This is a genomic window from Streptomyces sp. Da 82-17, from assembly GCF_046098215.1.
Lineage (GTDB): Bacteria > Actinomycetota > Actinomycetes > Streptomycetales > Streptomycetaceae > Streptomyces.
In genome coordinates this window covers 1-56,937 of sequence record NZ_JBJURH010000019.1, presented here as the reverse complement: position 1 = coordinate 56,937, position 56,937 = coordinate 1, and the positions used below count along the sequence as shown (strand labels likewise).

The window sequence follows — 56,937 nt, the reverse complement described above, 5'->3', positions numbered from 1 at the left end:
GTCGGTCCTCGGTCACGGCTCGGCGAGCGCCACCGCGGTCCTCGCGGACGACCACAACGGCGAGGGGTGCGACCGGGGTTCGGCCCGGGCCTGCCACCAGAGGCCCTAGCTCCGCTGTTCCCTCAGCTGTGCCTTGATGCGGCCGATCGCGCTCGCCAACGATTCGCGCGTCGCCGCGGCCGCCGCCTCGGCGTCGCCCGCCTCGACTGCCTGCACCAGGCGTTCCTGGTGACGCCACAGCGCGTCGTCGGCGGGCTTGGCGAGTGCGGAACGGGCGCCGACCGTCTTGTAGGCGCGGCACTGCCCCCACAGGGCGCGCACCGTCTCGACCAGGACCGGATTGCCGGAGGCTTTGTAGAGGACGTCGAGGAGGGCCTCGTCTCGGTCGAGGTATTCCATCACTCCGCCGTCCGCTATGGCCTCGCGCATTCTCGCCAGGCCCTCCTGCATCTCGGCGATGCCCGCCTTGTCGATGCGCAGGGCGCCGAGCCGCGTGGCCTCGACCTCGAGGAGGAGACGTACGTCGTAGGCGTGCACCAGCTCGGTGAGGTCAAGGCCCTTCACCACGGAACCCCGATGCTGGACGCGCTCGGCGAAGCCTGCCTCCTCCAGGCGGCGGATCGCTTCGCGTACGGGCATCTCGCTCGTGCCGACCAGGGCCGCGAGATCGCGGATGCGCAGGCGATAGCCGACGGGGAACTCCCCGCTCATGATCGACTCGTGCAGCACCGCGTACACACGGTCGGCCATGGAGGGAGCTGGTTCCAGGCGTTTTGACGTATCCACCAACGCATCCTATTCAGCGGCCGGTAGGTTCTCGGACCCATTGTGTGATGTCTGATCACATCCTAGTCTGGCCGGGCCGCTCCTCGACCGGAGGAGGGCAGCTCTACGTGTGCGTCAACATCCCGAACGGCACCCTCGGCGGCAGCGTCACCTGCCGCAGCTTGGCCCGCCACGCGCACAGGGTGGGCCTGTCAGGGGCTCGGCCACGACCCTCACGTCCCATCGCTGTGATCCGTGAAAGTCCCACCCGGAACCTATTGTGTGATCTGTGATCACATTCTAGTGTGACCCGCAGATCGCCGCGCGGCTCATCTGCCGGCGCGCGTCCCCACCAGCACTCCCAACGCACCAGGCGGGCCCGACCCGTCGCAGATCAGGGGGCACCTCCCATGAAAGACGTCGTCATCGTCGGCGGTGGCATCGCCGGACTCTCCGCCGCCTGGCGGCTGCGCCACCTCGACGCTCTGGTCCTGGAATCGGACCACCGGGTCGGCGGCCGCGTCCGTTCCGAGAAGCGTGGCCGCTACTTCCTGAACTGGGGTGGCCACGTCTACGCGGGCGGCGACTCCGCCACCTCGTGGCTGCTCGGCAACACAGGCGTCGACGCCGTTCCCGTCCCCGGATCGCTCTCCGGTCTGCACATGAACGGCAAGCTGCTGCTCAAGGGGCGGGTGGAGACGTACCCGTTCCGCATCCCGATGCCGATGTCTGCCCGTATCGGCATGCTCACCACCGGCGCCAAGGTCTTCACGAAGGTCGGCAAGTACGCCCGGATCGTCGGCCGACGCAAGGGTGAGAGCGAGGCCCAACGGCAGCAGCGGGTCTACGACTTCATGAACGACATCAGCTTCAAGGAGTTCATCGGCGACATCCCCGCCGACGCCCAGGCCCTCTTCGAGCCGACCGTCACCCGCTCCGCCGGAGACATCGACCAGATCTCGGCCGGCGCCGGGGTCGGCTACTTCAGCCTCGTGTGGAACATCGGCGCAGGACTGTCGAACTCCATCGTCGGCGGCCCTTCCACTCTCACCGAGACCATCGCGGGCGCGCTCGGCGACCGTGTGCAGCTTGGCGCCGCCGTGCACGAAGTGGTGCAGAAGAAGGACTCGGTTGTCGTCCGCTACCAGCAGGACGGCCACGAGTTGGAGGTCGAGGCGCGTACCGCCGTGCTCGCCACCCCGGCCCCCGTCACCCACCGGATCGCCCCCGACCTGGACGTGGATGTACGGGACGCACTCTCGAAGATCCAGTACGGGCCGTACGTCAGCGCCGCGTTCCTGACGAACGAGACCGAGCGGCGTCCCTGGGACAACGCGTACGGCATCGCGACCCCGAAGCGGTCCTTCAACGTCGTGCTCAACATGTCCAACATTCAGCACGGTTACAGCCGCGAGCGGCACCCCGGCTCCAGCCTGATGACGTTCTCGCCGGGCACGCTCGCCCGCAACCTGATGGAGATGGACGACGAGGGCATCAGGAGTACTTACCTTCAGGACCTCGACCAGGTGCTGCCGGGCGTCGCATCCGACGTCGTCGAGTCGCACATCTGGCGGCTGCCGCTCGGTGCCCCGTACTGCTTCCCCGGTCGCGGAAAGCTGCAGCCCACTCTTACCCGCCGCACCGGCCGCGTCCTGCTCGCCGGCGACTACCTGGGATCGCTCTACACCGAGACCGCCATCCAGTCCGGTCTCAACGCCGCCACCGACGTGCGCGCCCTGGTCGGCACGGACCGGCAGACCGCCCGCGCGGGACTGGCCGCCTCTTCCTGAACCCCACCACCGCTCGCCCCAGCAAGGAGAACCACGTCATGACCCTGCAGAACGGCATCCTGACCGCCCTCGCCACCCCGTACAACCAGGCCGGTGACATCGACGAGAAGATGCTTCGCGTGCTCGTCGACCGTTCGATCGACGGGGGCGTCTCCGGCGTCGTCGCCGGCGGTTCGACCGGCGAGTTCGCCGCCATGACCGGTGACGAGCGCCGCCTGCTCGTGGAGACCGTCGTCGACCAGGCCGCCGGCCGCGTCCCGGTCATCGCGCAGACCGGCGCCGTCGCCACCCGCGAGGCCGTCGCCCTCACCCAGCACGCCGAGAGGGCCGGCGCGGACGTCGTCATGGTCGTCGCCCCGTACTACGAGGCCCTGACCATGGACGAGACGCTGCGCTACCTGCGCACCGTCGCCGACTCCGTGTCCATCCCGGTCATGCTGTACAACATCCCTGACTGCACCGGCGTGAACCTCGACGCGGACACCGTCGGCGCGCTCGCCCGCGAGGTCGAGAACATCAAGTACATCAAGGACACCAGCGCCGACATGGCGCAGGCCGGCCAGCTGATCCATCGCCACGGCGACGTCATCGACACCTTCCTCGGCTGGGACAGCCTGCTGCTCGCCTCGGTCGCCGAGGGCGCCGCCGGTGTCATGGCCGGCACCGCCAACGTCATGCCTGCCGACCTCGTCGCCGTCCACCAGGCCCTCACCGCGGGCGACCTGGAGCTGGCCCGTGCGCGCTGGAAGCGCATCTTCCCGCTCATGGACGCCCTGATGACCGGCGGCCCCTTCATCCAGGGCGTCCGGGCCGCCCTTCAGGAGATCGGCCTGTCCGTCGGCGAGCCCCGCGAGCCGCTGCTGCCCGTCGAGGCCGCGCACCGCGAGCGCATCCGAGCCGCGCTCGCCGACCTTCCGCACCTGACCGTCTGAGACTGCGACCAGAGGGAGCCACAACATGACGTTCACCGTCCGCCGTCCCGACGCCGGCACCGCACCGCTGATCAACGCGGATGAGCTGCCCCCGCTCGGCCACTTCATCGACGGCAAGTTCACCGAGCCCGGCGTCGCACTGACCGACGTGCTCGACCCGGCCACCGAGGAACTCCTCGCCCGCGTGCCGCTCGGCACCGTCGAGGACACCGACCGCGCCGTGGCCGCAGCCCGCGCAGCCCACCCGGCCTGGGCTCGCATCACACCCAAGGAGCGCGCGGACCTCCTCATGGCCGTCGCCGACCGGGTCGACGCCCATGCCGATCTCCTCGTACGCCTTGAATCCGCCGACACCGGCAAGCCGTTCGCGGTCTCCCGCGACGACATCGGCATGACCGCCGACGGCTTCCGCTTCATGGCCGGTGCCCTGCGTGCCACCGGCAGCAGCCTGGCTTCCGGTGAATACGTTGCCGACCACACCTCGCTGATGCTGCGCGAGCCGCTCGGCGTCATCGGCGCGGTCACCCCGTGGAACTACCCGCTCCTGATGGGCGCCTGGAAGATCGCGCCGATCCTGGCCGCCGGGAACTGCCTGGTCCTCAAGCCGTCCGAGCAGACCCCGCTGTCCACCCTGAAGTTCGCCGAGCTGATCGCGGACCTGCTGCCGCCGGGTGTCTTCAACGTCGTCACGGGCCGTGGCTCGGTCGTCGGTGACCGGCTCGCGCGCCACCCCGACATCGCCATGATCGCGCTCACCGGTTCGACCGGCAGTGGCCAGGCCGTCGCCCGCGCCGCCGCCGACACCGTGAAGCGCGCCCACCTGGAGCTGGGCGGCAAGGCCCCGTTCCTCGTCTTCGAGGACGCCGACCTCAAGGCAGCCGCGGAAGGACTGCGTACGGCCGGGTACTGGAACTCCGGCCAGGAGTGCGGCGCCGCCTGCCGCGTCCTCGTACACGCCTCCGTGGCCGAGGAGTTCACCGCTCACGTCGTCCGCGAGATCGAGCAGATCACCGTCGGCGACCCGCGCGCGGACGAGTCCATCGAGATCGGCCCGCTGGTGTCCAAGCAGCACTACGACCGGGTACGCGGACACCTTGACCGCGCCGTCGCCGAGGGCGCACGTGCGGTGGTCGGCGGCACGGCCCTCGAAGAGGACAAGCCCGGCTACTTCATCGCCCCGACTGTCCTTGTCGATGTAGCCGAGGGCGCCGAGATCACCCGCGAGGAGGTCTTCGGCCCCGTCGTCAGCATCGAGACGTTCACCGACGAGGACGAGGCGATCCGCCGCGCCAACGACGTCGACGCCGGTCTCGCCGCCTCCGTATGGACGGAGAACGCGCGCCGCAGCCACGCCGTCGCCGCACGCCTTGATGCGGGCACGGTCTGGGTCAACTCGCATCTGGTGCTCGCCAACGAGCTCCCCTGGGGCGGCTTCAAGGGCTCGGGCTACGGCCGCGACCTCTCCGTCTACGCCCTGGAGGACTACTCGCGCACCAAGCACGTCATGCACCACCACGGGCGCTGAGCCGCGAAGAGAAGGAACGATCTGTGATGAGCAGCAGCATCCGGATGACCGAGCATGAGATCTCCGGGCTCTGCGTCCGGGCGCTGCGCTCGGCCGGCGCCGCACCGCCGGCCGCCCGGATCCTCACCCGCAGCGTCCTCGACGCCGAGCATGTGGGGAACCGCGCCGTGGGTCTGGCGCACCTCTTCGACTACCTCGACGCCTACCGCGATGGTCGGATCGTGGCAGGCGTCCTCCCGGAGGTGACCCGTCCCGCGCCGTCCTGCGTGATCGCAGACGCGCGGGACGGGCTCGCCCAAGAGGCCTTCGAGACCGCCGCGGAGACGCTGTTCACTGCCGTACGCGAGAACGGCATGGCGGCGCTGTGGATCCGAGGTTCGTACACCTGCGGCGAACTCGGCTACTACCCGCGTCGTGCGGCCGAGCTCGGGTTCACGGCCGTGGCTTGCGCCAACAGTCCCGCCCTCATGTCCTTGGGCGGCTCCGGCGGGCCGGTGCTCGGCACCAATCCGCTTGCCTATGCCGTACCGCGGGCGGACGGCCCGCCCGTCGTCATCGACCAGGCGTCCTCGCAGACCGCCTACGTCAATGTGCGCAAGAAGGCCGAGGCAGGCGAACCGATCCCCGAAGGATGGGCGGTCGGCCCCGATGGAGCTCCGACGACCGACGCCTCGGCGGCCCTAGCGGGAGCGCTGCTGCCGTTCGGTGGACACCGGGGAGGCAACGTCGCCCTGCTCGTGGAGCTCCTGGCGACCTTGGGCGGCGGCTCCTTCTCACTGGACGCGGCCCCGTTCGACCACGGCAACGAGCCGCCTGGGATCGGCGTGTTCCTGCTGTGCGTGGACTCAGGGGTGCTCACGGGAGAACAGGGCAGGGTGGCCGCGCACCTGGACAGGGTGCGTGCGGATCACGGCGTACGACTCCCTGCGCTCGAAGTGGGCGCCGCCGAAGCCGAGTTGGAGGTGGACGCGGAACTGATCCGCCGTCTGCGCGCCGTGGTGCAGTAAGAGACGGTGGCGAGTTCGGTCCTCCTCGGCTCGGACTCGCCACCGCGGCCGGTTCTCGACAACCCGGTGCGCCTCGACGCAGCCACGGTGCGGCGCAGCTGTTGCCGGGGTGCGGCCGCCCGCGCACTCGTTGCCGCGGAGCGGCCGGCGCAATACTTGCCCCCCTTCGCCGAACCTCTGATCTGGCCGCCCGTCTCCTCGGCGCCACTACGCCACCGCAGAGTGCAGGAACACCGCCCCGGGTGGTTTTGCTCTCCACGTGCCAAAATCTTGAGGAGCCTTACATGACCAGCGAGTTTGTCCTCACCCTCAGTTGCCCCGGAAGGCCAGGGCTGCTCCACGCCGTGACAGCATTTCTTCTCGAGCATGGCTGCGACATCACCGAGCACCAGCAGTTCGACGACGAGGAGCACGGCAGTGTGTTCCTGCGTACGAGCTTCACGCGGCCTGCCGGAGTCACTTTGGAAACTTTGGACGGGCTGCAGGAGTCGTTCGTGCGCGTGGCCGCCGCATACGGGATGGAGTGGCAGCTCAGGGACGCCTCGGTCAAGCCGCGGGTCCTCGTGATGGTGTCGAAGTTCGGCCACTGTCTGGCGGATCTGCTCTACCGATGGCGCAGCAACGCCTTGGACGCCGAGATCGTCCTGGTGGCCTCCAACCACCCCGACCTCGAACCCATGGCTGCCGCCGAGGGCGTGCCGTTCACGCACATCCCGATTACGGCCGACACCAAGCCGGAGGCAGAAGCCGAGCTGTTGGCCCTGGTGGAAGAACACCAGGTCGATCTCGTCGTCCTCGCCCGCTACATGCAGGTGCTCTCCGACGAGCTGTGCAAGGAGCTGGAAGGGCGGGCCATCAACATCCACCACTCCTTCCTACCGAGCTTCGCCGGAGCCAAGCCGTACCACCAGGCCCACCGACGAGGCGTGAAACTCGTGGGCGCGACCGCCCACTACGTCACCGCAGATCTGGACGAGGGCCCGATCATCGAGCAGGAGATCATCCGCGTTGATCACCGGTCGAGCCCCGACCAGCTGGTGACGGTCGGCCGCGATGCGGAGCGTCTGGCGCTGGCTCGCGCCGTCAACTGGCACTGCCAGGGCCGCATTCTGCTCCACGGCAATCGGACGGTGGTTTTCAGCTGACGGCGATGCCCCGTGGGCTTACGTCGTGGCACACGCGACGACCTGCTCTGCGGGATTTCCTGCCAACCCCCCTGGTCCGGGGTAACCAGACCCTGGCCACCCATCTGTCCGCGGTGCCCGAGGGACAGTCGCAGCGGGACACACTCACCGCCGGTCCAGCCGAGCCTTCCTCTTGGTTGGGCCGGCATATCCCTTATGAGGAAAGGAAGTTGTGCCATGGAGAGCACAGCCGTGGCACCCGACCGGCCCTCTGGCCCGCGAGCAACACGCAGCGCCCCACCGCCGTGCGCCGAACCGGCCCCCACCCGCTCGTACGACGAGTCGTGGAACGGACCGCCGACGTGGGCCGTGCGCCGGGGCACCTCCGCGGTGTCGGCCCTCGGCCGGGGTGCCGCAGCCGATGTACGTGCTGACGCGATCGAGTTGGCCCGTCGTACCGGCCTGAGTAAGACCTTGACCCGCCGGTGTCTGCAGTGGCTGCGGGAGCGGCCCGCGCGCTGACTGCCCCGTTGATCGACGGGCGGGGACGAGGCGACGGAACGGGGCAGCCCCCGGGGGCATGGCGCAGCTCGTGGCGCAGCGTGCAGGATCGGGGTCATGAAGATTCTTGTGCTGGGTGGTACGTGGTTCCTGGGGCGGGCGGTTGCTCAGGTGGCTCTTGACCGTGGGTGGGAGGTGAGCGCCTTCAACCGGGGGCGCTCGGGCGTCGCGCCCGAAGGCGTCACCGAGATACACGGGGATCGAACCGTCCGGAGCGACGTCGCCGAGCTGGCTTCGCACGGCCCATGGGATGCGGTGATCGACACCTCCGCGTCCGAGCTCGCGCCGCGTGACGTACTGGCCGGCGCGCAGGCCCTGGCGCCGGTTGCCGGGCGGTACGTCTACATCTCCACGGTGAACGCCTACCGCGGCTGGCCGAACGAGCCGCTGTCCGAGGTATCCGAGGTGCTGGACGGTCCGGCCGACGCGGACATCAACTACGGTCGGCTGCCTGTGGATTGGGACGGACCGGACTGGTACTACGGTCGGCAGAAGGCGGGTTCCGAGCGTGCGGCCTTGGAGTCGTTCGGCGAGGAGAGGGTGTCCATCCTGCGGCCTGGCGTCATCCTTGGGCCGGGGGAGTACGTGGGTCGGCTGCCGTGGTGGTTGAGCCGGGCGAAGCGTGGTGGGTCGATTCTCGCGCCCGGTGATCCGGCTCAGGGGATTCAGCCCATCGACGTGCGCGACGTCGCGGAGTTCGCGCTCGACCAGGCGCAGGCCTCGGGCGGGGACGCGTACAACGTCACCGCTCCGATCGGGCACGAGACGATGCGCGGATTCCTCAGCGCGTGCCTGGAGGTGACCGGTGGTTCCGGTGACCTGGTGTGGGCGCCCGATGACCTGTTGATCGACCACGGGGTGCAGCAGTGGACCGAGCTGCCGCTGTGGCGTACGCACGCCGGTGCGTGGCGGATCGACTCCACCCGAGCCCAGCAAGCAGGACTGCGATGCCGACCGCTCGCCGAGACGGTCGCCGATACGTGGGAGTGGCTGAGCAGCGGCGGTACGCCGGTGGAACACCCGCGGTGGGCCGAGCACGGGATTTCGGTGGAGAAGGAAGCGGAAGTCCTGGCCAAGCTGGGGAGTTGAGAGTCAGGCCTCGATCGCCAGCGGTGCAGCGGAGCCGAGCGTCTGTGCCGTGGCCGCAGCCGAGAACTCCTCGATGCGTTCGCCCAGGCTGCTGGCCTCTGCCGCCCCGCTGAAGTCGGGGCGGCAGAGCTCGGCTCGTACGGCCGCCATCCGCTCCAGGACACCGGCGCTCCGCCACGCCGTGGGTACGGAGAAGACCGGTTCGAGGGCTTCATGGGCGCCGGCGAGTTCACCGCGAAGCAGCCGGGCGCGCGCCAGGTCCACGGAGGCCTGCGAGGAGATGAGGATCGGCCGCTCGTCCTCGGGGCGGGACGAGAGCAGATTCAGGGTGGTGCTCGCCGCTTCCTCGGCGCCCTGGGCGTCGCGGAGCAGCAGGTAGGTGGTGGCGTTGCTCATCGCGACGCGTTCGGTGGAGAAGCCGAACTCGCCGCCGATGTCGTCGTGGAGGTCGTCGCGGTCCCCGGTGCTCTGGTCCAGGGAGGCGCGGATGGCGCGCTCGGCGGCGGCCATGTTGCCCAAGTGGCCATATGCGCGGCCCTCGATGACGGAGAGGCGGGTCCGAGCCGTGTCGCCGAGTCCGCCGAACCGCTGCGCCTGCTGGATGAGCCGGACCGATTCCGTCGGCCGCCCTCCCCAGAACGCAAGGAACGCCAGCGCGCCATGGGCGTACGCCTGGAGCGGGCCGTGCTCGATCACCTGCCCATACAGTGCCGCCGTACGCGACAGGGACACGGCAGCAGGCAAGGACCCCAGGTCGAAGCAGACCGCGGACAGAAGGGAAGCCGACTGGCCGGCGGCGAGGTACGCCCGCTCCTTCTGCCGGGGAATCTCCGTCCGCTCCAGCAGAGCCTGCGCGATCCCCAGAAGCTCCTTGGCCCGCTGGTACACCTCGACCGGCGACGTGCGGTTGTAGTCCCGGGCCAGAGCGACGACGTCGTCGTCGAGCTGGTCGAGGGTCATGTCGGGCACGTTGAGGGAGGCGGCATCGCTGGCGTGTGCAGCTGCGTCCCGAGCCGTCATAGCGAGTTCACTTTCATTGAGTGCGATGACCTGGCCGTGCGGTGGTGCCGACGGCGTCTCCGTCGGCGGGCTGAGCAGGCTTCGAACGGGATGGCCGAGCAGGTGCTCGAGGACCTGAGGAGCCGGTTGATTCGGAACTCCCCGTACGCGTCCGGAAGTCCATCGCCGGAAGGTCTGCTCTTCCACCGTGGCGGTCGACGGGGGCTTGCCGGATGCCGCTGAGACCTCGCGGGCAGCCTTCTCGTACTCGTCCCTGAACTGGTTGTACGTCCAGCCTCGTTCCCATACGAGAAGTTGGAGCAGTGTCCTGGCCTGCAACTTCATCGTCGTGGTTCCCTTCTGGCCCCCGTGAGCACGGCTGGGGCAGCGTGGCTGGCCCCACACCCACTATTGCCCAACTACGCGGCCTGAAAGTGATGTTGGGCGATGTGGTCGCCAAATGACATGTCGGTGATACCTGCGTCACCCGACCACTCATGAAGTGATAACCGCCGTGACATGGTGCGCCCGGTTCGACAGCGCAAATCTTGATCCCCCCACACCGGCCGACGTGGGTCCCGGACCTGATCCGGCAGTACCCGTCGGTCGCCGAGGGCTCAAGAGCAAGACGCTGAAGGAGCCACGATGATCCGAACCAAAGCTGTCGCCCCGGATGCCGCAGGCGCCGGGAACGCGGCCGTACTCGGCTTCGAGACGCACTTCCCGTCGGCCGCGTCGCAGGTGCGGAAGATGCGTCGGAAGACATCGGAGTGCGTACGCAGTTGGGGCTTGGGATCGCTGGAAGACAGCGTCACGCTCGCGGTCTCCGAACTCGTGACCAATGCCGTACTGCACGGCGGCGGAGGCACAGTTGGGCTCCGGGTTACGTGCTCGGGCGGCGAGCTCCGGATCGAGGTCACCGACGGAAACCCGGTTCCTGCCCGTGTGCGTTCAGCCTCGCCGAGCGAGGAGAGCGGCCGAGGGCTGTTCCTCGTGGCGGCGGTCGCCGACAAGTGTGGCGTCAGTCCTGACGGGCTGAGGACGTGGTGTGCCTTCCGGATTTCCGGGGGTGGCGCGTGACGACGGCTGTCGTACCTCGGGGCGCTCGCCCGGTAGTCACCGTCTTCACCGGAGATACGGCGACGGCGGAGCGGGTGCTGTCCGGCCTGCGGCGCTCGCTCGCGGCCGATGTCGTGAGCGACGAGCTGTACGAGGACCTGGAAACGGTCTTAGGCGAGCACGCCGTACGTCCTTCGCCAGACGACCGCGTGGCCATCACCGCGCGGCTTCGTACGGCCACCGGGCGGCTTGTGGACGTCGTGCCACGGCTCGTCTCGCCGAACTCCGACGAGGAGAACGCGGTGGTCGATCAGATGGCGTCCGCAGTGGTGCTGAGCGCGGAGCAGCCGGTGCGGGAGGCTGAGCACGGGTACCTGGTGCGCCTCGCGTGCGCGGTCCTCACGCTGCTCGACCACTTGGGAGAGGCGGCTGAGGTATGAGGCGCTCCTCCTTCACGAACGCCGGGGTGCGTCACTCGTCGCCCCGATGCGCTGTCGCCTGGTGCTGGCAGGACACGGCCCCGTATGCCGATCAGCGGGAGCCGAAGCGCACCAGCACCGGACGGTTCCAGCGCGCTCGTGTACTTCTGCACGCCGCGATCGCTGCGTTGAAGAAGCCATGGTTCGGTCGGCGGCCTCCCGCCGCCATGCACCGCCGGACCGACCTCGACGAGCTCGAGTTCGCGGCGCTCTGCGCCCAACTCACTTACAAGCGGACGGGGGTTGAACCACGGAAGTGAGCAGGCGGCTTCATGGACCTGTCCTTCCACCCCTACTGCCAGAGGTGCAGCCGCGAAGCCGCGATCACCCTGGGCGATCTCAAGCTGAGCACCGCCCGCCGGTTCACCGCCGCCCTGGAGTTCGGCACCTGACGGAGTTCTCCTCGGGCAAGCCGCCCGGCCCCGATGGCGGCTGCGGGCGCGGCCACTCACCACCCATCCAACTCACGCACTCGAGCAATGAGAGGCGCAACGCCATGCACACGTCGATCCACTTCACCTCCCCGCCGCGGCGCCGCCTCGGCTGCCTGGCCCTGATCCGGAACGCTGGCGGTGGCGTTCTATTGGTCGAGAAGAAGTACAAGAAGGACCAGGGCGACCCGTACCCGTGGGGCCTGCCGGGCGGCTGTGCCGAGGAGAACGAGGACCCGTTGGCCGCCGCCCGACGCGAGGTCGAGGAGGAGCTCGGGCTCGCCATTGAGCTCGGCGAGGTCCTGGCGGTCCACCACATGCCCCGCGAAGGAGACAGCGCCGAGGGCATCAACCTGGTCTTCCACGGCGGCACTGCCCCCGCAGGCGCGATCATCCGCCTCCCCGAGGAACTGAGTGGCTACGAGTTCGTGGCGCCGTCCGAACTCGCCCGGTACGCGGCCCCATACACCGTCTCCCGGATCAAAGCCGCCCTCGCCGCCATTCCCTTCAGCGGCGCGCAGTACCGCTCGGGTCACCCGACCGACGCGCACTGACCACCCGACCTGGGGCCTCCTTCCTGGCCGCGAGGACCGAGGCGCCACGTGCCTGTGCACGTGGGGCCCGTGCACTCCCTCCAGGAGGAGGTGGCGCCGTACGTCGGCGCCCCGGCCGCGCTCTGTGGGGGAGTAAGCGGCCGGCCCATTCCCCACCCTCCGTACCAAGGACACCTGCATGTACCTCATCGAGGGCCTGTTGGCCGTCGCGATCTACTACTGCATCGGCCACGGCTGGATGTCGTTCATCGGCAACACCCCGCGCCGAGCCCTGCGGCTCCTGCGCGAACAACTCCAGAAGCATCGCGGTCCCAATGCCCGGCCCACGGTGTTGGGGCAGATCTCCACGGTCCTGGTCTGGGCTGTGCTCGCCCCGCTGTTCTGGCCCCTCGACGTCATCAACTCCGCCCGTCAAGGGCAACTCCCCAAACCTTGAAGCGACTTGAAATCGACGAGGACCACCGTCATGTGCTCCCACAAACCTCGCTGCCCCACTGTCGACTCGTCCGACCGAGACGCCGCGATCCCTGTTGCCCCCTGCACGGGGCAGGGCTGGAGCCTGCTGTGCAACGGCGTCGTTCTCTTCGAGGACACCGGAGAGGTGCTGCCGAGCGGCGAGGTCATCGCCCCGCACCGCCCCGTTGGCGAGACCGGAGCACTGGCGTGAGGACCTTCAGTGTCACCGCGCTCGTCCGGAGCTTGAACAAGCCCGCCAAATCGGTGCACGTCCTGGTCCGCGCGAAGAACGTGGAGATCGCCAAGAACATGGCGCGGAACAAGATCCAGAAGGCGAACCCCTCAGCCAGCGTGGTCATCGGCCGAGTCCGCTGATGGCCGTGCGCCGTGCCGCAGGGCTGGTGAACGACACCAGAGCACGCGGCCGCCTTCCCGACTGCCCTCCCGTCGTCGCCGACAGGAGGGTGCACGACCCGGCAGCCGGGCCTGAAACGACGGCTCGGGTGCCGGACGAATACGCAGGGAGAGGGCCGCAGGTCCCTCTCGGTTCCCTTGGGCCTCTCCCCGCGTGACCTGAACGTCCTGGTCCGGCACTTCGCTGCCGGGCCGGGCGGCAACAACGCATTCGATCTCGACCAGAGGAGCCACATGAACACGAGCACGTCGATCGCGCCGAAGCCAGCTGACGCGGACGCGTTTGACCTGGACGTCAGCGTCATCGAGTCCGCCGCGACGGTCGCCACGGCCAGTGCGTCCGACGACAACTGCGGGTCCACCTGCGGCACGTCCTGCGTCAGCAAGGTCGCCTGACCGAGACCAACCACCGTTCCAACTGGGCCTGTTACGGGTGTGCCGCCACAGCCGCAGAAGCACCGGGGCTGCCCCGCAGGCTCCCGCGAAGAAGCAGAAGGAGAGCACGTGAACAACGACGACTTCGACCTGGACATCAGCGTCCTGGAGTCCAGCGACGGCGCCGCCACGCTGATCCAGCTCACCGACGACGGCTGCGGAAGCACCTGCTCCAGCCCGTGCGCCACCAACGTGGCCTGACCGACGCCCCAGCAGACGAACAGGAGGAGTAGCCGTGAACGTCACCCCGTTCGAGCGGTCGCCGCAGACCGCGGCCGCCGCTGTGCCTGCCGATCCGTTCGACCTGGACATCAGCGTCCTGGAGTCCGCAGACGGCTCCGCCGCGGTGATCAACCTGACGGACGACGGGTGCAGGCCCACCTGTAAGGGCTCCTGCGCCACCAACGTCGCCTGAACGCACAGCTCAACGGCGGCCCGCACAGCGACCACGCCTGTGCGGGCCGCCCACCCGGACAACCACGAGAAGCGGAGGGCGCATGACTTCCAGCAGCGAGACGCTGTACCGAGCCGCGGACACGGCCCTCGTCCGGGCCTCCCGCCACACGAACCTGCTCCTGCCGGCATGGCCGGGCGCCCTCACCAGCAGCTCGCCGGAACAGCTCACCGAGGGGCGGGCGTGGCTGCGCGAGGTCTGGTCGCAAGAGGAAGTCGCCGAGGCGATCGAGCACGCGAGCCCTTTGCTGGCACGACAGGTAGAGGCGTTGTGCTCGACCACCGCCCCGGATGCGCGACAGCTGCGTCGAGCACTGCTGTCGGTGACCCGATACGTCCTGCGGATGACCGGCCGCGCCACGCCCCACGGCCTGTTCGCCGGCGTTGCCGCTGCATCTTTCGAGCCCCAGCACGCTCAGGTCACGACCTGGGGCGAGCTGGACCACGCGGTCGTGCGGGCCGACGGCGCCTGGCTCGCCGACGTAATCAGCCGCCTCGAATCCTGCCCGGAACTGCTCTGGCGCCTGCCGGTTCTGGCCTCCACCACCGTGTTCGTACGCGGCGACCGCCTGGTCATCCCGTACCCGCCACGATCACGGCGTACGGACCCGAACCCGCCCACGGAGGTGTCGATCCGCTGCACCGGCCCCGTGCGGACCGCCCTCGACGCAGCCCGGGCCACACCCATCCGCGTCGCCAAACTCGCCGACCGCGTGGCAGCAGAATTCCCCAAGGCCGCCGAGGACCAAGTCCGCGGACTGCTCGCCACCTTGGTGGACAACGGCGCGCTCATCAGCAGCCTGTACGCGCCGTCCGGGGTCTTCGACGCCCTGGACCATCTCGTACGGCAGGTAGAGGAAGCCGGCGGCCACGAAGTACCGCAGGTGGCCGATCTCGTCGAGGACCTGCGAGCGGTCCGCGACGGCATGGAGCAGCACAACCAGGCCTTGACGGCGGCGGACGGCCGACGGCTGCGTAGGGCGCTGCGGGAGAAGATGACGACGCTCAGCGACGCCGTCGAGCAGCCGATCGCGGTCGACCTGCGAGTGGGCTGCCGCCTCGTGCTGCCGCAGACCGTGGCGTGGGAGGCGGAGCGGGCAGCGACCGCGCTGGCCCGCCTCAGTGCGATGCCGTTCGGCACGCCGGGGTGGAAGGACTTCCACAACCGCTTCTTCGAGCGGTACGGCATCGGCTCCCTCGTGCCGCTGCGCGACGTCGTCGACGCGGACACCGGGCTCGGCTTCCCCGCCGGGTACCTGGACGCGGAGCCGGAGCCCCGCGAGGCGCTCACCCAGCGCGAGCAGAAGCTCCTCGCTCTCGCCCAGGCCGCCGTGCTCGACGGGCGCGACGAAATCGAGCTCGACGAGGACCTGATCAACGACCTGGCCATTGGCGACCGGGACGCCGTACAGGTGCCGCCTCACCTCGAATTCGGCCTCCAGATCCAAGCCGCCTCCCTGGAAAGCCTCTTCGACGGGAACTTTGCCCTGACAGCCATCAGCCCGTCGCGCGGCATTGGCACCACGACCGGCCGCTTCCTCAACCTCCTTTACCCCAAGGACCGCGAGCGGGCGACCGCCGTTTTCGACGAGCTGCCGACGAACACACCCGGGGCGCTCCCCGCCCAGCTCTCGTTCTCGCCGCTCACCCGCGGCGACAGCCACGTCACCCGCACCCCCGAGCTGATGCCCGCCGTGATCAGCCTGGCCGAACACCGCACCCCAGACGCACACACCATCGCGCTGGACGACCTTGCGGTGGGATGCGACCGGCGCCGCCTGTACCTCGTCTCCCTCTCGCGCGGGCAGGTCGTCGAGCCGCAGTCCCTGCACGCCCTCAACCTGCGGTCCCACACTCCGCCGTTGGCGCGGTTCCTTGCCGAGATCAGCCGGTCCGCGGCGGCCGTGGTGACGCCGTTCCCGTGGGGCGCGGCCCTCAACCTGCCGTTCTTACCGCGTGTTCGGTACGGCCGGACGATCCTCTCCCCGGCCCGCTGGCGCCTCGACCGCGCCGACCTGCCTGGCCGGCAGGAACCGTGGGAGCAGTGGCACAAGGCCCTCGACGCGTGGCGCACCCGGCGCCGGGTGCCGAAACGGGTGGCGCTCACCGAGGGCGACCGGGTGCTGCCGCTCGACCTGACCGAGCCCGCCCACCTCGCCGTGCTGCGAGCCCACCTCGCCAACGACGACGCTGCGATCCTCACCGAAGTCGGCCCCGAGGGCGGCTGGTTGGGTGGGAGGGCCCACGAGATCGTCGTCCCCCTGACCGCCACGCGCACCCCGAAGTGGCCCACGGTGCCGCCCGTCACCGCCGATCGCGTCCTTGCCCGCGACCACGGCTATCTTCCCGGTGCCTCCCCGTGGCTGCTGGTCAAGCTGTACGGCCACGTGGAACGGCACCCTGAGATCCTCGCCCGCCACCTGCCCCGCCTGCTCACCCAGTGGGACGAGGAACCGGCCTGGTGGTACATGCGCTACCGCGACCCGCGCTGGCACCTGCGCCTGCGGATTGCCGTCCCGGAGCCCGCCGAGTTCGGGCCGACGGCGACCCGCGTCTCCGAGTGGGCCGCCGGCCTGCGCCGCGAAGGACTGCTGAGTGACGTCCAGTTCGCCACCTCGTATCCGGAGACCGGCCGCTGGGGCACGGGGGAGTCGATGCGGCTCGCCGAGGAGGTCTTCGCCGCCGACTCCCGCGCGCTGGCCGTTCAGTTCGCGCAGCCCCACCGCCCCCACCGCCAAGTCCTCGCCGCCGCGAACTTCATCTCGCTCGCCGCCGCTTTCACCGGCAGCACGGTTGCGGGCATCGACTGGCTGATCACCCACGGCCGCATCAAGGACCCGACGCCTCTCGACCGCGCCGTACTGAAAGAGGCCGTGCGCTTGGCCGACCCGAGCGACGACTTCGAGTCGCTCAGGAATGTCCCCGGCGGCGCCGCGATCAACGACGCGTGGGCCGAGCGAGACAAGGCCATCGCCCGCTACCGGGCACAGCTCGACGACACCGAAGCCCTGGTCCCCGACTTGGTCCTGGACTCGCTGCTGCACGGACACCACATCCGCGCCGCCGGCATCGACAAGGACGACGAACGCACCTGCATCCGGCTGGCCCGTGCCGCCGCGCTGGCCTGGAAGCACGGAGGAGCCAACCATGGACCTGCATGAGACCGCCGGGGCGGCAGCCGACGCGATCGCAGACCGCCTCGCCACCCCGGACGCCGTACGAGGACTGAAGCTCAAGCAGGGCTGGTGGCCGCAGTCCCTGGCTCACGGCGCCGTCGGCGTGGCCCTGCTCCACATCGAGCGCGCCCGCACCGGGCACGGGCCCTGGCAGCGCGCCCACGATTGGCTCGCCTGCGCCGCCGCCGAACCGGCCATCGGCGGCGCCGACAGCCACCTCTACTACGGGGCACCCGCGCTTGCCTTTGCCTTGCACGCCGCGGCCGACCGCCCCGGCCGTTACACGCGCGCCCTGCACACGCTCGACCAGAACGTCACGAAGGAGGTCCGCAAGCGCCTCGACCGCGCTCACGCCCGCATGGACCGGGGCGTGCTTCCCGCGCTCACCGAGTTCGACGCCATCCGCGGGCTCAGCGGCATGGGCGCCCTCCTGCTGAAGCGAGGCAAGCACACCGAACTGCTCCAGGACGTCTTGGAGTACGTCGTACGCCTGACGGAGCCCATCAAGAACAACGGCGAAGTCCTGCCCGGCTGGTGGAGCCACCTGGCGCCGTCCGGGAAGCCGTCCGCCGACTTCCCGGACGGGCACGCCAACAACGGCACAGCCCACGGCATCACCGGCCCCCTCGCCCTGCTCAGCCTCACCGCACGAGCGGGAGTCACGGTCATCGGCCACGGAGACGCCATCCGCCGGATCCTGACCTGGCTCGCCCGCTGGCAGCAGGACGGGCCGGCGGGCCCGTGGTGGCCGTACTGGATCACCCGCGAACAGCTGCGCTCCGGCACACCGGGCCCGGGCCCTTCCCGTCCGTCCTGGTGCTACGGAACCGCCGGAATCGCCCGCGCCCAGCACCTCGCCGCCCTCGCCCTCGGCGACACCCGGCTCCAACGCGGCGTCGAGGAAGCGCTCCTGTACGCCGTGACCGACCCGAACCAGCTCGGCCAAACCGCGGACGTCTCCCTCTGCCACGGCTTCGCCGGACTTGCCCACATCACCCGCACCATCGCGGCCGACGCCATCACCCCCGGGCTTACCGTCTGCGTGCCGCGTCTGCTCGCCCCGCTCATCGAGCCCGACCCGGACGAGCTTGCAGACTCCCTCCTGTACGACCCGGCCGGTGGAGATGTCGGCCTCCTTGAAGGGGCCGCAGGCACTGCGCTCGCCCTGCACGCCCACCGGAACGGCGGCGCCACGGTGTCCGGTTGGGACTCCTGCTTCCTGCTCAACTGACCATGAGGAGAAGGAACATGACGGCCGACGCATGGCCGCAACGCACCGTCCAATTCACCGACTGGAACGCGGCAGAAACCGTCGCCGCGGACCAGCTCCTGCCGCTGCTCACCCGACAGCGCAGCGACACCCAGTGGGCCTTCACCCGCAAACACCCGCGCTGGCGGATCCGGTTCCGGACGAGCGATCCGGACGTACTGCGTGACGTGGACGGCGCCCTCGACGAGCTGCTCCGCGAGGGCACGATTGCCGCCTGGACCCCGGGCCTCTACGAGCCCGAGACCACGGCCTTCGGCGGCCAGGCCGGCATGGACGTCGCGCACGAGCTGTTCCACCAGGACAGCCGACATGTCCTCGACCACGTCGCCCGCGCCCGGACAGCCGACCCAGGCACCTCCGACCTCGGCCGCCGCGAACTCGCAGTCCTGCTGCTCAGCACGGCCATGAGGGCCGCCGACCTGGACTGGTACGAGCAAGGCGACGTGTGGTCGAAGATCGCCGAACTCCGCGACACCGGGGACGCGACGGCACCCTCGCCGACGCGGCTCACCGATGCCGTACGTCGGCTGATGACCGTCGACGCCAGCGCCACCAGCCCCCTGGTCGCTCACGGCCGACTCGCACACCTCAAGTCCTGGATCGCCGCCTTCGAGCAGCTCGGCCAGCAGCTCGCCGAGCTCAACCACGGCGGCCGACTGGAGCGCGGACTACGGGCCGTGCTCGCCCACCACGCGATCTTCCACTTCAACCGTCTGGGCCTGCCCACGCAGGACCAGCGCACCCTGTCAGCACTCGCGAAAGAGGTAGTCATGGGAACGCACGAGCCCACCGCATCCGCCCCCGCCCAGGCGACGCCGGACACTACGGTCGGCCAGGTGAACAGCGACACCATCGAAGCCACCCCCGCCGACCGCCTCCGCGCCCAGCTCATCGACGATCTGGTCCAGGACGGATCCGTACGCACCGCCCGCGTCGAAGAGGCCATGCGCACGGTGCCGCGCCACCTCTTCGTGCCCAACGCCCCGCTGGAGAAGGCGTACGGCAACGCGCCCGTGAACACCAAGTACGACGACAGCGGGGCCTCGATCAGCTGCGCCTCTCAGCCCGACGTCGTCGGCGTCATGCTCGAACAGCTGGAGGTCGAGCCCGGCCAGCGCATCCTGGAACTGGGCGCCGGTACCGGCTTCAACGCCGGACTCCTCGGCCACCTCGTCGGCGCCGAGGGCCACGTCACCACTATCGACGTCGACGACGACATCGTGGAAGGCGCCCGCACCGGACTGAAGGCCGCAGGCATCAACAACGTCGACGTCATCCTCGGCGACGGAGCCGCCGGCCACGCCGAGAACGCACCGTACGACCGCATCGTGGCCACCGTCGGCGCCCACGGCGTCCCGCACGCCTGGCTCGACCAACTCGCCCCCGGCGGACGCCTGCTCACCCCGCTCCGCCTGCGCGGCAGCGTCAGCCGCTCGATCGCCTTCGAGCACCAGGACGGCGCCTGGCACAGCGTCGGCTCCGAGATGAACACCTTCATGCCGCTGCGACGCGGCATCGCCGACGACCCCCGCACCTTCGTGCCCCTCGCCCCGAACAACGCCGTCGTCCTCATCACCAACGGCGACCAGCAGACCGACATCAACGCCCTCACCGACGTCCTGCGCCAGCCGCGCACCGAACAGTGGACCGGCGTGACCTTCCGCGGCCCCGAGTCGCCCGAGTGGCTCGAACTGTGGCTCACCTGCACCCTGCCGAACGGCCTCAGCCGCATGCCCGCCAAGCCGGAAGCCCTCGACAGCGGCCTCCTCACCGCGCCGTACCCCAGCTCGACCGCGACCTTCGAAGGCGGCACCCTCACCTACCTCACCCGCCGCCGCGCCACCGAGACCGCCCCGGACGGCGCGACGCTCTTCGAATTCGGCGTCATCGGCCATGGCCCGAATGCCGCGTCGCTCGCCGACCGAGTCACCGAGGCGGTCCGCACCTGGGACAGCGAATTCCGCGGCCGGGACGTCAAGTTCGAAATCCAGTCCCTCGACACCGCACAGCCCGCCCCGAAGCCCGGCCGCTTCGCCTTCGACAACGCCCTCAACCGCATCGTCATCGAGTGGCAGTGACATGGAAGTCGACCAGATAGCCCGTCGCTTCCCGCTGGTCGCCCGTCCACGCCCTGCATGCCGTCCGCTCGCCGAGCGGGTCCAGGAGATCACCGACCTGGCCCGCTCGGCGGAGCGGGACGCCAACCTCCAACCCGCCGCCGTCGCACAGAACTTGGCGGCGCTCATCGCCAGCGACTGCGGATTACCCGACCTGGCCCGCACCCTGTGCTGGCGCCACGCCGAGCTCTACCTGCACGCAGGACGACCCCTGAGCCTCCAGGAAGCCCGCTACGGCCTCGAACCCCTGGTCAACCTCGCCCGCCTCCACATCCGAAACGGAGCTGGCGAAGCCGCGTACGAGCTGCTCGACCACCTGAACACGGCCGTACGAGAGCGCGGGGGAACGATCATCGACGACCGCACCCTGTCCTTCCAGAACCTCACCGCCACCGAGGAAGACCACCACAAGCTCTGCCAGTGGCTCTGGGCAGTCCTCCTCGGCGACGGAACCCGCGCACTCGTGGCAGCGGGACACTGGGAGCGCGCTCTCAGGCACGTCGAGCACCACAAGGGCATCGGGAACCGCCTCCTCGACGGGCGCCAAGTTCAAGTCGTAGCCCGCTGTCTCGGTGGAGAGCTGACATCCGCGATGTCAGTCCTTGCGAGCAGCACGCTGTCTGCTGACTGGGAGCGCGCCGTTGCAGCGAGCCTCTCGGCGCTGTGCCTCACGAAAGCCGGCATAAGGCGCACTGACCTCCCCTCGGACCTGGCCCAGAACTTCCTGAAGCTGGAACTCGGCCCAGAACTGGTCCTCTTCGGCGCGCGGTTGGGGCTCGTCGTGTGGGACCTGTGCGAAACCGACAGAACCGCGGCAAGGCACGCCGTGTGCGATCGGTTGCTGTACCTGGCCGAGAAGTTCCAAGACGGCTACGCCGCACGTGAATTGCTCGGCCACGCAGGTACCCAACACCGAATGAGCCCAGGCCAGCGGGAGGCGTTTAACCACGCGGTCATCGCCGCCGGACTCCAGCAACACCAGATCCCAGACGAACTCGAGTACGCCCTCCAATCGGCAGCCGAAACCTGCGCGGCAGTGACGCGGCAGCTGGTGGCGAAATCGCCGAAGCGTGGTCGTGTGCGGATATGAGATCTGCCGGTGCCGAACGAGGGCCGAACCTCTCATAGACGACCTTCAGCCAAACCCCTGGGCCTGTGGCTTCGCAGAGGTGTTGATGCCTGACGGGTAAATACCCATCCTTTATGGGGAGTTGGTGAGCTGTGCGCGCTTGCCGAGCTCGCCAATTGCGCCAAGTCGTTCGGGAGTAGGCCGGAACCCTCCCTTACCGATTTGTGTACTTGCCCCAGATCCCCGACGACTCGTGTGACGAGTTTCCCTTCGCGGGCTCCTTCGAAGGTGGAACGGACGGGGCCCAGTGCGCGGACATCGTCCCGCTTTTCGAGAACGGCCAGTGGAGGATCTACGAGGCCCGTGTCGACAAGCCCGTCACCTTCACGGAGCCCTGCGTCCGCGCCCATGTCCCTGAAGGCGCCAACTTTTCCGCCGGTGGCAAGTACGGGGCGTTCGTGAAGGACCAGCGTGTCCTGGACACCGAGAAGTACGGTGTGAGCGTGAGCTCCTGACGGAACGCCGCACGCGAGCATGGCGGGGCCCTCAGTAGGGCCCCGCTTCTCACTCCTAAGGAGATTCAGGTGGAGAGTGGACCGTGGTCGTGGGCCCAGGACTCGCGGGTCGCCATGTGGTGCCTGACCTTCACCCGCGGCGTCACCCCGCAAGAGGTCCTGGCTCGCTATGGAGCAGACCCCGAAGCCGGCCGGCTCCTCGACCGCCGACAGGCCGCCGCTCTCGGCCACACCAGCCCGTACGACACGTCCGTACTCCGCGCGGGACCATGCGGCGATTGGTCGTTCTGCTTCGAGGAGGACGGGACCATGGGCTCCATGTCCGGCTCTCTGGCAGCGTTGTCCAAGGGCACGGAAACGGTGAGCCTTCTGCGCGGCGCCGACGGCATGAACGTCTTCGCTCACTGGCGGGACGGATCGCGCGCGGAACGCTTCGAGCCGGCGCACACCCGGCCCGAGCCGCCACACCCCTGGTGGGACGCCGTGCAAGAGCAGCTGGACGCATCCCGTGAACCGAGCCTCAGCCTGATCCCCGTACTGGAGGCCGTCGCGCACCACGTTCAAGGTGAACTCGACACGGACACCCTCAACGGGCCCCTACTCACCGTGCTCCTTGACGAGAGCCAACGCACTCCCGACCCGTCGGCGCCCGGGTCGCCTCGGACGACTTGCCAGCCGGTAGGACGTGTGCTCGGTGGGGCGCTGCCGGGAGGGCTCAGTGGATCTACTCAGGGACGTGCGCTCGGCGTGTCGGCCACCCCAACGACCCACAGCATTCAACCCGTTGAGCCTGAGCCACCTAGGCGACGAGGGACTCCACCGAAGTAGCGCAAGGCTTCGGTGTGAGTGAGGCCAAGGCGTGCTGATCCAAGTGCGCCACCGGGCGCACGACATGTGCCGCGAGGTGGACAGCACCATCACATAGTCGATCTGGGCCTCCGAGCCCGGCTAATGCGAGCAGAGTCGGAAGGTGCTCCAGACGTCCAGAGGAACCGGCCCAGCGTGTTACGTGCGCACCAACACGACAACTCGGAGGCTCGGATCGCTGAGCGGCGCGAAGGCGACGATCCGAACTTCGACCTCTTCGTCGTTGTGGACGGGAAGTCGGAATCGTCGGACGTCGCCGTCCGGGTGAGCTCTCGTCTGCAGAGTTCCCCACAATTCCTGGGCCTGGTCGTTGCCCGCGAGGATTTCATCTCGTAGGTCCGCCAACTCGGCTGCGTCTGGGTGCGTGGCAATGGCGTACCGGATCTGCGCGAGGAAGGGAAGTGCCCAATCCTTGTGCCAGTTGACGAGCTGCTCTCGTGCTTCCGGGTACAGAAAGGCGAACCGCATCAGGTTCCGCTCGTACGGGAGCCATGGGAACCAGTCCAGTTGGGGCTCGTTGTAGGCGACGATGTCCCAGCGCAGGTTCGAGACGTACGCGGGATGAGGGGCAAGGTCATCCAGGATCACCTGTAGGTGATCCTCCACCTCCAGATTCAAACCGGCACTGACCGGGGGAGGGGTGTGCCCCAGCGCCATTTGGTACAGCGTGACGCGTTCGGATTCGTTGAGCCTCAAGGTCATGGCCAGGCGCTGCACGAACTGCTCCGATACAGGGCGGGGACTTCCGCCTTCCAATTGCCGGTACCAGGAACTGGCTACGCCTGTTAGGGTCGCCACTTCGTCCTGGGTTAATCCGTCTTTCAACCGTCTGCGGGTCGAATCGATTCCGGCGACGCGGCGGTGATCGAGCCGTTCGCGCCAGTGACGTAGAAGCGGAGCCAGCTCGGGAGAAACTGCGTGGCCTGGCATATGGACTGCGTCACCCGCCCTTTGCTTTATGGCTGCCGTGTGACCTGCTGGATTGGGTCAGATGTCCAATCATCTACGCCTCCGGCATATGCGCAGCGCGACATTCCGAGCACTGAATGCCTATCTCGGTATTCGAGAGTGAAAGTAGCGCCACTACTGGTGGCGCAAGTGGCTGTGCACGATTACTCAGGCAACAGAGCTTGAGTAAGGGAGCTGACCGGCCATGACCTTGCGGTGGCGTACAGCCAGAGCCGATTCGCTGCAGAGGCCGTTCGAGGGTCAGGAATCCGGGAGCCGTGCGCTGCAGGTACCTCCCGGCATTCGCCAATCACGCGGTGAAGGTCGCGCCAAGGGACGGGATCTGGAACGCCGGATTCGGAGGTTGCTGAGATCGCTCGACGTGCATCCGCCCTTGAGCGTGCCGGACCTCTGTACCGCCCTCGCTCGCCGGCGGGGTCGGCGGATCGAGCTGCGGGCCTTCCCGCTGAAGAGCGGTGGACCGCTCGGCGCGTGGTTGGAGACGCCGAACGCCGACGTGATCGTCTTCCAGAAGGAGACGCCCCCGCACCACCAGGACCACATCGTCCTGCACGAGCTCGGCCACATGCTCGCCGACCACCCGGGACCGCCCGGCACTGATGTGTGGGAGTCCTTGCTCCCCGGGCTCAAGTCGGACGCGATCCGGCGGGCCCTCCTGCGGTGTTCGTACGACACGGAGGAGGAGCAGGAAGCCGAGCTCGTAGCGACGATCGTGGGGGAGTGGGCCTCGATCCTCGACCACGTCACGCCCACGCGGCAGAGCGACGATCCAGCAGTCCGTCGCGTACAGGCCGCGCTCGGTGATCACCAGGGATGGCTGTAAATGGCGATCGTCTTCCTCGCCGGGCTCGTCCTGGCGATCGTCTGGAAGCTCTACCAACTGGCCAAGGCCCCGCACGACCGCTGCCTGCGCTCGGTGGTGCTCTGCCTGACCTGCGCCGCCCTCTCGTACCCGCTCGCGATGCCCGGCGGGGCGGACGGATTCGAGACAGTGGCCGGACACGGTGCAGCCAAACTCGTGCAGAACCTCCTGCTGATTGCCACCGTGTATTTCCTCATGTGCTTCTACCTGTACGCGTCCGCAGACGAGCGCGGTGCCCGGCGCCGAGCCCGCATCGAGGCGCTCGTCGCCGCCTCGGTGGCCCTGGGCGTCACCTGTACCGTCGCGACGGTCCCGCACCACGCGCTGGTCGGGAGCTTCTCCAGCACGGACATGACGGTTCCGCAGGCCGCGACTTTCTACCTGGTGGTCGGCCTGTACCTGATGTACGCACTGGCCGCCGCTGCGTATTGGACGCGCCGCTACGCCCGGCTATCGGCCAAGCCGCACTCGACCGGGCTCTGGACGGCGGGCATCGGGATGTTCGGGATGGCTCTCGCCTGCGCAGTCCGGGCCGTGATCGTCGTAATCCGGTGGACGGGCAACGCCGTTCACGCTCCCGTGATGGCAGCCGCCGGTGCGGTCTTGGTCGTCTCGACGCTGCTCTTCGTCTTCGGGATCACGTATCCGGGGATGCGTACGCGGGTCTCGCTGTGCCGACTGTGGTTCCGGCGCCGTCGTGAGTACGCGCGACTTGAGCCGCTGTGGCGGCTGATGGCCGAGGCGGCGCCTCATGCCGTGCTGAGGGCCAACTCCACATCTGCGTGGGAGCGTTGGCGGGCCCGCGGCATTCACCGCCGACACCACCGCAGAATCGTCGAGTGCCGGGATGGGCTCGTAGAGATCGGCCCCTACCTGGATGCGGAGTCGCTCCGGGATGCCCCCGCGCCTTGGGCCGCTGAACGGCTGCGCGAGGCCGTGCGTGCGCACCTCGGGGGTGCTGACCAGCCCGCACCGACGCGGCCCCTGGCCGTAATCCCCCGCCAACGCAGCCGAGAGGACGACATCCAGGAACTCCTCGCCCTGTCCGACGCCCTGCGGTCCGCCAACTGACCCCGTCCACAAGCGAAAGGGAGCCGCCACCCATGCTCATCACCGCCGCCCACGTCCTGGCCGGAGCCGATCGGCACGTCATCGCCGACGGAGCTGTCCTCGTACGAGAAGGATCGATCGCCTGCGTCGGCCCGCGTGAGGAGGTCGAGCGCCACGCCCGCCCCGACGAGCCGAGGCTCGCGTACCCCGCCGGCACCGTCCTGCCCGGCCTGATCGACGCCCACGTACACCTCTGCTTCGACGGGGGAGCAGACCCGGTCGCCACGCTCCAAGAGCAGGACGACGAGGCGCTGTTCACGGAAATGAAGGCGCGCGCGGAGCAGCTGCTCGGCATCGGCGTCACCACCGCCCGAGACCTCGGTGATCGCAACGGGCTCGCCCTGCGACTGGCCCAGGCCGTCGCCGAGGGCCAAGTCGCCGGCCCGCGCATTGTGTCGGCCGCAACGCCCGTGACGCCGCCCGGTGGGCACTGCTGGTTCCTCGGCGGAGAGGTCAGCGGCGTGGAGGAAGTGCGACGGCTGGTCCAGCACAACATCGAGGCTGGCGCCAAGGTCATCAAGGTGATGGAGACCGGCGGCGGACTGACCAAGGGCGGAGCGAAGAGTTGGGAATCCCAGTTCTCCAACGAGGAGTTGGCCGCGCTGGTCGATGAAGCGCACCATGCCGGCCTTCCGGTCGCCGCGCACGCGCACGGTGTCGACGGCATCACCGCCGCGGTCGAGGCGGGCGTCGACACGGTCGAGCACTGCACCTGGATGACCGAGGACGGATTCGACGTACGCGAGGACGTGCTCGCCCAGATCATCGAGAAGGGGATCTTCGTCTGCCCCGCGGTGAGCCCGCACTGGCCGATGCTCCCGAAGTTCTTCGGTGCCGAGCGCGCCGAGGCCATGTTCGGCGCCGTCCGACGGATGGCTGAGGCGGGGGCCCGCCTGATCGCGGGTACGGACGCGGGCGTGCAGCGCGCCGGATTCGACGGCCTTCCCGCCAGCCTCACCTTCTACGAGCACATCGGCCTGCCGAACGACCGCATCCTCGCCATGGCCACCACCGAAGCCGCCCACGCGCTGGGCCTCGGCGAGCAGACGGGGCAGCTCACTCCTGGCTACAGCGCCGACCTGCTCGTCGTCGACGGCGACCCGCTCGCCGACCTCGGTGCTCTGAAGGCGGTCGAAACCGTCATCGCGGTCGGCCGTCACTACGAGTTCGGCGCCAGCGCGTAACCCAGACCTAAGAGTTGGTCAGTGCCCGGGGCCGTCGGTCCCGGGCTTTTCTCTGTCCGCCATCTCCTCGACCACCTGGTTCAGGAAGGCGAGCAGGTCGTCCGACATGCCCTCGGGCCCGAGACCGCGGGTCGTGACGCGTCCAACTGCCCCTGTGCGTACGGCAGCCAGGAGGCGCAGTCCCTCGACGACCTGACGGGCGACCGTGTCGTCGGTCTGGAAGTACAGTGGGGAGACTCCGAAGAGCTCCGCCAGGCCCTCGGCCACGACGGTCGGCAGCTCTTCGTCGTCCCCGGTGCGCAGGGCCCGCACGCCGTCCTCCGTGATGACCGGCGTGCCCGCGTGCCCGTTCACGGCTTCGGCGATCTCGGCGTCCGTCGGGGGCTGCTGCGTGCCGGGGTAGGAGTGCTCGAGCAGGTACGTGATCTTCTCGGCCACGGTGCGAGGCATCGCCACCGTGTTCGCCGGGGCCGGCACGTCGTTGCCGAACGATCTCTCCTGCGCGGCGAGCAACTCGTCCACGGTCACGCCGTACGCCTTCGCCAGAGGCTCCTGGAACTTCTCGCTCAGCCGGCGCTTGCCCCGCTCGGCGTTGGCGACCGGCCCCGAGCTCTTCGTGCCGATCAGCTCGCGGGTCTGGTACTGGCTGTACCCGGCGTCGCAGCGCAGGTCCGCGAGGTCCGGCAGATCGCCCGGCTCGCGCGGGAAGAGGTCGTCGAGGGCCAGGCCGAAGACCTTCGCCAGCACCGGCAGCTTCTCGCCGTCGGGCCTCGACGAGCCGAGTTCCCAGCTCGCCACCGTGGTGTCGCCGACGCCGACCGCCTCGCCCAGGTCGCTCTGGGTGAGGTTCCGGGCGCGGCGCAGCGCGCGCACCCGGTCACGGTCGAACTGGCGAGGGGCCATCCGGAGGCTCTCCCGAAGCTGGTTGTCGAAACTGCGGAAACTTCATCATATTGATTCGATGGTCAAACCGGGATAGGTTCAGTTTGGCGAATCAAGGTGTTCAACGTACACCCTTCGCCGCCCTTCTGCCCATGTCGGGTCCGACCGCGCACCACGCGCGGCAGCGCCCGACCTGAGCGGAACGGGCTCTGGTCGCGCGCCTGGCGAAACGGCTCCACGGAGGCCGGACATGCCGGGCCGATGCCGGAGCGGATCAGCATCGCCGTACGGCTGGAACGCTGCAGGCGGTGTGCATATGGTCCTGGTCCCTCGGCGAACGGCGCCGAGGCGGACCAACACGGAGGGGATCAGCAGGAGTTACCCAGACGCCGAGATGGCGCCCCGTACGGACGGGGAAATGAAACCGGCGCCCAGAAGTTCGCACCTTCCGGACGCCGAAGCCGCCAGCCCCTCAGCAGAGGAGCGACGGATTCATAACTGGAGCGGACCGGCTGACCTTTTCGACGAGAGCGGCCGATCTCTCCACCTACGAGTGAGGAATTCTCGCATGCCCGAGCACAGCCCAGGAAGGGTGCTCAACCAGATCGAGCCCAGCCGAACATCCGCGGGAGGGCTCTGACCATGGCCCGCATCCGCACCATCAAGCCGGAGGCCTTCGCCTCGGAGTCCCTGGCCGCCGTCTCCCTCAGCGCCGAGCGCACCTTCTTCGGCCTCCTCACCCAGGTCGACGACCGCGGACGTATCCGCGACCAGCCCGCCGTGATCGCCGGCGTGCTGTGGTCGCTGCGACCGGAGCACGGCCCCATGGGCGTTGAGGACGACCTCATCCAGCTTGCCGCCGAGGATCTGATCTGCCGCTACACCGGGGACGACGGCAAGGCGTACCTCCACGTCGTCACCTGGTCCCAGCACCAGCGGATCAACCGCCCCAGTGGCGTGCGTACTCCTGGCTGCCCTCGCCATGATGCACCCCGAGCGGAGCCGGCATCAGCCACGACCACGGCTCACGCACGACTCACTGAGCCCTCCATGAGGACTCCCGGAGCGCGCACTCCGGACTCACGGAACATGGCGGACGCACGCCCGCTGGATCGCGAACCCGCAGGTCAACTGCCCTTCCCTGGGGGCTCAGTAAGGACTCACGACACCCTCACGGAGCCGTCCGTGAGCCCTCACGCTCCGGATCTAGGACCTAGGAACCTGGATCCTGGAACTACTTCCCCTACGGGGGACGCAAGCGTCCCCGCACAGCCGACCACCTCGGCTCAGAAGCTCATCGCCGAGTACGCCGCCGCCTGCGCCCACCGACCGCCCCGCGACGTGCTCGGCCACCTCGGCCGCGAGACCGCCAAGCTCCTCACCGAGGGCGTCGACCCCGACCACATCCGCGCCGGACTCACCCGGCACCGGGCGAAAGGCCTGCATCCCAGCACCCTGCCGAGTCTGGTCCACGAGGCGATGAACGCCGCACCCGCGGGTTTTGCTCGGCCGGGATCGACACCTAACCTCGCCGCCCATCGCCCCTGGGCCAACCCCGCCAATCCTGCCGCCGCCTACGCCGAGGAGCTGTGATGCGCGACCACGACGCACAGCCGCTCGGTGGCATCGCCCGGCGCCTGGCCAACATCCTCCACGCCAAGGGCATCGACCCCGTCGACGTACCGACCGATCAACTGGAGCCGGTCCCCGCCCTCCAGGCCGCCGACGGCCGGATCCCTGCCCGCTACCGCGAAGCCCTCGCCGACCACCCCGCCGTCACCGCATGGGTCCGAGACGTCGCCCAGGCCGGACGCCCCGGCCCCGGCGGCGTCCCCGGCATCGCGCAGGGCCGCTCGCTGCTGATCGCCGGCACCACCGGCACCGGCAAGACCCACCAGGCGTACGGCGCGATCCGCTCGCTCCTCGCCGAAGGCGTACGGCTGCGCTGGAAGGCGGTCACGGCCGCCGACCTGTACGCCGAGCTCCGTCCGCGGCCCGGCCACGACGGCGAGCGCGAATTCATGGAACTCGCCCGCTGCCCGCTCCTGTTCATCGACGACCTTGGCGCCGCGAAGACCAGCGAGTGGACCGAGGAGATCACGATGCGGCTGATCAACCGCCGCTACAACGAGATGCTCCCCACCCTCCTCACCACCAACCTCGGCATGGCCGACCTGAGAGCCCACATCGGAGACCGCGTCGCCTCCCGGCTCACCGAGATGACCGACAAGGTCATCCTCGACGGCCCCGACCGCAGACGAGCCCTGGCCGCCGAGCGTCTCCACGCCGCAGCCACTCGCTGAACCGCCTCGCGAACGTCGCCGGTTCGCGCCTTCACCGCACCAACTCCGGGCCCAGCCCTGCCTCCAGCCGCCCGGAGCCCGAACGGAGACCGCCCTCATGCACCACACCATCGAGCCCCGCCGGCACCGCCTCCTCGGTGACCAGTCCTGGCACGCCCACGCCGCCTGCCGCCCGGCGGACGACCACGAGGTCGACCTCGACCTGTTCTTCCCGGAGCCCGACGAGATGGACCGCATCCACCGGGCGAAGTCGCTCTGCGCCGCGTGCCCCGTACGCCGTACCTGCCTCGACGCCGCACTCGAGAACAACGACCGCGAAGGCATCCGAGGCGGCATGACCGAAGAGGAACGCGAGCCTCTGCACAGCAAGTTGGACACCCGTCACGACGACGGCCGGGTCGAAGCCACGCTCGCCGGACGCGACATCCACCTCACCCACAGCGAACGCCGCGCCGTCGTACGCGCCGCCTACGAGGCCGAGGTCTCCACCGAGCGACTCGCCTGGCTCCTCAAGATCACCGAGGAGCACGCCAACAAGCTCTACCGCCGCACACGACGCGAACTCCGCAACGCCACCGTCGCCGCACCCCAACCCGACGGCAGCACGGTCGACCAGGACGACCTCGGAGCGGCCGCGTGACCGACCCCTCCACCACCACCGCGAGCATCACCAACTGGGACCGCGCCGCGATCGTCGCCCTCGGCGCCGCCGGCTGCGCCCTCTCGTACGACGCACTGCAGCAGATGGCCACCGCCATCCACATCCGCGGCATCCTGACCTTCGTCTTCCCGCTCGTCATCGACGGCTTCATCGCGTACGGAGTCCGAGGGCTGCTGGTCCTGCGTACAGCACCGCTCGGCTCCCGCTGCTACGTCTGGTTCCTCTTCGGTACCGCGACGGTCGCCAGCATCTGGGCCAACGCGCTCCACGCCGTACGCCTCAACCAGCAGCAGGCCGAAGGTGCCGGGCTCCGGCTCGGCGACTTCACGGTCGGCATCTTGTCGACCCTGGCCCCGCTCGCCTTGGCGGGCGCCGTCCACCTCTACATCCTCATCGCCCGGAGGGTGACCGAAGAGGCAGGTGCCGAGACCCCGGAGACGCTGCACCTCGACCGTCCGGGGAGCGACGAGCCTTCGAACACGGCGGAGTTCAGTACGTCCGAGGCGATGCTCGGTCAGCCGCACGCCACAGAGCTGGAGCCAGCGCACCGGGCTGCTGACCGGAGCGGACAACCGGACGCGAGACCTCACCAGATGACCCGCCCGCAGTCGGCGAGGTCACCACTGACCGAGCCGGAGGCCCGTGACCGCAAGGCCGGCCAGGTCACCGACGAGGACCTCCTCGCCATCGCCCGCCCCGCGGTCACCCAGGCCGGACGCCTGACCCGGAAGGTCGTCGCAGACGCCATCCGCAGCCACAACCACGGCCTGGGCAACGCCCGGCTGACCGAGCTAATGCGCCTGCTCCGCGAGGAGTCCGGTCAACCGGACGAGGAGCTTGTCGGCTGACCGATCGCTCGAGGACGGCGGGTGTCCGGTGAGAACGGCCACCGGACACCCGCCCTGCACAAGCCCCTTCGTACGCACTGGAGCAGCCCTATGCGGACAACGCCACCCACCCACGCCGAAGCCGACGCGTGGATCACCGTCCTCACCAAGTACGGCCACCTCCACACCGCCGAACGCGCCCTCGACGGAGCCTGGACCGTGACGCGCACCCCCACGAGCACGCCCCACACGCTCCACGACCCCACCCTCGTACTCGACTTCGTCGCCGACGTCCTGCACGACGTACGCAACTCTGCGCCCGGAACGTGTTGATGAAGCAACACGAGCCTGTACGTGCACCCCTGAATGACGACGACGGTGGTGACCCGGCACGAGGCCGAGCAAGCTATACCTTCCGTGACACTTCCGCAGCCACGGGCGGCGGAAGTGTCACGGAAGGGCATGCCCCCGCCCCAGGGGAGGCGGGGGAGGCCTGGCACCAGGGGGCGCCGGGCTCTGCAGCAGCGACCGAGGGCGGACCGCAGCTAGGAGGAACAGCAGAAGCATCCGCCGCCACGCGACGCCCCCGCCCACGCTTGCGCCAGAGCGTGCCCCGAGACCAGTTCCGCAGTCTCCGCCTGACGCGCGATGAACTCGCGCTCGTGCAGCAGGCGGCAGCGGCCGCTGGCCTGAAAATCTCCGGGTTCATCGCGGATGCTGCGGTCGCGGTCGCGCGGACCCAAGGCCAAGGCACCCTGCGGGCAGGGCTGTTGGATCAGCGCGGTCAGGTCGAGGAGCTGATGGAAGCAAGCGCCCAGCTGGCCCGTGTCGGCAACAACCTCAACCAGATCGCCCGGGTCTTGAACTCGGGCGGTCACGTCGGCTACGTCGAGGAAGCGATGGCCCGCGTACTCCGCGCGGTCGCTCGCGTCGAGGTCGCGGCCACCGAACTCGCCAAGCGCTGACCGATGGTGCCTGACATCTCCACCGGCAGCCGTACGTACGGGCTCCTGGCCTACCTCTACGGTCCGGGACGCCGCGACGAGCATGTTGACCCGCACATCGTCGCCGCCTGGATGCCGCACCTCGCGCCTGACCCTGGCCGGGACCCGGGCGCGACGCTCAAGCAGCTCGCCGACCGACTCGACCTGCCGGTCCTGGCCGTGCCGAAGAACCGGCGCCCTGCCCGACACGTATGGCACTGCCCAGTCCGAACCGCCCCAGGCGACCGACGCCTCACCGACGCCGAGTGGGCCGATGTCGCCCGCCGTATCGTCCACGCGACCGGGATCGCTGAGGAAGGCGACGACAAGGCGTGCCGCTGGATCGCGGTTCGCCACGCCGACGACCACATCCACATCGTCGCCACACTCAAGCGTGAGGACGGACGCAGCCCACGCCGCCACCAGGACGCTCTCCGCGCGCAGGCTGAATGCCGAAAACTGGAAGCCGAGTTGGGGCTGCAGATTCTCAACGAAGGCGACCGAACCGCAGCGCAACGCCCCACCAGCGCCGAACGCTCCAAGGCCGAGCGCGCGGGCCGCAACGAACCCCCGCGTGAGACCCTCCGCGAGCGTGTTCGCCAAGCGGTCGCCGGCGCTGCCGACGAGGAGGAGTTCTTTCGCCGCCTCACGGAGGCTGGCCTGCGCGTCGACAAGCGCATCGCGCCGTCGGGCGACGTCCTCGGCTACAAGGTCGCCCTGCCCGGCGACCGCAACCGCCACGCCGACCCCATCTGGTTCTCCGGCTCACGCCTCGCACCGGACTTGTCCCTCCCGAGGCTCCGCGAACGCCTCGCTCGCGGAGCCATCGACGACGCACCGGCTCCCATGTCGGATTCCTCGCAGAGGTCGAGCCGCCCTGCGCAAGCACGCCGAGTGGCAACTGCAGCAGCGGAGGAGGCGCTCGTAGCTCTCGACCGGGATGACGACGAAGCCGCTGCGTCACAACTCAGTGCGACCGGCGAACTTCTCGACGCGGTCGTCCAGACCTCCCCCGGGGCGGCTCGCCCCGATCTCACAGAAGCCGCCCGTGCCTTCGAGCGCGCCACGCGTTCTCCCGTACGGGCAGAGCACGCGAACGCCCGCGCATTGCGAGCCGCTGCACGCGGCATCGTCCGTGCCGGAGACGCCCTGGGCAAAGGCGAAGACGGCGGTACCACCGCCATGCTCCTCTCCACCATTGTCCTCGTCACCATGGCCGCAATCCGCTGGCACGCGGCACGGGGCCACGCCCAACAAGCCGCCGCCGCGCAGCAGGCCGCCGAACATCTGCGGAGCGCTTATGGGGCAGTTGCTGCCGTACCGATGCGAGTCATGGGCGAGCAGGGTCGCCGCATCCCAACTCCAATACGGGAGCGGTACGTTCGAACCGTGCTGCAGGTCCTGCCCAACAAGGCAGATCACGTCCTGCATGCACCGAACTGGAACGCCCTGGCTGCAACGCTCGCCGAGGCGGAGGAGGACGGCCACGACCCTGAGGCACTGCTCAGGAAGGTCGTCGCCTGGCGTGAGCTAGACACGGCGGACCGCGTCGCCGACGTTCTGATCTGGCGCCTGCGGCGAGCCGGAGATATGGCCGCAGCTCCGAATCCATCTCGAACGCGATCCACCGGTCGTACGCGGGATGTTCAAGGACGTCCTCCCCCTCCGGTAGCAGCCGAGGCACAGCCGCACCATCCCCGTGGCCTGCGACGGCGTGGCCCACGGCGTTGAGCGGCAACTCAAACGGCTGGACCTACCGGGCGTTTGCCTGTTATCGCTGGTGAGGACGGAGAATGGAGTGGATGCGGATGCTCAGCGGGGAACTCAAGATTCAAAGATCACTCCCGGACACAACGGCGCCAGATGAGGACCCCCTACTGCGTCTCCAGCGCGAGACTCACCTCGGCGACGGCGCTGCCCGACTCCGCTTCACGACGCACCCCGAGGAAATCCGCATCACGGGCATGCTCGTCATGTGCCCCAGCTGCGGAGCGCGCCGCGACTGGATGGTCATCTGCGACGGCAACGAGATCAGCATCCGCTGCCGCTGCGCCCACCAATGGAGCGAACGTGAGCTGACCCGCGCCGACTATGAGGCCATGATCGACGTGGTTGGCGGACGCGACCACCCGAGCCTGGAAGCCGGCGCCCAGGCGACGGGCTACGACGGCACGCTGGCCGGAACCTACTTCAGCGAGCCCAACCGCCGCTAGGTATGTCTCTGATCATCCGATCGTTGGGCTGGTCGTAAGGGATGGGGAGAATTCTGGTGCTGCGTGGGCGATGATCGCGCCGTTGTTGCCGCCGCCGGGCCTGGCTCGGGATCGGTGGCGTGATCACCGCCAGGTGCTGGAGGGATTCGTGTTCAAGTTCCGGGCCGGGTGCCCTGGCGGGTCCTGCCCGAGCGATTCGGCCGGTGGTAGACCATGCACGGCTAGGAGCGCAATTAGCCGCGATGTCGTTGCGGTTCTACGACGGCGTCCGAGGATTGGGCAGCGTCCTGGGAACGCCTCCCAATGCCTACCGGCAGACGTGCCTCATCGCCCTGTACGGCGAGCGCATGTCAGCTGAGGATCGGCAGATCGATGCGAATAAGGCATTCCCGCCGTACATCAAGGATGCCGCGGACCGGCTGCAGTCCTGGCCGCGACGGTGTCGGTTGCTACAGCCTGCCGCAAGACAGCGATGCCGTTCCTTCAGGACGCCGCGCTCGCCCTGAGGAACCGTACGGTTGGACTACGGGCCCGATCGCCGAGCTTGGGAGACATCACTGCGAAGCACGTCCGCGACGTGAAGAAGGCGGCGAAGCGTCGCCGCGGCCACTAAGGCAGGCCAACGATGGTCGAGCGACCGATACCCACCCCGTGGGAACGACACCCGGAAGAGTACTGGGCCAACGACTGGGGCCCGCCGTCCAACTACATACGGTGCGCCGTGTGCCGCGAGGAAATGAACGAATGGAACGCTGAGCAGGGGTGGCGAGTCATCTACACCCACGAGGACGGTTGGCTCGCGGTCATCTGCCCCCGCGATAAGTGCTGGCAGTTCGCGGTGATGGGATGGGAGCGGGAGTGCCAGTGGCGGAACGAGCCCGTCACGGAGCTGCGGCAGCGGCCCATCCGGCTGGAGAACATCATCCTCCGCCCACTTGGGCACGCCTGGGCCGGAGCCAAGCGCTACTGGCCCGAGCGCCTGTGAGTGTCCGAGTCACGTCTGCCTGGCCCAGAAACACCACCGGGCCGGGGTTCAGTTGCCGGTGACCCGAACCTGAAAATCCGGCGCCGGTGAATCCGGTCGTCCAGGTTCCGGCAGGTCAGGCCCCTTTGGTAAGAACGTCAAGCATCACCATCAAGTTGGTACGGCGCCTTCGCTTCGCTCAGGCACCGTCGGCTCCCTGGCAGCGGCCTCTCCAGGCCGGCCTTGAGTCCGCGGCTTGATGATCACCAGTGGATAGGCTGTGCTCATGTCACGTGTACGCCTCACCGTTGTCACCGTCCTTGCCGGGATCGCCGTGCTCACCGCCTGCTCCTCCCGCAGCGACGGGCCGAACTCCGCCTCCAGCAAGGGGGACAGCGACAAGCCGGTCACTGCTCCTGCCGCGAAGCCGATCACGAAGGAACTCGCCCAGGCCGACATTACTCAGGCCCTGCTCGGTGACGGGGAGACGCTTCCCGGCTGGTCCCTGCACGGTGACAAGGACGTGACCGACGGGGAGTACTGCAACAGCTCGGACAACGACTTCACGCCTGCGGGATGGGTCCGCGGTGGAGACTCCTCGTACGAGTACAACGGCTCCACGGAAAACATGGCCTTCGTGCACATCTGCCTCTTCGATTCGGTCAAGAGCGCAACCAAGGCATACACGACGTGGAAGGGCACCGAGACGAGCAAGCAGCAGGCGCCCAAGCCGCCGGTGGGCAGCGAGAGCACACTCGTCATCAACCCAGGTGCCAGCGAGGACACCGTCTACGGGTTCACTCGCTCGGGCAGGGCCAACATCCGGGTAAAGGTCGAGGGTGGCACTGGAGATGACCCCTCGGGTGCGCAGGCCATGCTCAGCGCGACTTTGAAGCGCCTTCAGCAACTGCAGGACGGCAAGAGCGCCACGGTGACAGCTCCTGATGAACTGGCCGCCGCCAAGCCGTAACAGCTGCTCTGACGTCGCTCTGTCACAGAATGTGGGCGGTCCCTTCGCCGAAGTAGTGGTGTGGCCAGTCGGCCACGGCGGCGAATCCGGCATCACCGGTGCCTCTGGACTCGGCGAGGTAGCGCAGCGTCACGTGGTATTCGCGCCGCTTCTCGGGCGGCTCGGTTTGCATGGTGGTGAACGTCCTTGAGGGCGGGGACTGTTACCGGGTGCGATCGGTGCGCCGCTGGGTGGCCTGCATCCCGGACGCAGATGGACCTGCTACCGCGACGCTGCTGGGCCCGCCACGGGGGGAGCGGGCCCTGGCAGCCTGCGCGCGTCGCCCCTGTTCGGTAGTCGCGGGCCGGGTGGCCCGATGTTCGCGTTGCAGGCGCCGGGAGGCGGCGTCGTACGCGGCCTGGCCTTGGCGTGGCCCTACGGCCAACAGGTAGATCTCCCGGCTGTGTTGGGAGGTTTCCGGCGCGTCGCGGTACTGGATGACCAGGCGCCAGCGGGTTTCCGGGTCTACGTACACCTTGTGGCAGCCGGCGAGTTCGCGGGTGAGGGCGGCGCCGCGCTCGTTGCCGTGTACGAGGTGCTGGAGTTCCAGGAGGGCCAGGTCGCGGATGTTCTCCGGTACGGAGCGCAGGTCCGCGAGCGCTTCCGGGTGGGCTGCGAAGGCGTACCGTGCCCGGCTCATCGTGCACCTCGTCGGGGCCTGGCCTGCTGGCTCGAGTCGAGCCTTGGCGGTGCGGTGGGCGGGCTGGCGGGTTCATGCGGCTGGCGGACGGATCGCCTTCGGGCGGCGTCCGCGCGGCGAGCCGGACCGCTGCTCGGTTCCGGAAGCGGCGTGCCTCCGTCGGGAGTCCAGGTGCGGGCTGCAGCCTCTGAGGTGAAGGCGCCTTCGCGCACGGTGTAGGTCGCGAAGTCCTTGGTCGTTTCCTCGAGGAAGAGGCGGTACGGAGCGTCAGCTGAGTCGGGGTGGCTGTCGTACAGCACGGTGGTGACCGTGACGCCCGCGTCGAAGGCACCCGGGTTGTCGGTGAAGTGGGCGAGCACTTCGTAGCGGCCGTCGACGTTGGCGCGGAGCTTGTCCTCCAGGCGTGACGTCTGGGCGTCTGCGGGGCGCGGTCCGTGGGCGGAAGCGACCGTGATGGCGTCTTCGGGGCAGCCCCGCTGGATGACCCAGTTTTGCGCGAGGGGCAGTACAGGGTGGACGGCGTGCTCAAAGTCGTACGTGCGCTGCTCGGGATCCCGGGTGATGTGCAGGGAGAGGTACTCCGCGGCTCCCGGGACGCCCCAGAGGGCGCTCGTGTCGAAGAACACGAAGTAGCTGTCGCGGCCGTCTGCGCTGTGGTGGTCGGCGAGCCGTACGAAGCCGTCGTCCGAGATGGTGGCCGAGGCGAAGTTGTTCTCGGTGTCCTTGTCGGCGCCCGTGAAGGAGTCGATCCGGTAGTCCGGGGTCGAGGATTCGTGGGGGTTCGTCACCTCAGGCCTCCTCGGGTTCGGGGGAGGCAAGGAGCCGGTGGGTCGGGCGGGCCGGGCTGGTGGTGCAGGCCGCGAACGGCCCGTCCGGGGCGCGGAGTTGCATGAGGGTCGGGTCCAGGTGATCGCGGTGCCAGGTCGACGGCCCCGCAAGGCCGGCCTGTACGTCGGTGAGCTGCTGCCAGGCCAGCCAGAGGCCGTGGAGGCGCGCGATCGCCTCGGGGTGCTCCTGCCACTGGCGGCACCAGGGGCGGTTGGCGGTGATCTCCCGGCCGTAGACAGGGAGCAGGAGGTCATGCACCCAGCGGGTGAGCGCCGTGAGCTCGTTCTCGTAGGTCTTGCCGTCGAGGGCGAGGATGAAGACGGAGGTGAGGCTGTTCTCCGGGCTGGGCTCGACAGGCGTTGAGGTGACATCGCCCTCGCGGCCCACCTCGTCCACCACGGAGCCCTCGCTGCGCACGGTGGGCTGTTCGTCGGTGAGGCGGGAGAGGGTGTCCCGCTGCCTGTGGCTCTCGGCGACGAGCCGCGCGACGGTTGAAGCGAGGTCGTCGAGATCGTGGTCCGGTACGCGGACCGGCTCGTCGTCCTGAGGGGAATCGGACATCTCTGCCTCTCCGAAGGATCCGGTGGATGGATGTCGAGGTTCTGGAAATGGGCCGGTTTGGCCCGGCCGGGGAATCGGGCTACGTCCCCTCATCGGGGCGCGTGGCGACCGCAGTTGGCTGTGGGAGGGGCAAGGACCCGCAAGGCGTACGCGGCCTGTTGGGGGACAACTCCGTTGCCCAGAGCGGCGAGTTGAGCCGGTCGGCCGAGGCCCGGTGTTGCCGTCACCCAGCCGGGCGGCAGCCCCTGCATCCACTCCACGAAGCGAGGGCTCAGGCGACCCGCGTCGTCCGTGGGCGGTGGTGCCGGGCGGGTTGCCCGCGCCCAGCGCGCGATCGCCGGGGCGTAACGGCCCCACGGCGCCGGCGTCTCGGATCGTCCTCCGGGAACATCGGCAACGTCTCCCCAGACGGAGCCTTCCGCCTCGGGCTTCGCGGCCGAGCCTTCGCTCGGGTGGACGAGGTCGAGCGAAGGTGAGCTGCTCCCGAGGGCAAGGTCAAGCCCTGGTTCCCGTGACGTTGCTTCGGGGAGTCCTCGGTCCCGTCGGAGGCCTTCGAGGGCGGCAGGAGCCATTCGACCTCGTCGGCCAGGTTCGGTCCGTGGCCGCCCGCCTTGCGGAACTCCGGGTGCTGGCTGCCGCCGTTGATCGCGAGGTTGCTGGTCGGGGTCTTGAGCAGCGGACGGGTGTCCTGCGGGCCAGGCGGTGAGGAAGGTGCGTTCGCGTCGGTGTGGGGCTCCGACGTCAGAGGCGCGTACGCAGACCCAGTTCGCGTCGTACCGGATGTCGGCCAGGGATCCGAGTACGGCACCGAGTGCTCGCACAGCAGGTTGGCCTGTGGTGTCTCCCAGACACCACGGGCAGGGTTCCACGTCGCCAGGGGAACCTGCGGGCGAGGTGAGGAGTCCGCGGACATTCTCGATGACCACCAGGCAGGGGTTGAGGGCTTCGATGGCGCGTACGACGTGATGCCAGAGGCCAGACCGGGTGCCTTCAGCAAGTCCGGCGCGGCGGCCGGCGACGGAGACGTCTTTGACAGGGGAAGCCGGCGGTGAGGACGCACACCTCCGGTACGTGGAGCCAGCTCACGGTGGTGATGTCCCCGAGGTTGGGAACGCCGGGCCAGTGGCGGGCCAGGATGCTGGCGGCACCGGGGTCGATCTCGGCGTGCCAGGCGAGGGCGCCGCCGAGCCCGGCTTGGACCCCGAGGTCGAGGCCGCCGTATCCGGAGCAGAGACTGCCGATGAGGCGTGGCGGCGTACGAGGGAGGTCAGCGTGCATGGCGTGATGCCGGAGAGCGCAGTGCGGGTGCGGCCGCGGTCGGCAGTTCTGCTTGGGGCTTCACGTGCGTCGCGCCGGGCGAGCAGCTTGTGGCTGCCGCAGACCGCGGCTTCGGGTTCTCGATCCGCTCCGCTGCCCGCTGCAAGGTCTGCTTGGCGGTGGCGAGTTCCTCCCGCGCTGATTCCAAGTGCTCCTGGATACCTCGGAAGGCGGCTTCCCGTGCGTCTTGGAGTTCCGGGGTGTCGGGTGTTTCCTCATGACGGTGGAGGAAGCCGAACTCGGCTACAGCTGCGGTGTAGTGCTGCGCGGCGCGAGCTGTGTCCGCGCCGGCAGCCGCGTGGGCTTCGATGGCGACGCGTCGATCCGCCCCGTCCGGATGGGTCTCAATGAGATAGAGGACGTCGTCGGATCGGTCCTGGATCAGGGCGGCGAGTCGCCCCTGCAGCTCGGAGACGGCTTCCAGTGTCGGAATCGCTCGGCGTGCACCCGGCACACGTATGTCGCGGCGGACCAGGTCTACATGGCTGGCCGCGGCATGCAGCATGTACGACTCGTCGTTGAAGCTGAGGTTCAAAACGGGATCCTCCGGTGGGGTCGGTCGGTTTTGGCAGTGGAAGATCGGTGGGACACGCGTTCCGCCGAGGGCCGGGCGTGGTGCGCTGCGCTGCGGGCACGGGCGGCGTCCGTACGAGCCGCGGGTGGGGGCGAACCTGATCGCTCGGCTCGTCGTGGTGGCGCGGATTCGGCCCCGTGGGCGATCCCCAGGCGATGGCGTACGTCGTCGAGCGGGCCGAGGGCGTGCAGGGCGTACCCGATGAGGTGTCCCGGAGCGAGAGCATCGCGGTTGGCGAGGGCGCGAACCTGCCGGGCTGCGAGCGCCGCGGTGCGGACTAGGGATGCCTGGACGACCTGCTCGCCGAGGTACTCGGCCGCCCCGCCGAACTGCGGGGCGCAGATCTTCAGGACGCGTTCGGTGTCGAGCGTTCCGTCGGCGAGTGCACCTCGGCGTTGGACTTCCCACAGCACCGTGAGCTGGTCGATGGGTTCGCCGCGGTGGTGGAGGGCTCCGAGGGAGCGGTAGATCTGCTGGTGGCCGGCGTCAGCGAAGTCGCTGGGGCGCAGCGATCGCACGGCGTCGAGGAGTTGATCGGGGCGTGCGCTGAGGCAGCCGAGGAGTTGATCGGGGCGTGCGCTGAGGCAGCCGAGGAGGAACTCCTCGTCGGCGAGGACCTGTTCCTCGACCTGCGTTGTTGCTGCATCGGCGGCCGGAGCGTGCGATGTGGGCGGCTGGAGTGGACGTGGGTTGGTGCCCCAGCGGTGGGCCAGGTCGGCGAGGACTTCGGACAGGATCTGGGCGTGGTGGACTGTCTCGTCTGCTGCGCCACGGGCCATGTCGGCGAGCGCGGCCTGGTGAAGTCGGGTGGCGTGCCGAGCCACGGTGCGGTGGGTGGCGCCTTCCAGGACCATGCGGCCGTACACGGGGGCGTGGTCGGGCCGTGGGCACGCCGAGATCAGGTGATGCGCGTACGTGGCGGTGATTCCGCGGGTGTGCCTGCTCGCCTCCTTCAGCGTGGCATTGACCCAGGTCAGGGGTACTGGGTCACGGGGTTTGGTGTCGGCAGCGGGGTGGTCGGCGGCGCGAAGTTTGAGCATCGCGGTGTGCAGGGCGGAGTGAGTGGGCTGAGCGAAGTGCTCGGGCTTCAACCACGCGGCGAGCTGGTCGAGTTGGGCAGGTTCGAGGAAGAGCGCGCCCAGGACGGCCTGCTCGGCATGGTCGAGCGGTGTCACGGCCGCTCCCCGTGGGTGGCGGTGCGCACGGTTCCGAGCTCGGCTACCGCGCGGTCCGCCGCAGCCAAGTCGCGTGCCAGGATGTCCAGTTGGGCGGTGAACGAGCCGTGTGCAGCAGCGAGCGCTCCGCTCGGCGCTACGAGCCACCAGGCATCGACGCGTCGTACGACAGGAGTGTCGGCGAGGCGGGCAGATCGGTGGGGCGGAGTGGTGTGGGGCAACGCATGTCCTCTGAGTGGCCGGAGCGGGCGCTCAGTCGCGCGGTCAAGATCGGGTGCCCGGCCATGCATCTCGTACGGCAGAGGCGGATCGTGGGCGCCTTCATGCCGCAGGTCCGACATCGTCGGCGTGGAGCGTCTTGGTGAGGGCGCGCTCCGTGATGGCCGCGGTCTCCTTGGCGGAGGCCGCCCCGAGGACGTCGGCTCCCGGTTCGCGGTACCAGGGCTTCAGGTCGAGGAGGGCCGGTCGGACGCCGGTGGCCAGCAGGAGCGCGGAGCCCTTGGGGAGGGCGCGGATGCGGTCGGCGGGCAGGACGCGTTCCTGGCGGGTGGACACGGAAGTGGACTTGCCGGACTCGCTCGTGGACACCGAGACGGTGCGTACGTCGTGCTCGCCCACGAGGCGGCTCAGCTTGTCCGCGAAGTCGGCGTCGTCGATACCGGAGCCGATGAGCTTGATGGTCGCGGCGCTCCAGAGTGCGTCCATGCCGGCCTCGCCCCAGACCCGTACGCCCTGCCTGTACGACTGGAGGATCGTGATGGGGATGACGCCGCGGCTGCCGAGGTGGGAGTAGAGGTCGGGGAGGTCCTGGATCTTGCAGACGTTCGCGGCCTCGTCGAGGATCGCGAGCAGCGGGGCGTCGAGGCGACCGCCGTCGCGCTCGGCCTGGACGACCGCGGCGCGCATCACGGCGTCGGCAGCGGCGGCGATGATCGCCGAGGCGGAGCCGCCGCCGTCTTTCGACAGCAGGAACAGAGTGTCCTTGCTCGTCGCGAAGTCGCTCGGCTTGAACTCCTGAACGCTGCCGGGCTCGTTGGGAGGCGTGACCCAGGCGGCGATGCTCGGGTCGAGGAGACAGCTGGCGTACTGGCGGGCGGTCTCGAAGATGCCGTCACGGGTCTCGACAGCGCCGGCCATCGTGCCGTGCAGCTGTGCAGCGACAGCGTCGAGACCGGCGTCCTGGAGCAGGTCGACAGGTGTGCGGTCGGCGGGCGACGCGAGCCACGCGGACACGTCGGTGATGGGCCGACTGTGGCGAGCGGCGGCGAGGAACAGCGCGGTCAGCGTGTTCGCTGCGGCGGCGGACCAGAAGTCGCCTGCGCTCGATTCGTCCACGGACGCGGTGACGAAGTGCCCGGCCAGACGCCGAGCTCCGGCGAGATCGCGGGCGTCGGCGAGGATGTCCCACCACATCGTCTGCGGAGCGTGGGCGATCTGCTGCGGATCGAGCGTCCACACTGTCCCGACCTCGGCACGCGCGCCGAGCGTGGCGGTGTACGCGTCGCGCGCGGCCTTGTTGGAGGTCAGGAGCACGGGCCCGGGCGCGCGCAGGATCGCCGGGATCGCCAGGCCGGACGTCTTCCCGGACCGCGGGGCCATGATCGCGAGGAGCACGTCCTCCCACGAGGACCGCACCTCCTGGGAGCCGCCGGATTTCAGGCTCCCGAGCAGAACACCTCGGTCGTCGGGCTGTATCTCCTTGGGCTTGCGGCCTTGGAGGCTCGGCCGCAATTCGATGGCCTTGGCCGCGCTCGGCCCTGGGAGCAGGGCAGCCAACTCTGCTGGCCCCGCAAGTCCGTTGGGGTTGGTTCGGAAGCGCAGCCACACCTTGACCGCGAGAAGAACGACGGTGATGAGCACGAGGGCCGGCAGGCCGTAGCAGCTGATGTAGACCGCGGCCTGAGGGAGGTCCGGCCACAGTTCACGGGGACGTACGAGGGCCGTGTTCGGCTCGACGCCCACCCAAGGGCCGGAGCCAGCGATGGCGTTGGCGAGATTGCCGAACAGCCAGGCCATCGATCCGGCGCCGAAGCCGAGAACGAAGAGCCCGAGCATGACGCACAGCAGGGCGTCGGTGCCGGGGGTGGACGAGGGCGCGGCGGTGCGCGGAGATGACACGGCGGAGTCCAGGTGAGTGCGACGCGAACGGGGTCGGTTGTCCGGCGGCGCTGAGTTCTGGAGGTCATCACGGGAGGTCCTTGGGCGGGGAGGGACGACGAGCGTGGAACGGGGGAGGGGTGGGCGGCAGGAGCGATCTGCCGCCCACCCCGGCGAGGACGGTCGTGTCAGTCCTTCGGCGCGGGCACGATCTTGCCGCTGGGTTCCTCGGCGCCCACTGGCGATCCGAAGCTGCTGTAGGCGAGCGTGGGGACGGACTTCGACGTGCTCTCCTGCCGGATCAGGCGCGGCTTGCCGGTCGTGGCTACGTAGTACGTGACGTTCGCGCCTTCACCGCCGGACAGGCTTACGGGCACGACCGGCTGACCGTCCACCTTGGTCACCGCGCCCTTGGTCAGCTTCGCGGAAGCGGTGTCGGGCTTGGTGAACTGCTCGGTGTGGCAGTAGCTCGCCAGTCCCTTGAGCAGACCGTGGCTGGTGGTCCCGTGCAGCCACGCGCCGGACGGCAGGGAGGCACCGGGCCCGGCCATCCGCTCGACGGCCTTCGTCAGGTTCGCATCGAGCTTGGCCCATACCTCGTCGCCCTTGACGACGATCTCGTACGAGCCGAGCCCGGTCTTGCTGACGGTGCCGACGCACTCCATGGCGGACAGCGAGAGCTTCGCCTTGGTGCCGGGCTGGGAGCGCGTCTCGGTGAGGGAGCCGGCGTCGGCGTTGGCCTTGTGGCCGATGTTGTAGATCGCGGAGGCCGAGCGCTTCTGCACACCGTTTGGCTTCGCACCGGCTGCTGCGGCGGAGCTGGAAGACGAGGCCTCGGAGCTGCTGGATCCCTTGCCCGCGTCGGAGTTGTCGTTGCCGCATGCGGTGAGGGAAAGACCTGCAGCGACAGCTATGCCGCCGACCAAGGCTCGGGTGACGAGGCGGTGACGAACGGCGGGGGACTGGGAGGGGGTGAACACGGTGTCTCCTGGTGAAGAGGTTTGCTGTGGCGGGTGAGTTGAGCGCCGTGCTGGTGGCGCGGAGCGTGGTTGATGCGGCTGGTCAGCGCCTGCGTCGGGGATCGGGCACGACCGGCTGAGCCACGGAGGCCGTCTCGGTGCCGGACGCGGACGGAAGATTCCGCACCCTGGCAGCGGCGGAGTGCTGCTGGGCGGCCTGCGCCTGCCGACTCGGCGGCGTACGGCCCAGCGCCCGGAAGGCGTCTGCCGTGGACTCGAGCTCGTCGCTGAGCGAGATCAGCGTCGCGGCCGCGTCCTCGAAGGCGTAGGACAGATTCCATCCGGCCTCGGTCCCGGCGTTCTTGGCCTGCTCGGCCGCTGCCTCGAAGAACTCGCTGAGCCGGATGACGACTCCGTCGGTCGGGTCAGCGACATGCTCGATGAGTTCGGCGGCCCCGTCGTGCGACTGAACGCCGTTGAGTTCGTCGGTGAGTTGGAGGATCTGGTGACCGTGGACATGGACACCGCGAGGGTCGGACGGAGTGGTCACCTCCCCGACGAGGAGATCGGACCCGATGTCGACCCGGTAGCCAACGGCTTCCAGCATGCGGGCCGCGCGACTGGCCATCTCGTTCTCGCGCCGCTCGCCGAGGTCCCAGGGCAGGCGGTACCAGAGCGAGCGCGGCGAGGTCTCGGTGACGAATCCGGCCCGCTTGAGGAGCGTCGCCGCGAGCTCGTCACCGCCGTGAGCGGTGACGTTCCCGGTCTTGTCGCGGGTGATGACGACGTGTGGCTCGGCGGACACGGTTGACCTCCAGGGTCAGACGGCGGGAAGCGCCGGGCAGGCCGATGCCCGGCGGGTTGCGAGGATCATCGGCGCGCACATCCGACTTGGTCGGGCCGCGGAATCGGTGGTAGAGGCGCCTCGGCTCTACATGTGAGGGTTCTCCGTAGGTCGGTCCTCTGCGGACGCCGCCTCCAGCAGCTCCGGAAGGTCTGCGGGGTCGGCGTCGCGCTGGTCGATCCACCAGCCGGCCCGGGTCAGCAGGTGTACGGAGTCCTCAAGGCCCTCCCACTGGCGCTCGCCGAACGTCCCTTCGACCACGAGGGCGGTGTACGCGGCGGCGACGAGCTGATGGCGGCAGCGAGCGGCCCAGGAGACGGACCGGTCGGTGCCTTCCAGCGGAGGCATCTGGTACTGCTCGGACCATGCGTCCGCCGCGGACTGCTCGGCGGCCCGCCTCTTCGCCAGCCACTCAGCCTTGGACTCGGTGTCTTCGGCTCGGTCGGCCTGCCAACAGTCGGTGCAATCACGGGCGGCGAGCCACTGTGCGTAGCCGGCGCGACGGTCGGCGGGACGAGAGGAGAGGTCGATGCTGGCGCTGTGCGAGCAGGCGTGCTCGATGGTCCAGATCTTGTTCACGGGCATGTGGACTCCAAGAGAGGCGGGAACGGGTGGGCCGAGGGGCGGTCAGCGGACGCGCTGCCGCTCCGGTGCGGCGACCTCGCGGGCAGGGGCCACATCTGCGGTGGCGGCCGGGTGCCGAAGTGCTGAAGTCCGGCTTCGGGCAGGCGAGGTGAAGCACGCGGCCCTGGCCAGTTGTTCTTGGGGCAAAGGCCTGCTGCCGAGGTCGTGAAGGGAGGCTTCGGCTGGCCGGTCAGCGGATGGTCGCCGTGCGGGCGCTCGAGACCAGGGGTGGAGGTCGTACGCGGCCTCAGCGGTCACGTCGTACTTCGCGGCACGCAACGACTGAACCGCTTGCGCCGCACGCCGGACGGGCTCGTATTGAGGATCAGTGAGCGCGTACAGGTCACTGTGCGGAACTCGCTCGAAGGAGACCCGACGCAGCATGTGCTCGATGACGGGGTTGTCCTGCGATGCGACCGCTACGACGCCGTGGTCGACGTGATGGCTGATAGTGATACGGGGATGATCCGCTGCCATGAAGTGCACCTTGCTGTCGCTGAAGGGCGACAAGAGTGCAGCCCGGAGCGGCATTTGGCCGGGCCGGGAATCTCCGATAGACGCCGGACTCGGAGCTTGGTGTCGGCCCCCGGATTCTGTCCTTGGCCCTTGGGCCACGGACACGCAGCACGCTGAGAGCTCTGTTCGCCAATCACGTGGGGAGGGCCGCGGCCTCTCGCGCCCGCTCATGAGAGCCGTGCCGAACTGAGCATCCGCCCCAGCCACGCTCGATCGACGATCGGCCGCGGGACACTTCTCGGTAGCCCGGGTAGATACGGCGCCGAGTTGTGCCAGGGCGCCGCCGGCCAAGCCCGACGGCGCCCTCATCAGTGCCCGGCGGTGTATCAGGGCACGTGCACCAATTGACTCAGGTCAGGTCTGAGCAGCTCTCATCGGAGTCTGCGGCATCGATCCGTACCTGGACTTCCCCTGTCGTGGCCCCATGCGGGAAGTCGAAGGCGAAGCAGCGGTCGGCCGTGGCGTCCGCGGGTCCGAAGAGGGCTAGCGGACGGGTGTAGTGGCGTGTGAACAGGGCGATCACACGGGTGCGTTGACTTGTGTCCTGCACTTGGAACAGCAGACCGTTCTTACCTGCGGTCGTACGGAGGATGTTCCTCAGCTGTTCTCTCCCGGCGGGCCAGGTGGCTACGCGGTCCGTGACAGCGTCCGCGTAGCGTCTGGCGTCTGTACGGGTCGCCTCGAAGGCGGCGTTCTCCCGGTTGTTCTGTTCGATGTTGTTGCTGACGAAGTAGGCGACGGCGGCGAGGAGGACGGCTCCCAGGAGCACGCCGAGGACCTTGGCCCACGGCGCGCTCCTGCCGTCTCGTGAGGACACCCCCCGCGCCTACAGCTTGTCCACCGCGCGGCGGAACGCCGTCGCGTAGGCCGAGGTGCCGACCTGGTTCGCGTGGTAGCTCTCGCGGCTGATGCACCAGCTGCCGCCGGCCTCGCAGCGGAAGTCGCCGTCGCCGACCGGAGCCTTGACGATCTTGTTGATCCCCTCGGGGTCATCGCAGGCACGTCGGCCTTCGAAGTCCGCGTTGGGGGACTCGAAGGACACCGGAAGGCCTTGGGCCTTGAGTGCCGCGACCAGCTCTTTCTGTTTGGTTTCCATGTAGCGGGCGTGGTCGTTGAGTCGGATCATGCCCGCGCCGCCGACACCGCTCACGCAAGTGGTTGCGTCCTGGTTGAACAGTTCGGGATAGCCCATGAGGACAATCTTCGCGTTGCTTGCTTCGAGGTTGATCTGGCGCAGCAGGTCCTCGATTTTCGGCATGGTGTTGTCGATGTCGCGCCGTACGTCTTCGTCCGCGGGGCAGCCTGTGGTCGCGCACATCTGCATGACCTGCGGGAAGCCTGCGTCGTTACCGCCTGCCGTGAGGGTGACCAGCGTGGTGGCGTCGGTGAGGGCGCCGGAGTCGAGTTGTGTCTTCTCGTGGAAGTTGCCGTCCCAGCCCCAGTGGTCCTTGCCGTCTTGCTGCGGGTTCCCACTGGTCATCTGCCAGGTGCGGGCCCCGGAGCAGGACACGTTCTGGTAGTCGATCGAGGGGGAGTTGGTGTCCGTGAGTTCACCGACGGTGGCCGAGTGGCCGGGCAGGGTCGTCTTTCGGGACCACGAGTTGTCACTGCGACGGCAGGCGTTCCAGCGGTCGTTGCCGAAGTCGTCGTCCGTCTCCTTGAGGTAGTTGCCCGCGCCCTCGCCGGAGGTGTACGAGTCACCGAGCACTGCGATCACGTGCTGCGGCTTGTTGGGCAGTGGCTGGAAGGCAACCGCGTCGAAGGCCACATCGTCGTCACCTGTGCCGTCGTCCGTCTGCGTGCTCAGCCGGACCCTGGGTGTTCCGTTCATCTTGTACGTGCCCAGGGAGACCCAGTCGTTGGACTGCCGCTTCTGGTTGATGTACCGGGTCTCGGTGAAGGTGCCGCCGCCGGTGTCGATCTCGTACTTCGCTTGCTGGGTGTGGGCCCCGTGGTCGGGAAGGTGAACCATGACGCGCATCCAGTCGGTGCGTGAGCTGCTCAGCTTCCATGTGGCGGTGAACTTCAGCCGCTGGCCCTTGGCGTCGTTCTGGCGGGTGTGGCCGAAGTAGAAGTGGCCGCCGAACCCGGCGCCGAGCTGGTGCAGGTCCACCTTGGACGGCCAGCGCGTGTACGACTGCGAGGGGTGGCCCCCTGTTTCTCCGTCGCCGAAGTCCATGGAGAAGGTGCCCTGGTTGTTCCAGCCGCTGTTGCTGCAGCCGGGCCGGATGGACGGGGTGCCGTCAGGTACGTCGTCGATGATGAGGGCGTTCGAGGGCAGTCCGTTGATCGTGCAACTGGGCGGGTAGGCAGTGCCGTCCGCTTCTTCGGGATACGTGTCGTTGAAGCGGACGAACTCGTTGCCGCAGGAGTAGGCGCAGTCGGTCTTCCACTCGACCGGCTGGTGCCACCAGCACTTGTAGTCGCTGCGGGTGCAGGGGCCGGCACCGGTCTCGTTCTGCGCGCCGTCGCTGATCTTGCCCGGATCGCAGCCGTTGTCGGTGGTGCAGAAGGCGTCCTCGGACGGCTTGACGCGAGCGCGGTTCTGCTTGGCGCTGCCGTCCACGGTGGCGTCACCGCTGGTTCCGTTCCACCAGGCGGCGCGGAATGCGGGGACCAGCGTGCCGGGCGCCTCGAGGAAGGACGGAGGGTGGGCGGCGAAGCCGAGCACCTTCTCCTGGTAGGGCCAGTCCTGGGGATGGGCGGCGTCGGAGGCACGCTCGTTGCCGAGTGCGTCCTCCATGAACGGGGTGCGTGCGGCATCCCATTCGGGGTTGGCGGGGTTGTTGGCCCAGCCCACGCCCCACGGGCTGCCATCACCCTGGTCCGCGTGGAAGCCGGAGTTGTACGCCCACAGGGCGAAGGTCCAGTTCTCCAGCTTCGCCGGGTCACCGTTGTTGATCTGCAGGCCTGCCTTGCGGGTCTCGTTCCACTTGGAGACAAGGATCTGCAGCCCAGCGGCGAGGTTGGCCGTGTAGTCCAGGGCAACCGCGCGTTGCTTGTCGTACGGCCATGCCGTGCCGCCGTGGCCGTCCTCCCTGCCTGCCAGGCGCATGTGGTCGGTGACCTGGCTGATGCCGTAACCACAGTCGGCCTCGGCCCAGTTGATGTCCCAGTCGTTCAGCGGCTCGCCGTCGTAGTAGTCGATTCCGTAGTAGTTGCCGATCAGCGGGTTGCCGGTGACCCCGGGCACGGCCGAGCGGGCGGCCTGCCACATGTTGGATTCCTGTGTGGTGACGCCGAGCATCACCTGTGCGGGAACCCGGCCTCCGCCCTCCAATGCGGGTGCGGGGAACAGGGTCTGCGGCTGATAGGCGGGCATACCAAGGTTCTTCCAGTTGGCCGGCCGGCTGATGTGCTTGTTCAGACCGCCCTTGATGGCCTGGTCGACAGCCCATTCCACCTGCCGGGGCTTGGGCTGCATCGCCTGGTTGCGCGGGTCATTCCGTGGTACCGAGCAGACCCGCTCCGACTCCACGATCTCGGTGCGGCCTCCTGCAAGCGTGCCGACACCGGACTTCTGCACCGAAGCGCTGCCGGACTTGGGAGCAGCCAGTGCAGGCGTACGGTCCCGGCCCTGGCTGATGCTGCTGCTTTGCCGCCGGGCGGGGTCGATGGTGAAGGCCGTTCTCTTCCTGCTGTCCAGGATGGTCATCTCGACATTGACCGGCCGGGAGGCATCCGCATCGACGCCGTTGATCAGTGCTCCTTGACCATCGGTCCATGCCGTCGCCGTCACCACGGCCTCACCACGCGTGGAGACCCGAGAGTCCTTGGGCGTCTTGGGGAGGTGTCGGACGGTCGCAGGAAGAGCTTTGCCTACGGGGGCGCTCTTGCCGGTCAGATAGACCGCGCCCGCATGGTGGGTCAGCCCGGTATCGACCAGAGGGCCCTCCGCCAACACCCTGGGCCGGGATGTCTTGGGGGCCGGGGAGCCGATCTGGCGGGCACTGATTCGCTTGGCCCTGGTCTCCTTCTCCGACGCCCGCTCGCTGGACGCGGTGTTCATCCCGGGAGAGGGCTTCTTGTCGAGGAAGACTAGGCCACCGTCGGCATCCGGGGTCAGCCGATAGGGCACGGAGTCGGTGTCGACAAGTGCGGTCTTCTTGCCTTCGGCGTCAATCTTGACCACATGGGCGCCGGCCGCGCCGACCAGTGAACCGTCCTTGGCCAGGACTGCGGAGGTGACTTGCCCCTTGGTCTCCACCGGCTTGCTCAACTTGCGAGTTGCCGCATCCAGCCGTACCAGCCGAGTGGCAGCCTTGTCCTCACCACCCGACTGTGTCAGCACCGCATCCTCGCCCACACCACAACCGGGGTTGTAGTACGACAACGAGGCCTGCAACGGCAGCTTGGTGACCTTCCCGCTCTCCAACTCGACCACCGCGGTGAATGCGCCTCGAGCCATCAGGTCGGGCTTGTTGGTGAAGGTACGCGGCGCATACACCACCACGGCGCGCTTGCCCGAGCCGGTCACACACGCGTTTCCGATCCATGAGTCTGCTTCAAAGCCTGGCTCGGACAAGGAGGCGGCCGTACGCCAGGTATAGCCGCTGTTCTCCGAGGCGGTGAGCAGATGGAAGCCACGGGCGTCGCTCGCGGTCGTCCACGCCAGGTCCCTCGACTTCTTGTAGCCCTCGCCCAGCAAGGCCGCGCGCTCCGGAGCAGGAACCGTATCCGGCTCCTTCTTGTCCGGCTTCTGCACGGACGGCGATTTGCCCACCGTCTCATCGGCCCAGGCCGTGGCCTGAACCAGCCCTCCCAGTACGGCTGCTGCGGCCAGCGCCGCTACAGGCGTCCGTAACCTTCCCCGAATTCTCAAGGCTCTCCCCAACTCGGCTGGATCAACACACCACTTGCAGCACGAAGTACGGCCCCGCCGTAAGGCGGGGCCGCATCACACGTGCCTATCCGTTATCTCTGAAGGCAGAAGCCTTCGCGACCGCTGACTTGTTGTCCGCCTTCAGGCCGTCCAACTCCGCCTGATGCTTCTGGATGGCGGCCTGCTGGAGCGCAACCTCGGCGTCGAACCAGGTCTTCTCCACGTCGTACTGGTCCCTGCAAGCGACGTCGGCCTTGGCGGTGGCAATCTCCAAGTCCGTCACCTGGTACGGGTCGTTGAAGCGCGGATCGTCACTCGCTTCCATCGGCTCCTTGTATGAGTAGCCCTTGCCACTCATGCACGAAGACCATTTGGCGAACGCTGCGAGCACGTCCGGATTCTCCATCGACGCACGATAGGCGTCGCCGCTGATCTGCTGAGCGAGGCCGTCCTCCTGGGCGGGGGGAACCTCACCGTCGGCCTGCGCCACGCACCCCCTCAACGTGCCGTCGTCGGCGCCGGATTCGTCGACAGCACCCGCATCCATGGCTGCGTCGTAGGCCTTCTGTTCGGAGGCATCCGGGTGGTATCCGCGGCTGGCAACCTGCTCCGCGTCATGAACGCCATATCGCCAGTCGGTCAGCGTCTTCCCGCCCAGTTCGGGAAGATCCGGAGCCGGAGCCCACTCGGCGAACCCGGCCTTCTCCATGCACGCGTCGATCAGCGTGTCGCGCGCGCCCGAGATCAACTGTGTGTCGGCCTTGGTGGGCAGGTACGCCTCGATGGGCAGCCGCCACGTCGCTGGATTGCTCGGGTCGCCCACGAGCGCCTCAGCTTTCGTGCTGCTGTCGGCCGCAGCAGACTGTGCCGGCTTCTCCTCCTGTGACGGTGCGTCGACGGTCGCCCCGACGAACACCGCAGCCCCCACGGCTGCGGCGGCTACAGCCGGCACCGCGACCTTGACAAACACTCCCCGAGAGATCACTTCGCCATCCCCTCCTGCACCGTTGCCCGCATGCCGCCCATTCGGATTCACGTCCACCGGAAGGAGGCGTTCTCGTTGTAGACGTTCACGAAGCGGTCGATGTGCTGGTACGGCGCCATGGCGTCCTGAGCACCCTTGTAACCGCTGTTGTAGTACACGCGTGCCGTGTACTTGTAGTGGTCGTTCTCGCCCGACGCGGCGTTGTTCTTGATTCTCTGCCCGGACCCGGGCCAGGGATTGCTGACACCGAAAGTGCAGAATCGCAGAGCGTACGAACCAGGATCGCTACCACCAGGCCGTATCGCGTCGAAGTCGTAGACGCTGTAGCCGATATTCCGGTACGAGCCCTGCTGGCCGGAGTTGTAGTGAATGTGGAACTTGAACGACGATGTCGACTTGGACTCGCAAGCCTCCATGCTGTGCAGGTTTGCATCGTCGCCACTCGATGCCCAGGCGCCGGGCGCGACCGCCACAGAAAGGGAAATCGCAGCTGTCACGCCGAGCGCCAGGGCAAAGGGTCTTCGCATGTGCGTCTCCGTCCGCAAAAGGGATACCGTCGAGCGGAGGGCACTCTCTACCGGGACATCGAGCAGTACGGCCCCCTCCGCACTCACCGAGGTGAGAATAGAACGGAAGCGATCAAATGCCGTGCCGGTTCTGTGGGTTCGCCCCAGGGTGGCCGAATGCGATGCTGCCCGCAGCGGCACTCAGACGTAAGCGGCGCACCCTCTGGCCTGGACCAATATGTGGAGGGCTGCCATGGCGAGCGTGAAGAAAGCGTGACGCAGCGGCCCTGGAAAGGCCGAAACCTGCTGCTCGGGAACGGGCTCTCGGCGCTGGTGGCATGCCCTGGTCTGATGCCACCTGCCACCTCGCGGCGACGAGGATCCCTCGGTCTGGAGCGCTGCCCAGCGGGCCCCGCGCCAGACCGTATCGCGATTCGGACCTCGGCCCCGCGGCTCACGGGGCGCCGGTCGATCAGTAGGGGGGGGCGCGACCGGCGCCGTCGACAGGGAGTCGGGCGGTGAGTTAGGAGCCTGCGGGCAAATCCCTGCCCGTCGTTGACCGTTGACGTGCTGATGCCCAGCCCGGTGTGTGCTGCGAGCCTGATCCGGATCTGGTCAGGCACGGCGGTGGCTCCTGCGAGCTGTGGAGTTGGCGTAGTGCTGAGCGAGGCGCTGAAGTGCTCGGCGGATTAGGCGGATGAAGGCCACGGACTCAGGCCGCTCAGGTGTGCATGCGCGCGTCGGTGTTGAAGAGTTCGCGCTCTCGTGGGTGCAGGAGGTGCTGGGTGATGAAGGACCGACCTGCGACCTTCCAGAGACCGCGGCCCTTTGTGATCGCGGAGATCGCCTGAGTCTCGACCCCGGTCAGGCCCAACAGGGAAGCTGCTGCGGCGAGTTGATCCGACTCTTGGCGGTAGATGATGCGGGTGGAGCAGTCGGTGAGGAGGCCTTCGGCGAGGGCTCGGCCACGGGAGCCGGCGTCTCCTGCGGTGAGGAGGTCGCTCAGGCGGTGGATGACCATCATGTTGGCGATGCCGAGCCCGCGGGAGAGCTTCCACTGGCTCTGCATGCGCTCGAGGAGCGCGACGTGCCGCATGACCCGCCAGGCCTCGTCGTAGATCACCCAGCGTCGTCCGCCGGTGGGGTCGGCGAGCGCGGCCTCCATCCATGCGGATGCGCACGTCATCGCGAGTACGAGGGCGGTGTCGTCGCCTGCACCGCTCAGGCGGGACAGGTCGATGGACAGCATGGGGGCGTTCGGGTCGAAGGCCACGGTGGAGGGCGCGTCGAACATGCCGGCCAGGTCGCCGTGGACGAGGCGGCGCAGGGCGTGAGCGAGGTCCTGGGCAGCCTGCCCGAAGTGACCAGGGCGGTCGTTGCCGAGTGCCGTGTCGAGGTGCCCGGGGAAGTTGAGTACGTGGGCGACGTCGCTCAGGAGCGGGGTGCGGCCGGTGCTTTCCACTTGGGTGACGACCTGGTCGAGCGCGACGTCCAGGGCGGTGTGCTCCATCGGGTGGAGGTCACGTCGTAGGACGGTCTTGGCGAGCGAGCCGAGGAGCAGGAGGCGGCGTTTGCGGACCTCGCCGGTCCAGTCGGTCTCGGGGATCCCTGGCGGCCGGGTCGGTGCGTCGAGGGGATTCAGGCGTCCGGGGAGGCCGGGGCCGAGCGCGATGGTCTGTCCGCCCAACTCCTGGGCTACGACGGTCCATTCGCCCTTGGGGTCGCAAGGTACGTAGATGCGGTAGCCGAAGGCGACGGCCCGTAGGGCGAGGGATTTTGCTAGGGCGGACTTGCCCATGCCGATGATGCCGGCGAGGAGGATGTTGGGGTTCGTGAAGCCTTCGAGTCGGCCGTAGAGCGCGAACGGGTCGTACGTGAAGGCGGCTTCGGCGTGCACGTCTCGGCCGATGTAGATGCCCTGGGCGCCGAGGCCGCCCTCGGCGAGGTATGGGTAGGCGCCCGCGGCGACCGCGGTGGTCATGCGGTGGGCGGGGAGCTTGAGGTGGCCGCCGCGAGAGGAGGCCGGCCCGGGGCGGCCGCTCACGGGGTAGGGCGGTCGCTGGTCGAGTTCCGTTTCGTCGGGGGTCTGGTCGGTGCGGGGGAGGGAGGCGCGGCGGACCTTCTCGCGGGCGGCGGCGAACTGGTCGCGGGTCGTCCGGGCGTTGCGGCAGTCGCGTTTGCGCGGAACGAAGAGGGGGGTGGCGCTGGCGCGGGTGTCGCGGTGGGGCATTGGGTGAGCTCCGGTGAAAGTCAGTGGCGGATCAGACCGGTGAACGGGCCGTGGAGGTCGGCAGGGGTGTGGTCGCGGCGAACTCGCGCCGAGGTCGTCAAGTGGCGTTGGCAGATGGTGAGTTCGGGAGCGCCTTCGGGGAGGCGTAGTCGTGTGCACGTCTGCCGGACACGCTTGCGTGCCTCCTGCGCCGGTGGCGCCGCGTGGTAGGCAGCGTGCAGGTGCTCGGCGGCCTGCCACAGCCGGATACGGCAGGCCCGCAGGTGGTCGCCCTCGACCTCGGAGACCTGGCTCGTGCGAACGGTGTGTGCGTCGATGAGTCCGTACAGCGCGGTGGTGTGGGCGTGGAGAGCGTCGAGTTCGGTCCTGCTGGCCGCGGTCGGGGCCTCGGGGAGGTTGAGGGCCCGGTGGAAGTCGAGTGCGGCGGTGGCGAACGGGACGAAGTCCGGTGCGAGGTCGGGCAGGGGCTCGGTGGGCATGAGGGTGTCCTTCGGTGGAGCGCGGTCGGTCGGGCTGGGGGCGCTCTAAGGACGGGCGAGAGGCAGGGCGGCGTTGGTGAACGCCTCGGCCTGCTGCCAGGTCAGCAGCCGCAGGTCGACGAGGGCGGAGACCGCTGCAGTCTCGACCGCTGCGCAGGCGGAGTTGAGCTCCTCGTCGCTGTCCGCGCTGACGGTGAGGAGACCGGTGAGGGCGACATCAGCGTGACCGGCGATGAGCTGACGCTCGCGTTCCTTGATGTCGGCGTACTCGACCGAGTCTTCCTCGGAGTCGACCTGCCCCTTGCGCTGTCGCTCGGCGGCGTCGGCGATGACGGTGGCCTTGCGGCGCTGTACGTCCTTGAGCGCGGAGTCGAGGCCCTTGGGCGCGTAGGTGAGGGAGAGGCTGCGGCGTACGCCGGAGGTGAAGAGGAGCTGGTGGAGGAAGCCGGGGTGGGCCTCGATCCGCGGCCAGTTCTCGATCCAGTACGTGGCGTGGTGGGCGGAGTCGGTCTGGATACGGTCGGCCTTCTCGATGAGTACGACGGGGCCGGCGGCATCCGGGTCGGCCTGGGGCTGGCCGGAGGCGGACCAGCGGTCCAGGGCGGCGGACGAGACAGGGTCGTACGCGGTGCGGATCACGGCGGCGATCTCGGAGGAGGGAAGCCAACTGCTCGGTGTCAGGCCCGAGTTGTGTGCAGCCTGGTCGAACGTCGACGTGAGCTGCCC

At 68.8% G+C, this 56,937-nt stretch carries 56 protein-coding genes and 1 pseudogene; 34 read left to right on the top strand and 23 right to left on the bottom strand.

Translation table 11 applies throughout. The annotated features are described in order from the left end of the window. Positions 1–105: 105 nt before the first annotated feature. Positions 106–750, bottom strand: a complete 645-nt coding sequence (locus ACIDOF_RS27690) for a GntR family transcriptional regulator (RefSeq protein WP_409008841.1) — start codon at positions 748–750, stop codon at positions 106–108. A gap of 425 nt (positions 751–1,175) precedes the next feature. On the opposite strand from ACIDOF_RS27690, the gene ACIDOF_RS27685 reads away from it, so the two are divergent. The 6 genes from ACIDOF_RS27685 to ACIDOF_RS27660 all read left to right on the top strand — a co-directional run bounded on the left by ACIDOF_RS27685 (position 1,176) and on the right by ACIDOF_RS27660 (position 8,793). Beyond that, positions 1,176–2,555, top strand: a complete 1,380-nt coding sequence (locus ACIDOF_RS27685; RefSeq protein ID WP_409008840.1) for a flavin monoamine oxidase family protein — start codon at positions 1,176–1,178, stop codon at positions 2,553–2,555. A 38-nt stretch (positions 2,556–2,593) separates the two neighbouring features. Continuing rightward, complete coding sequence (gene dapA, locus ACIDOF_RS27680) at positions 2,594–3,487, top strand: 4-hydroxy-tetrahydrodipicolinate synthase (protein ID WP_409008839.1); 894 nt, start codon at positions 2,594–2,596, stop codon at positions 3,485–3,487. A gap of 25 nt (positions 3,488–3,512) precedes the next feature. Further along, on the top strand, positions 3,513–5,012 hold the full coding sequence (locus tag ACIDOF_RS27675) for an aminobutyraldehyde dehydrogenase (RefSeq protein WP_409008838.1): 1,500 nt from the start codon (positions 3,513–3,515) through the stop codon (positions 5,010–5,012). A 26-nt stretch (positions 5,013–5,038) separates the two neighbouring features. Further along, the gene (locus tag ACIDOF_RS27670; RefSeq protein ID WP_409008837.1) at positions 5,039–6,019 is read left to right on the top strand and encodes an Ldh family oxidoreductase; all 981 of its coding nucleotides are present in this window, start codon (positions 5,039–5,041) and stop codon (positions 6,017–6,019) included. Between the two features lie 284 nt (positions 6,020–6,303). After that, a complete protein-coding gene (gene purU / locus ACIDOF_RS27665) occupies positions 6,304–7,164 on the top strand; it encodes a formyltetrahydrofolate deformylase (protein ID WP_409008836.1) in 861 nt (286 codons plus the stop codon). A gap of 597 nt (positions 7,165–7,761) precedes the next feature. Next, complete coding sequence (locus ACIDOF_RS27660; RefSeq protein ID WP_409008835.1) at positions 7,762–8,793, top strand: NAD-dependent epimerase/dehydratase family protein; 1,032 nt, start codon at positions 7,762–7,764, stop codon at positions 8,791–8,793. Between the two features lie 3 nt (positions 8,794–8,796). Here the strand turns inward: ACIDOF_RS27660 and ACIDOF_RS27655 are convergent, their stop codons facing one another. Beyond that, positions 8,797–9,753, bottom strand: coding sequence for a hypothetical protein (locus ACIDOF_RS27655; RefSeq protein ID WP_409008834.1), 957 nt, complete (start codon positions 9,751–9,753; stop codon positions 8,797–8,799). A 684-nt stretch (positions 9,754–10,437) separates the two neighbouring features. On the opposite strand from ACIDOF_RS27655, the gene ACIDOF_RS27650 reads away from it, so the two are divergent. The 15 genes from ACIDOF_RS27650 (at position 10,438) to ACIDOF_RS27580 (ending at position 23,048) form a co-directional block, all read left to right on the top strand. After that, complete coding sequence (locus tag ACIDOF_RS27650) at positions 10,438–10,872, top strand: ATP-binding protein (RefSeq protein ID WP_409008833.1); 435 nt, start codon at positions 10,438–10,440, stop codon at positions 10,870–10,872. A gap of 74 nt (positions 10,873–10,946) precedes the next feature. Further along, on the top strand, positions 10,947–11,291 hold the full coding sequence (locus ACIDOF_RS27645) for a DUF6415 family natural product biosynthesis protein (protein ID WP_409008832.1): 345 nt from the start codon (positions 10,947–10,949) through the stop codon (positions 11,289–11,291). Positions 11,292–11,826: 535 nt separating this feature from the next. Next, on the top strand, positions 11,827–12,315 hold the full coding sequence (locus tag ACIDOF_RS27640) for an NUDIX domain-containing protein (protein ID WP_409008831.1): 489 nt from the start codon (positions 11,827–11,829) through the stop codon (positions 12,313–12,315). Between the two features lie 178 nt (positions 12,316–12,493). After that, the gene (locus tag ACIDOF_RS27635) at positions 12,494–12,751 is read left to right on the top strand and encodes a hypothetical protein (RefSeq protein ID WP_409008830.1); all 258 of its coding nucleotides are present in this window, start codon (positions 12,494–12,496) and stop codon (positions 12,749–12,751) included. A gap of 30 nt (positions 12,752–12,781) precedes the next feature. Then, on the top strand, positions 12,782–12,982 hold the full coding sequence (locus tag ACIDOF_RS27630; protein WP_409008829.1) for a DUF5999 family protein: 201 nt from the start codon (positions 12,782–12,784) through the stop codon (positions 12,980–12,982). Beyond that, a complete protein-coding gene (locus ACIDOF_RS27625) occupies positions 12,979–13,146 on the top strand; it encodes a hypothetical protein (RefSeq protein WP_409008828.1) in 168 nt (55 codons plus the stop codon). Before ACIDOF_RS27630 ends, ACIDOF_RS27625 begins: the two co-directional genes overlap by 4 nt. 273 nt (positions 13,147–13,419) lie before the next feature. Beyond that, positions 13,420–13,581, top strand: a complete 162-nt coding sequence (gene fxlA, locus ACIDOF_RS27620) for an FxLD family lanthipeptide (protein WP_409008827.1) — start codon at positions 13,420–13,422, stop codon at positions 13,579–13,581. A 108-nt stretch (positions 13,582–13,689) separates the two neighbouring features. Further along, positions 13,690–13,821, top strand: a complete 132-nt coding sequence (locus ACIDOF_RS27615; protein WP_409008826.1) for an FxLD family lanthipeptide — start codon at positions 13,690–13,692, stop codon at positions 13,819–13,821. Positions 13,822–13,855: 34 nt separating this feature from the next. After that, positions 13,856–14,035, top strand: a complete 180-nt coding sequence (locus tag ACIDOF_RS27610; RefSeq protein WP_409008825.1) for an FxLD family lanthipeptide — start codon at positions 13,856–13,858, stop codon at positions 14,033–14,035. 82 nt (positions 14,036–14,117) lie between these two features. Beyond that, entirely contained in the window at positions 14,118–17,234 is a 3,117-nt protein-coding gene (locus ACIDOF_RS27605; RefSeq protein WP_409008824.1) for a lantibiotic dehydratase, read from the top strand. Continuing rightward, positions 17,221–18,480: a lanthionine synthetase C family protein gene (locus ACIDOF_RS27600; protein ID WP_409008823.1), complete on the top strand. Its 1,260-nt coding sequence runs from the start codon at positions 17,221–17,223 to the stop codon at positions 18,478–18,480. Before ACIDOF_RS27605 ends, ACIDOF_RS27600 begins: the two co-directional genes overlap by 14 nt. A 17-nt stretch (positions 18,481–18,497) precedes the next feature. Beyond that, positions 18,498–20,597 carry a methyltransferase, FxLD system gene (fxlM, locus tag ACIDOF_RS27595; RefSeq protein ID WP_409008822.1) on the top strand — a complete coding sequence of 700 codons (2,100 nt, stop codon included), beginning with the start codon at positions 18,498–18,500 and terminating at the stop codon, positions 20,595–20,597. A 1-nt stretch (position 20,598) separates the two neighbouring features. Further along, complete coding sequence (locus ACIDOF_RS27590; protein ID WP_409008821.1) at positions 20,599–21,726, top strand: hypothetical protein; 1,128 nt, start codon at positions 20,599–20,601, stop codon at positions 21,724–21,726. 209 nt (positions 21,727–21,935) lie between these two features. Then, on the top strand, positions 21,936–22,220 hold the full coding sequence (locus ACIDOF_RS27585; RefSeq protein WP_409008820.1) for a hypothetical protein: 285 nt from the start codon (positions 21,936–21,938) through the stop codon (positions 22,218–22,220). Between the two features lie 69 nt (positions 22,221–22,289). Continuing rightward, positions 22,290–23,048, top strand: coding sequence for a DUF6461 domain-containing protein (locus ACIDOF_RS27580; RefSeq protein ID WP_409008819.1), 759 nt, complete (start codon positions 22,290–22,292; stop codon positions 23,046–23,048). 177 nt (positions 23,049–23,225) lie between these two features. Here the strand turns inward: ACIDOF_RS27580 and ACIDOF_RS27575 are convergent, their stop codons facing one another. After that, positions 23,226–24,017: a helix-turn-helix transcriptional regulator gene (locus ACIDOF_RS27575; protein WP_409008818.1), complete on the bottom strand. Its 792-nt coding sequence runs from the start codon at positions 24,015–24,017 to the stop codon at positions 23,226–23,228. A gap of 418 nt (positions 24,018–24,435) precedes the next feature. Here ACIDOF_RS27575 and ACIDOF_RS27570 point away from each other — a divergent pair, with 418 nt between their 5' ends. Genes ACIDOF_RS27570 through ACIDOF_RS27560 form a run of 3 tightly spaced genes read left to right on the top strand, consistent with a single transcriptional unit; the run spans position 24,436 to position 27,212 of the window. Beyond that, complete coding sequence (locus tag ACIDOF_RS27570; protein ID WP_409008939.1) at positions 24,436–24,879, top strand: hypothetical protein; 444 nt, start codon at positions 24,436–24,438, stop codon at positions 24,877–24,879. Beyond that, on the top strand, positions 24,880–25,989 hold the full coding sequence (locus ACIDOF_RS27565; RefSeq protein ID WP_409008817.1) for an MAB_1171c family putative transporter: 1,110 nt from the start codon (positions 24,880–24,882) through the stop codon (positions 25,987–25,989). Between the two features lie 32 nt (positions 25,990–26,021). Continuing rightward, a complete protein-coding gene (locus ACIDOF_RS27560; RefSeq protein ID WP_409008816.1) occupies positions 26,022–27,212 on the top strand; it encodes an amidohydrolase family protein in 1,191 nt (396 codons plus the stop codon). 18 nt (positions 27,213–27,230) lie between these two features. Here ACIDOF_RS27560 and ACIDOF_RS27555 read toward each other — a convergent pair whose 3' ends face one another. Continuing rightward, a complete protein-coding gene (locus ACIDOF_RS27555) occupies positions 27,231–28,115 on the bottom strand; it encodes a helix-turn-helix domain-containing protein (RefSeq protein WP_409008815.1) in 885 nt (294 codons plus the stop codon). 621 nt (positions 28,116–28,736) lie between these two features. Here ACIDOF_RS27555 and ACIDOF_RS27550 point away from each other — a divergent pair. The 10 genes from ACIDOF_RS27550 (at position 28,737) to ACIDOF_RS27505 (ending at position 37,015) form a co-directional block, all read left to right on the top strand. Beyond that, positions 28,737–29,687 (top strand): hypothetical protein, encoded by a 951-nt coding sequence (locus ACIDOF_RS27550; protein ID WP_409008814.1) that lies wholly within the window; start codon positions 28,737–28,739, stop codon positions 29,685–29,687. Beyond that, the gene (locus ACIDOF_RS27545) at positions 29,687–30,397 is read left to right on the top strand and encodes an ATP-binding protein (RefSeq protein WP_409008813.1); all 711 of its coding nucleotides are present in this window, start codon (positions 29,687–29,689) and stop codon (positions 30,395–30,397) included. Before ACIDOF_RS27550 ends, ACIDOF_RS27545 begins: the two co-directional genes overlap by 1 nt. 97 nt (positions 30,398–30,494) lie before the next feature. Continuing rightward, positions 30,495–31,037, top strand: a complete 543-nt coding sequence (locus tag ACIDOF_RS27540) for a WhiB family transcriptional regulator (protein WP_409008812.1) — start codon at positions 30,495–30,497, stop codon at positions 31,035–31,037. After that, the gene (locus ACIDOF_RS27535; RefSeq protein WP_409008811.1) at positions 31,034–31,906 is read left to right on the top strand and encodes a DUF2637 domain-containing protein; all 873 of its coding nucleotides are present in this window, start codon (positions 31,034–31,036) and stop codon (positions 31,904–31,906) included. Before ACIDOF_RS27540 ends, ACIDOF_RS27535 begins: the two co-directional genes overlap by 4 nt. A 90-nt stretch (positions 31,907–31,996) precedes the next feature. Further along, complete coding sequence (locus tag ACIDOF_RS27530; protein ID WP_409008810.1) at positions 31,997–32,218, top strand: hypothetical protein; 222 nt, start codon at positions 31,997–31,999, stop codon at positions 32,216–32,218. 275 nt (positions 32,219–32,493) lie between these two features. Further along, positions 32,494–32,850, top strand: a complete 357-nt coding sequence (locus ACIDOF_RS27525; RefSeq protein WP_409008809.1) for a plasmid mobilization protein — start codon at positions 32,494–32,496, stop codon at positions 32,848–32,850. A 3-nt stretch (positions 32,851–32,853) separates the two neighbouring features. Then, positions 32,854–34,599 (top strand): mobilization protein, encoded by a 1,746-nt coding sequence (locus ACIDOF_RS27520; protein WP_409008808.1) that lies wholly within the window; start codon positions 32,854–32,856, stop codon positions 34,597–34,599. 71 nt (positions 34,600–34,670) lie between these two features. Then, a complete protein-coding gene (locus ACIDOF_RS27515) occupies positions 34,671–35,081 on the top strand; it encodes a hypothetical protein (RefSeq protein WP_409008807.1) in 411 nt (136 codons plus the stop codon). A gap of 736 nt (positions 35,082–35,817) precedes the next feature. Next, a complete protein-coding gene (locus ACIDOF_RS27510) occupies positions 35,818–36,066 on the top strand; it encodes a hypothetical protein (RefSeq protein ID WP_409008806.1) in 249 nt (82 codons plus the stop codon). A gap of 265 nt (positions 36,067–36,331) precedes the next feature. After that, entirely contained in the window at positions 36,332–37,015 is a 684-nt protein-coding gene (locus tag ACIDOF_RS27505) for a hypothetical protein (protein ID WP_409008805.1), read from the top strand. Between the two features lie 22 nt (positions 37,016–37,037). Here ACIDOF_RS27505 and ACIDOF_RS27500 read toward each other — a convergent pair whose 3' ends face one another. From ACIDOF_RS27500 to ACIDOF_RS27410, 19 genes and pseudogenes are all read right to left on the bottom strand, one after another. Then, entirely contained in the window at positions 37,038–37,187 is a 150-nt protein-coding gene (locus tag ACIDOF_RS27500) for a hypothetical protein (protein WP_409008804.1), read from the bottom strand. A 30-nt stretch (positions 37,188–37,217) separates the two neighbouring features. Next, positions 37,218–37,694, bottom strand: coding sequence for a type II toxin-antitoxin system RelE family toxin (locus tag ACIDOF_RS27495; RefSeq protein ID WP_409008803.1), 477 nt, complete (start codon positions 37,692–37,694; stop codon positions 37,218–37,220). Then, the gene (locus ACIDOF_RS27490) at positions 37,691–38,482 is read right to left on the bottom strand and encodes a hypothetical protein (protein ID WP_409008802.1); all 792 of its coding nucleotides are present in this window, start codon (positions 38,480–38,482) and stop codon (positions 37,691–37,693) included. The genes ACIDOF_RS27495 and ACIDOF_RS27490 overlap by 4 nt, the downstream gene beginning before the upstream one ends. Before the next feature lies 1 nt (position 38,483). After that, a complete protein-coding gene (locus ACIDOF_RS27485; protein WP_409008801.1) occupies positions 38,484–39,083 on the bottom strand; it encodes a DUF4913 domain-containing protein in 600 nt (199 codons plus the stop codon). An 89-nt stretch (positions 39,084–39,172) separates the two neighbouring features. Continuing rightward, positions 39,173–40,060: pseudogene (locus ACIDOF_RS27480) on the bottom strand (DNA cytosine methyltransferase); the annotation flags it as partial. Between the two features lie 13 nt (positions 40,061–40,073). Continuing rightward, a complete protein-coding gene (locus ACIDOF_RS27475; protein WP_409008800.1) occupies positions 40,074–40,361 on the bottom strand; it encodes a DNA cytosine methyltransferase in 288 nt (95 codons plus the stop codon). Beyond that, on the bottom strand, positions 40,351–40,935 hold the full coding sequence (locus tag ACIDOF_RS27470; RefSeq protein ID WP_409008799.1) for a hypothetical protein: 585 nt from the start codon (positions 40,933–40,935) through the stop codon (positions 40,351–40,353). Before ACIDOF_RS27470 ends, ACIDOF_RS27475 begins: the two co-directional genes overlap by 11 nt. Further along, a complete protein-coding gene (locus tag ACIDOF_RS27465; RefSeq protein ID WP_409008798.1) occupies positions 40,932–42,149 on the bottom strand; it encodes a DnaB-like helicase N-terminal domain-containing protein in 1,218 nt (405 codons plus the stop codon). The genes ACIDOF_RS27470 and ACIDOF_RS27465 overlap by 4 nt, the downstream gene beginning before the upstream one ends. A 321-nt stretch (positions 42,150–42,470) precedes the next feature. After that, positions 42,471–44,267, bottom strand: a complete 1,797-nt coding sequence (locus ACIDOF_RS27460; RefSeq protein ID WP_409008797.1) for a type IV secretory system conjugative DNA transfer family protein — start codon at positions 44,265–44,267, stop codon at positions 42,471–42,473. Between the two features lie 167 nt (positions 44,268–44,434). Next, positions 44,435–45,031, bottom strand: coding sequence for a hypothetical protein (locus tag ACIDOF_RS27455; protein WP_409008796.1), 597 nt, complete (start codon positions 45,029–45,031; stop codon positions 44,435–44,437). A gap of 277 nt (positions 45,032–45,308) precedes the next feature. Beyond that, a complete protein-coding gene (locus ACIDOF_RS27450) occupies positions 45,309–46,010 on the bottom strand; it encodes a hypothetical protein (protein ID WP_409008795.1) in 702 nt (233 codons plus the stop codon). A 126-nt stretch (positions 46,011–46,136) separates the two neighbouring features. Continuing rightward, positions 46,137–46,634, bottom strand: a complete 498-nt coding sequence (locus ACIDOF_RS27445) for a hypothetical protein (RefSeq protein ID WP_409008794.1) — start codon at positions 46,632–46,634, stop codon at positions 46,137–46,139. 904 nt (positions 46,635–47,538) lie between these two features. Next, positions 47,539–48,006, bottom strand: coding sequence for a hypothetical protein (locus ACIDOF_RS27440; protein ID WP_409008793.1), 468 nt, complete (start codon positions 48,004–48,006; stop codon positions 47,539–47,541). Positions 48,007–48,015: 9 nt separating this feature from the next. Continuing rightward, positions 48,016–51,894 (bottom strand): hypothetical protein, encoded by a 3,879-nt coding sequence (locus tag ACIDOF_RS27435; RefSeq protein ID WP_409008792.1) that lies wholly within the window; start codon positions 51,892–51,894, stop codon positions 48,016–48,018. Between the two features lie 202 nt (positions 51,895–52,096). After that, positions 52,097–53,053 carry a hypothetical protein gene (locus ACIDOF_RS27430; protein ID WP_409008791.1) on the bottom strand — a complete coding sequence of 319 codons (957 nt, stop codon included), beginning with the start codon at positions 53,051–53,053 and terminating at the stop codon, positions 52,097–52,099. Then, a complete protein-coding gene (locus ACIDOF_RS27425) occupies positions 53,044–53,523 on the bottom strand; it encodes a hypothetical protein (protein ID WP_409008790.1) in 480 nt (159 codons plus the stop codon). The genes ACIDOF_RS27430 and ACIDOF_RS27425 overlap by 10 nt, the downstream gene beginning before the upstream one ends. Positions 53,524–54,223: 700 nt before the next feature. Beyond that, on the bottom strand, positions 54,224–55,732 hold the full coding sequence (locus tag ACIDOF_RS27420) for an ATP-binding protein (protein WP_409008789.1): 1,509 nt from the start codon (positions 55,730–55,732) through the stop codon (positions 54,224–54,226). A 20-nt stretch (positions 55,733–55,752) separates the two neighbouring features. Further along, entirely contained in the window at positions 55,753–56,211 is a 459-nt protein-coding gene (locus ACIDOF_RS27415) for a DUF6238 family protein (protein ID WP_409008788.1), read from the bottom strand. Positions 56,212–56,256: 45 nt separating this feature from the next. Then, a partial coding sequence (locus ACIDOF_RS27410) for an SCO6880 family protein (RefSeq protein WP_409008787.1) occupies positions 56,257–56,937 on the bottom strand: 681 nt, incomplete at its 5' end.

Bases quoted from the DNA above. Each gene is read 5' to 3' on its own strand.
- ACIDOF_RS27630 (WP_409008829.1), top strand. From the start codon at position 12,782: ATGTGCTCCCACAAACCTCGCTGCCCCACTGTCGACTCGTCCGACCGA.
- ACIDOF_RS27515 (WP_409008807.1), top strand. From the start codon at position 34,671: ATGCGGATGCTCAGCGGGGAACTCAAGATTCAAAGATCACTCCCGGAC.
- ACIDOF_RS27420 (WP_409008789.1), bottom strand. From the start codon at position 55,732: ATGCCCCACCGCGACACCCGCGCCAGCGCCACCCCCCTCTTCGTTCCG.
- ACIDOF_RS27655 (WP_409008834.1), bottom strand. From the start codon at position 9,753: ATGACCCTCGACCAGCTCGACGACGACGTCGTCGCTCTGGCCCGGGAC.
- ACIDOF_RS27545 (WP_409008813.1), top strand. From the start codon at position 29,687: ATGCGCGACCACGACGCACAGCCGCTCGGTGGCATCGCCCGGCGCCTG.
- fxlA (WP_409008827.1), top strand. From the start codon at position 13,420: ATGAACACGAGCACGTCGATCGCGCCGAAGCCAGCTGACGCGGACGCG.
- ACIDOF_RS27650 (WP_409008833.1), top strand. From the start codon at position 10,438: ATGATCCGAACCAAAGCTGTCGCCCCGGATGCCGCAGGCGCCGGGAAC.
- dapA (WP_409008839.1), top strand. From the start codon at position 2,594: ATGACCCTGCAGAACGGCATCCTGACCGCCCTCGCCACCCCGTACAAC.
- ACIDOF_RS27605 (WP_409008824.1), top strand. From the start codon at position 14,118: ATGACTTCCAGCAGCGAGACGCTGTACCGAGCCGCGGACACGGCCCTC.
- ACIDOF_RS27640 (WP_409008831.1), top strand. From the start codon at position 11,827: ATGCACACGTCGATCCACTTCACCTCCCCGCCGCGGCGCCGCCTCGGC.
- ACIDOF_RS27575 (WP_409008818.1), bottom strand. From the start codon at position 24,017: ATGCCAGGCCACGCAGTTTCTCCCGAGCTGGCTCCGCTTCTACGTCAC.
- ACIDOF_RS27520 (WP_409008808.1), top strand. From the start codon at position 32,854: ATGGTGCCTGACATCTCCACCGGCAGCCGTACGTACGGGCTCCTGGCC.
- ACIDOF_RS27540 (WP_409008812.1), top strand. From the start codon at position 30,495: ATGCACCACACCATCGAGCCCCGCCGGCACCGCCTCCTCGGTGACCAG.
- ACIDOF_RS27670 (WP_409008837.1), top strand. From the start codon at position 5,039: ATGAGCAGCAGCATCCGGATGACCGAGCATGAGATCTCCGGGCTCTGC.
- ACIDOF_RS27505 (WP_409008805.1), top strand. From the start codon at position 36,332: ATGTCACGTGTACGCCTCACCGTTGTCACCGTCCTTGCCGGGATCGCC.
- ACIDOF_RS27590 (WP_409008821.1), top strand. From the start codon at position 20,599: ATGGAAGTCGACCAGATAGCCCGTCGCTTCCCGCTGGTCGCCCGTCCA.
- fxlM (WP_409008822.1), top strand. From the start codon at position 18,498: ATGACGGCCGACGCATGGCCGCAACGCACCGTCCAATTCACCGACTGG.
- ACIDOF_RS27600 (WP_409008823.1), top strand. From the start codon at position 17,221: ATGGACCTGCATGAGACCGCCGGGGCGGCAGCCGACGCGATCGCAGAC.
- ACIDOF_RS27415 (WP_409008788.1), bottom strand. From the start codon at position 56,211: ATGCCCACCGAGCCCCTGCCCGACCTCGCACCGGACTTCGTCCCGTTC.
- ACIDOF_RS27560 (WP_409008816.1), top strand. From the start codon at position 26,022: ATGCTCATCACCGCCGCCCACGTCCTGGCCGGAGCCGATCGGCACGTC.
- ACIDOF_RS27565 (WP_409008817.1), top strand. From the start codon at position 24,880: ATGGCGATCGTCTTCCTCGCCGGGCTCGTCCTGGCGATCGTCTGGAAG.
- ACIDOF_RS27675 (WP_409008838.1), top strand. From the start codon at position 3,513: ATGACGTTCACCGTCCGCCGTCCCGACGCCGGCACCGCACCGCTGATC.
- ACIDOF_RS27660 (WP_409008835.1), top strand. From the start codon at position 7,762: ATGAAGATTCTTGTGCTGGGTGGTACGTGGTTCCTGGGGCGGGCGGTT.
- ACIDOF_RS27530 (WP_409008810.1), top strand. From the start codon at position 31,997: ATGCGGACAACGCCACCCACCCACGCCGAAGCCGACGCGTGGATCACC.
- ACIDOF_RS27635 (WP_409008830.1), top strand. From the start codon at position 12,494: ATGTACCTCATCGAGGGCCTGTTGGCCGTCGCGATCTACTACTGCATC.
- ACIDOF_RS27445 (WP_409008794.1), bottom strand. From the start codon at position 46,634: ATGCCCGTGAACAAGATCTGGACCATCGAGCACGCCTGCTCGCACAGC.
- ACIDOF_RS27500 (WP_409008804.1), bottom strand. From the start codon at position 37,187: ATGCAAACCGAGCCGCCCGAGAAGCGGCGCGAATACCACGTGACGCTG.
- ACIDOF_RS27425 (WP_409008790.1), bottom strand. From the start codon at position 53,523: ATGCGAAGACCCTTTGCCCTGGCGCTCGGCGTGACAGCTGCGATTTCC.
- ACIDOF_RS27510 (WP_409008806.1), top strand. From the start codon at position 35,818: ATGAACGAATGGAACGCTGAGCAGGGGTGGCGAGTCATCTACACCCAC.
- ACIDOF_RS27550 (WP_409008814.1), top strand. From the start codon at position 28,737: ATGGCCCGCATCCGCACCATCAAGCCGGAGGCCTTCGCCTCGGAGTCC.
- purU (WP_409008836.1), top strand. From the start codon at position 6,304: ATGACCAGCGAGTTTGTCCTCACCCTCAGTTGCCCCGGAAGGCCAGGG.
- ACIDOF_RS27485 (WP_409008801.1), bottom strand. From the start codon at position 39,083: ATGTCCGATTCCCCTCAGGACGACGAGCCGGTCCGCGTACCGGACCAC.
- ACIDOF_RS27555 (WP_409008815.1), bottom strand. From the start codon at position 28,115: ATGGCCCCTCGCCAGTTCGACCGTGACCGGGTGCGCGCGCTGCGCCGC.
- ACIDOF_RS27475 (WP_409008800.1), bottom strand. From the start codon at position 40,361: ATGCACGCTGACCTCCCTCGTACGCCGCCACGCCTCATCGGCAGTCTC.
- ACIDOF_RS27690 (WP_409008841.1), bottom strand. From the start codon at position 750: ATGGCCGACCGTGTGTACGCGGTGCTGCACGAGTCGATCATGAGCGGG.
- ACIDOF_RS27685 (WP_409008840.1), top strand. From the start codon at position 1,176: ATGAAAGACGTCGTCATCGTCGGCGGTGGCATCGCCGGACTCTCCGCC.
- ACIDOF_RS27495 (WP_409008803.1), bottom strand. From the start codon at position 37,694: ATGAGCCGGGCACGGTACGCCTTCGCAGCCCACCCGGAAGCGCTCGCG.